The 57671-nt window shown below is 74.9% G+C and carries 39 protein-coding genes and 1 pseudogene (1 of these 40 running past the window's edge); 27 read left to right on the top strand and 13 right to left on the bottom strand.

Going from position 1 to position 57671, the window contains the following annotated elements; all coding sequences use genetic code 11:
• On the top strand, window positions 1–1224 hold the 3' portion of the coding sequence (locus AB0B20_RS15085; protein WP_357470991.1) for a hypothetical protein. Its footprint begins 114 nt before the window's first position; only the last 1224 of its 1338 coding nucleotides appear in the window; the start codon falls outside the window, past its left edge; the stop codon is at window positions 1222–1224.
• Between the two features lie 48 nt (window positions 1225–1272).
• Here AB0B20_RS15085 and AB0B20_RS15080 read toward each other — a convergent pair whose 3' ends face one another.
• Both AB0B20_RS15080 and AB0B20_RS15075 read right to left on the bottom strand, forming a co-directional pair.
• Window positions 1273–1977: a CBS domain-containing protein gene (locus AB0B20_RS15080; RefSeq protein ID WP_357470988.1), complete on the bottom strand. Its 705-nt coding sequence runs from the start codon at window positions 1975–1977 to the stop codon at window positions 1273–1275.
• A 94-nt stretch (window positions 1978–2071) separates the two neighbouring features.
• Window positions 2072–4186 (bottom strand): molybdopterin-dependent oxidoreductase, encoded by a 2115-nt coding sequence (locus tag AB0B20_RS15075; RefSeq protein ID WP_357470985.1) that lies wholly within the window; start codon window positions 4184–4186, stop codon window positions 2072–2074.
• Between the two features lie 147 nt (window positions 4187–4333).
• Here AB0B20_RS15075 and AB0B20_RS15070 point away from each other — a divergent pair, with 147 nt between their 5' ends.
• The 11 genes from AB0B20_RS15070 (at window position 4334) to AB0B20_RS15020 (ending at window position 34430) form a co-directional block, all read left to right on the top strand.
• Window positions 4334–4726, top strand: coding sequence for a DUF2267 domain-containing protein (locus AB0B20_RS15070; RefSeq protein ID WP_357384010.1), 393 nt, complete (start codon window positions 4334–4336; stop codon window positions 4724–4726).
• Between the two features lie 331 nt (window positions 4727–5057).
• A complete protein-coding gene (locus tag AB0B20_RS15065; protein WP_357470982.1) occupies window positions 5058–8519 on the top strand; it encodes an AMP-binding protein in 3462 nt (1153 codons plus the stop codon).
• Window positions 8516–11626 (top strand): thioesterase domain-containing protein, encoded by a 3111-nt coding sequence (locus tag AB0B20_RS15060; protein ID WP_357470979.1) that lies wholly within the window; start codon window positions 8516–8518, stop codon window positions 11624–11626. Before AB0B20_RS15065 ends, AB0B20_RS15060 begins: the two co-directional genes overlap by 4 nt.
• A complete protein-coding gene (locus AB0B20_RS15055; RefSeq protein ID WP_357470976.1) occupies window positions 11623–13929 on the top strand; it encodes a lantibiotic dehydratase in 2307 nt (768 codons plus the stop codon). The genes AB0B20_RS15060 and AB0B20_RS15055 overlap by 4 nt, the downstream gene beginning before the upstream one ends.
• Window positions 13926–17429, top strand: coding sequence for an amino acid adenylation domain-containing protein (locus AB0B20_RS15050; protein ID WP_357470973.1), 3504 nt, complete (start codon window positions 13926–13928; stop codon window positions 17427–17429). Before AB0B20_RS15055 ends, AB0B20_RS15050 begins: the two co-directional genes overlap by 4 nt.
• Before the next feature lie 29 nt (window positions 17430–17458).
• Entirely contained in the window at window positions 17459–22909 is a 5451-nt protein-coding gene (locus AB0B20_RS15045; protein WP_357470970.1) for an SDR family NAD(P)-dependent oxidoreductase, read from the top strand.
• 27 nt (window positions 22910–22936) lie between these two features.
• The gene (locus AB0B20_RS15040) at window positions 22937–23890 is read left to right on the top strand and encodes a TauD/TfdA family dioxygenase (RefSeq protein ID WP_357384021.1); all 954 of its coding nucleotides are present in this window, start codon (window positions 22937–22939) and stop codon (window positions 23888–23890) included.
• 1 nt (window position 23891) lies between these two features.
• Window positions 23892–24080, top strand: a complete 189-nt coding sequence (locus AB0B20_RS15035) for an MbtH family NRPS accessory protein (RefSeq protein WP_013285950.1) — start codon at window positions 23892–23894, stop codon at window positions 24078–24080.
• Window positions 24077–27202 (top strand): amino acid adenylation domain-containing protein, encoded by a 3126-nt coding sequence (locus AB0B20_RS15030; protein WP_357470965.1) that lies wholly within the window; start codon window positions 24077–24079, stop codon window positions 27200–27202. Before AB0B20_RS15035 ends, AB0B20_RS15030 begins: the two co-directional genes overlap by 4 nt.
• Window positions 27202–32688 (top strand): amino acid adenylation domain-containing protein, encoded by a 5487-nt coding sequence (locus AB0B20_RS15025; RefSeq protein WP_357470962.1) that lies wholly within the window; start codon window positions 27202–27204, stop codon window positions 32686–32688. Before AB0B20_RS15030 ends, AB0B20_RS15025 begins: the two co-directional genes overlap by 1 nt.
• A gap of 95 nt (window positions 32689–32783) precedes the next feature.
• A complete protein-coding gene (locus AB0B20_RS15020) occupies window positions 32784–34430 on the top strand; it encodes a DUF885 domain-containing protein (RefSeq protein WP_357470959.1) in 1647 nt (548 codons plus the stop codon).
• On the opposite strand, the gene AB0B20_RS15015 is transcribed toward AB0B20_RS15020, so the two are convergent.
• Both AB0B20_RS15015 and AB0B20_RS15010 read right to left on the bottom strand, forming a co-directional pair.
• Window positions 34376–35590 (bottom strand): hypothetical protein, encoded by a 1215-nt coding sequence (locus AB0B20_RS15015; RefSeq protein WP_357470956.1) that lies wholly within the window; start codon window positions 35588–35590, stop codon window positions 34376–34378. The genes AB0B20_RS15020 and AB0B20_RS15015 overlap by 55 nt on opposite strands.
• Before the next feature lie 31 nt (window positions 35591–35621).
• Window positions 35622–36134 carry an NUDIX domain-containing protein gene (locus AB0B20_RS15010; RefSeq protein WP_357384031.1) on the bottom strand — a complete coding sequence of 171 codons (513 nt, stop codon included), beginning with the start codon at window positions 36132–36134 and terminating at the stop codon, window positions 35622–35624.
• Between the two features lie 182 nt (window positions 36135–36316).
• On the opposite strand from AB0B20_RS15010, the gene AB0B20_RS15005 reads away from it, so the two are divergent.
• On the top strand, window positions 36317–36811 hold the full coding sequence (locus AB0B20_RS15005; RefSeq protein WP_357384034.1) for a type II toxin-antitoxin system PemK/MazF family toxin: 495 nt from the start codon (window positions 36317–36319) through the stop codon (window positions 36809–36811).
• A gap of 19 nt (window positions 36812–36830) precedes the next feature.
• On the opposite strand, the gene AB0B20_RS15000 is transcribed toward AB0B20_RS15005, so the two are convergent.
• Window positions 36831–37466: a GGDEF domain-containing protein gene (locus AB0B20_RS15000; RefSeq protein WP_357384036.1), complete on the bottom strand. Its 636-nt coding sequence runs from the start codon at window positions 37464–37466 to the stop codon at window positions 36831–36833.
• 226 nt (window positions 37467–37692) lie between these two features.
• Between AB0B20_RS15000 and AB0B20_RS14995 the strand changes: the two genes are divergently transcribed.
• The 4 genes from AB0B20_RS14995 to AB0B20_RS14980 all read left to right on the top strand — a co-directional run bounded on the left by AB0B20_RS14995 (window position 37693) and on the right by AB0B20_RS14980 (window position 41351).
• On the top strand, window positions 37693–37950 hold the full coding sequence (locus AB0B20_RS14995; protein ID WP_013285958.1) for a DUF397 domain-containing protein: 258 nt from the start codon (window positions 37693–37695) through the stop codon (window positions 37948–37950).
• Between the two features lie 104 nt (window positions 37951–38054).
• Window positions 38055–38942, top strand: a complete 888-nt coding sequence (locus AB0B20_RS14990; RefSeq protein ID WP_357471231.1) for a helix-turn-helix transcriptional regulator — start codon at window positions 38055–38057, stop codon at window positions 38940–38942.
• Between the two features lie 76 nt (window positions 38943–39018).
• The gene (locus AB0B20_RS14985) at window positions 39019–39855 is read left to right on the top strand and encodes an SAM-dependent methyltransferase (protein WP_357470953.1); all 837 of its coding nucleotides are present in this window, start codon (window positions 39019–39021) and stop codon (window positions 39853–39855) included.
• Window positions 39856–39917: 62 nt separating this feature from the next.
• On the top strand, window positions 39918–41351 hold the full coding sequence (locus tag AB0B20_RS14980; protein WP_357470950.1) for a protein kinase: 1434 nt from the start codon (window positions 39918–39920) through the stop codon (window positions 41349–41351).
• Here the strand turns inward: AB0B20_RS14980 and AB0B20_RS14975 are convergent.
• Both AB0B20_RS14975 and AB0B20_RS14970 read right to left on the bottom strand, forming a co-directional pair.
• Window positions 41318–41950 (bottom strand): phosphotransferase, encoded by a 633-nt coding sequence (locus AB0B20_RS14975; RefSeq protein WP_357470947.1) that lies wholly within the window; start codon window positions 41948–41950, stop codon window positions 41318–41320. The two genes, AB0B20_RS14980 and AB0B20_RS14975, sit on opposite strands and share 34 nt — an antisense overlap.
• 25 nt (window positions 41951–41975) lie before the next feature.
• Entirely contained in the window at window positions 41976–42668 is a 693-nt protein-coding gene (locus AB0B20_RS14970) for a carbon-nitrogen hydrolase family protein (RefSeq protein WP_357470942.1), read from the bottom strand.
• 66 nt (window positions 42669–42734) lie between these two features.
• Between AB0B20_RS14970 and AB0B20_RS14965 the strand changes: the two genes are divergently transcribed.
• The gene (locus AB0B20_RS14965) at window positions 42735–43505 is read left to right on the top strand and encodes a DedA family protein (RefSeq protein ID WP_357384046.1); all 771 of its coding nucleotides are present in this window, start codon (window positions 42735–42737) and stop codon (window positions 43503–43505) included.
• Here the strand turns inward: AB0B20_RS14965 and AB0B20_RS14960 are convergent.
• Complete coding sequence (locus AB0B20_RS14960) at window positions 43469–44875, bottom strand: hypothetical protein (protein WP_357470939.1); 1407 nt, start codon at window positions 44873–44875, stop codon at window positions 43469–43471. The genes AB0B20_RS14965 and AB0B20_RS14960 overlap by 37 nt on opposite strands.
• Window positions 44876–45029: 154 nt before the next feature.
• A complete protein-coding gene (gdhA, locus tag AB0B20_RS14955; RefSeq protein ID WP_357384050.1) occupies window positions 45030–46361 on the bottom strand; it encodes an NADP-specific glutamate dehydrogenase in 1332 nt (443 codons plus the stop codon).
• 92 nt (window positions 46362–46453) lie between these two features.
• Here gdhA and AB0B20_RS14950 point away from each other — a divergent pair, with 92 nt between their 5' ends.
• Genes AB0B20_RS14950 through AB0B20_RS14935 form a run of 4 tightly spaced genes read left to right on the top strand, consistent with a single transcriptional unit; the run spans window position 46454 to window position 49347 of the window.
• On the top strand, window positions 46454–46795 hold the full coding sequence (locus tag AB0B20_RS14950) for a MazG-like family protein (protein WP_357384052.1): 342 nt from the start codon (window positions 46454–46456) through the stop codon (window positions 46793–46795).
• A 30-nt stretch (window positions 46796–46825) separates the two neighbouring features.
• Window positions 46826–47659, top strand: coding sequence for a hypothetical protein (locus tag AB0B20_RS14945; protein ID WP_357384054.1), 834 nt, complete (start codon window positions 46826–46828; stop codon window positions 47657–47659).
• Between the two features lie 16 nt (window positions 47660–47675).
• On the top strand, window positions 47676–48647 hold the full coding sequence (locus AB0B20_RS14940) for a pirin family protein (protein WP_357384056.1): 972 nt from the start codon (window positions 47676–47678) through the stop codon (window positions 48645–48647).
• A 31-nt stretch (window positions 48648–48678) separates the two neighbouring features.
• Window positions 48679–49347 (top strand): hypothetical protein, encoded by a 669-nt coding sequence (locus AB0B20_RS14935; RefSeq protein ID WP_357470936.1) that lies wholly within the window; start codon window positions 48679–48681, stop codon window positions 49345–49347.
• Window positions 49348–49664: 317 nt separating this feature from the next.
• Here the strand turns inward: AB0B20_RS14935 and AB0B20_RS14930 are convergent, their stop codons facing one another.
• Entirely contained in the window at window positions 49665–49934 is a 270-nt protein-coding gene (locus tag AB0B20_RS14930) for a DUF2795 domain-containing protein (protein ID WP_030502657.1), read from the bottom strand.
• 154 nt (window positions 49935–50088) lie between these two features.
• On the opposite strand from AB0B20_RS14930, the gene AB0B20_RS14925 reads away from it, so the two are divergent.
• Window positions 50089–50496 (top strand): DUF2267 domain-containing protein, encoded by a 408-nt coding sequence (locus tag AB0B20_RS14925; RefSeq protein ID WP_357384060.1) that lies wholly within the window; start codon window positions 50089–50091, stop codon window positions 50494–50496.
• 15 nt (window positions 50497–50511) lie between these two features.
• Here the strand turns inward: AB0B20_RS14925 and AB0B20_RS14920 are convergent, their stop codons facing one another.
• Window positions 50512–51675: a CaiB/BaiF CoA-transferase family protein gene (locus AB0B20_RS14920; RefSeq protein ID WP_357470932.1), complete on the bottom strand. Its 1164-nt coding sequence runs from the start codon at window positions 51673–51675 to the stop codon at window positions 50512–50514.
• A 241-nt stretch (window positions 51676–51916) separates the two neighbouring features.
• Here AB0B20_RS14920 and AB0B20_RS14915 point away from each other — a divergent pair, with 241 nt between their 5' ends.
• The 4 genes and pseudogenes from AB0B20_RS14915 to AB0B20_RS14900 form a co-directional block, all read left to right on the top strand.
• Window positions 51917–52951 (top strand): TerC/Alx family metal homeostasis membrane protein, encoded by a 1035-nt coding sequence (locus AB0B20_RS14915; protein WP_357384064.1) that lies wholly within the window; start codon window positions 51917–51919, stop codon window positions 52949–52951.
• Between the two features lie 44 nt (window positions 52952–52995).
• Window positions 52996–53595 carry a sulfite oxidase-like oxidoreductase gene (locus AB0B20_RS14910; RefSeq protein WP_357470928.1) on the top strand — a complete coding sequence of 200 codons (600 nt, stop codon included), beginning with the start codon at window positions 52996–52998 and terminating at the stop codon, window positions 53593–53595.
• Window positions 53596–53635: 40 nt separating this feature from the next.
• Window positions 53636–54355, top strand: a complete 720-nt coding sequence (locus AB0B20_RS14905) for a ferredoxin reductase (RefSeq protein ID WP_357471227.1) — start codon at window positions 53636–53638, stop codon at window positions 54353–54355.
• Between the two features lie 17 nt (window positions 54356–54372).
• Window positions 54373–54573 (top strand): annotated as a pseudogene (locus tag AB0B20_RS14900) (DUF6510 family protein); the annotation flags it as partial.
• On the opposite strand, the gene AB0B20_RS14895 reads toward AB0B20_RS14900, so the two are convergent.
• A complete protein-coding gene (locus AB0B20_RS14895) occupies window positions 54499–56298 on the bottom strand; it encodes a glycosyltransferase (RefSeq protein ID WP_357384066.1) in 1800 nt (599 codons plus the stop codon). The pseudogene AB0B20_RS14900 and the gene AB0B20_RS14895 sit on opposite strands and share 75 nt — an antisense overlap.
• A 179-nt stretch (window positions 56299–56477) precedes the next feature.
• On the bottom strand, window positions 56478–57131 hold the full coding sequence (locus AB0B20_RS14890) for a C39 family peptidase (RefSeq protein WP_357470926.1): 654 nt from the start codon (window positions 57129–57131) through the stop codon (window positions 56478–56480).
• Window positions 57132–57671: the final 540 nt, after the last annotated feature.

Here is a 57671-nt window from a genome sequence, read left to right as displayed (position 1 = left end):
ACGCTCTACCCGCACCAGTGGAGCTGGGACTCGGCGTTCATCGCGATCGGCCTGGCCCACGTCCGCCCCGACCGGGCCTGGCGGGAGCTGCGCACGCTGTTCGCCGCGCAGTGGGTCGACGGGCGGGTGCCGCACATCGTGTTCAACCCGGCCTCACGCGCCGGGCCGTACTTCCCCGGGCCGCAGTTCTGGGACTCGGCACGCGCCGACGGCGCACCGGCCCGGGCCACCTCCGGGATCGTCCAGCCGCCGGTGCACGCCCCGGCCGCCTGGCTGGTGCACCGCCGCGCACCCGGCGAGGCGTCGGTGGCCGCGCTGCGCCGGCTCTACCCGAGGCTTGTCGCGCAGCAGCGCTACCTGACCGGGCGGCGCGACGCCGGGGGCGGCGGGCTGGCCGCGATCGTGCACCCGTGGGAGTCCGGGCTGGACAACAGCCCGGCCTGGGACGCGCCGCTCGCAGGGGTGCCCGCCGACGAGGCGGTCATGCGCGCGTATCGGCGGCACGACACCGCGCACGCCGACGCGGCGCAGCGCCCCACCGACCTGGACTACGCGCGCTACGTCGCGCTGGTGGAGTCCTACCGGGCCGGCCGCTACCGGGACGAGGGACTGCTCGGCCGGCACCCGTTCCTGGTGGAGTGCCCACTGGTGAACGCCGCCCTCGGCGTCTCCGAGTACGCCCTCGCGCGCATCGCCTCGGTGATCGGCGCCGACCCGGGGCCGCACCGCGACCGGGGCGCCCGGATCACCGAGGCGCTCGTGGCCCGGCTGTGGGATCCGGTCACCGGCACGTTCCGTCCCCGCGACGTGCGCGCGGACCGGCTCGTGCCCGCCCGTACCGTGCTCGGGCTGATGCCGCTGGCGCTGCCCGAGCTGCCGACCGCGCAGGTGTCCGCGCTGCTGGCCGAGGCGTGCTCGCCGCGCTTCGGGCTGGCCGCCCGGATGGACCGGCCGCTGCCCACGTACGACCGCACCGCGCCGGACCTCGAGCCGCTGCGCTACTGGCGTGGCCCGAGCTGGATCAACACCGGCTGGCTGCTCTGGCAGGGACTGCGTACCCACCGCCGGGCGGACCTGGCCGCCGGGCTGCGCGAGTCGATGCTCGACCTGGTCGACCGGGCCGGCTGCCACGAGTACTTCCACCCCGACACCGGCGCCGGTCTCGGCTCACCGGCGTTCAGCTGGACCGCCGCGCTGGTGCTCGACGCGCTCGCCCAGGAGTGACACCGGCGGGCGCCGGGTACGCCGACGCCCACCAGGTCCCGTGCGGGCTCAGGCGATGCCGGACGGGGCACCACCACCGATGCGCAGCGCACTCATCGGCGTGTCGTCGACCGCGTAGCCGAGCGCGTCGACCACCTCGACCACGCCGCTTACCTGCCGGGCCAGCCGCACCGCGAGTTGCGCCGTGGAGCGGCGCTCCACCTGGCCGGTGAGCGTCACCACGCCCCGGCCCACTGTCACGTCCACCACGCCGTCGCGGACGCCGAGGCTGCGCCACAGCACCTCCTCGACCACGTCGCGGCGGATGCCGGCGTCCGGGCGCAGATGCACCTTGAGCAGGTCGCCACGGGTGACGATGCCGACCAGGCGGCCGAGGTCGTTGACCACAGGCAGCCGCTTCACGCCGCGCGCGTCCATCAGCCGGGCCGCCTCCACGATCGTCGCGTCCGGCGTGATCGTGACCGGGGGAGCGGTCATCAGGTCGGCGGCGAGCGTCGCGTCGGCCTTCGCCCGCGCCTCGCGGCGGTGCCGGTCCGGCAGGATCCGCCGCTCCCGGGGCTGGCCCAGGAACTCCACCTTGTACATCAGGTCCGCCTCGGACACCACACCGAGCACCCGGCCGGACTCGTCCACCACCGGCGCCGCCGTGACGTGCCGGTCGGTCAGCACGTCGACGATCTCCCGGTACTCCGTGCCCTCCCGCACCGACGCCACGTTCCTGGTCATCACGTCCTGTACCTGCCACGTACGCATGGCGAACCTCCCGTTGTCCGCCTCCGACGCTAGGCGGCGACCGTGGGCCGGGGCAGGGGCGCAAAGACCAGGTCAGGGGGCCGGAGGTCCCGAATCACCCAGCCGCGACCGGTTCGGCGACCTCGTCGAGGGGCGGTTCGGCGGTCAGCAGCTCGGCCGGCACCGGTTCGACCTGCACCCGGCAGTCGTGGAACGTCGGCGCCGCGCCCAGGTCGGTGTCCCGGACGCCGGTGACCGCGTTGACAGTGGACCGGCCGGGGCTGCGCCGCGCCCAGTACGCCTTGTAGGTGAACGCGCACCCCGGCCGGGCCGCCTCGTCCACCGCCACGGCGGCGAGGAACGCGCCCCTGTCGTTGTGCACGCGCACCGCGTCGCCGTCGGCGAGCCCGCGCGCCGTCGCGTCGGCCGGGTGCAGGTGCACCAGGGGCGGCCCGGCGCGGCGGGCGTGCCAGGGCAGGGAGGCGAACGTGGAGTTCATCAGGTAGCGGTTGGCCGGGGTGAGCAGTGTCAGCGGGAACCGGCGGGCCAGCTCCGGGTCGGCCGCCTCGGCCGGTGGCGTGTAGCCGGGCAGCGGGTCCACCCCGAGCGCGGCCAGTGCCGGGTCGTGCAGCCGGGCCCGCCCGTCCGGGGTGGGGAAGCCACCCTCGGCGTACGGCGCGGAACCCACCGGCACGCCGGTGAGCCGGGCGTACGTGCGCTCGCGCAGCTCCTCGTACGTGATCGGCGCGTCGGCCAGCAACTGCCTGGCCAGGTCCTCGTCGCTGTCCCGGAACGCCGGATGGTCGACGCCGAGCGCGGCGGCGATCCGCCGGAAGATCTCGGTGTTCGGCAGCGCCTCGCCGGGCGCGCGGGTCACCGGCAGGTTCAGCGTCGTGTAGTGGTGCCCGTAGGACGTCTGCAGGTCGAGGTGTTCGGGCTGCATGGTGGCCGGGAGCACCACGTCGGCGTAGTCGCAGGTGTCGGTCCAGCGCTGCTCCAACACGACGGTGAAAAGGTCGGCGCGGGCCAGCCCGGTGAGCAGCCGGGCCTGGTCCGGCGCGGTCGCCGCCGGGTTGGCGTTGAACACCACGAGCGAGGTGACAGGCGGGTCGGCCTCCCCGGTGAGCACGGCGGCCAGCCGGCTCATGTTCAGCGTCCGGGCCGGTGGGGCCGGCATGCCGCGCGGCCGGATCACCGGGCCGTTGTCGACCGGGTGGTGGCCGCTGGTGGTCACCAGCGCCCCGCCGCCGGGGTACCGGAAGTCGCCGGTGACCAGCGGCAGCGCGCAGATGGCCCGGATCGCCTGCCCGGCGCCGTGGTGGCGTTGCAGGCCCAGCCCGACCCGTACCGCCGTCGGCCGGGTGGTGGCGATCCGGTCGCCGAGGCCGCGTACCGTCTCGGCCGGTAGGCCGCACTCGGCGGCGGCCCGCTCCACCGGCCACTCGTCGAGCCGGGCGGCCAGCTCCGGCCAGCCGGTGGTGTGCGCGGCCAGCCACGCTTCGTCGGCCGCCCCGGCGTCGCGGACGTGCCGCATCAGCCCCAGCGCCAGCGCCGCGTCGGTGCCGGGTAGCGGCGCGACGTGCTCGTCGCCGCGGGCCGCCGTGTCGGTACGCAGCGGGTCGATCGTCACCACGTACGCGCCGCGCTCGCGGGCCTGCTGCACGAACGGCCACAGGTGCAGGTTGGTGACGAGCGGGTTGGCGCCCCAGAGCACGATCAGCCCCGCCTCGACGATCGACTCCGGCTCGAAGCCGACCGAGGCGCCGTAGAGCGAGCGCAGCGCCGCCCGCGCCGCCGCCGTGCAGATGGTGGTGTCCAGCCACGACGCCCCCAGATGGGCGAAGAGGCGGGGGCCCATGGTCCAGCCCTGGACCAGGCCCATGGTGCCGGCGAAGTAGTAGGGCAGCACCGACTGCGGGCCGTCCCGCTCGATGCTCGTCCGCAGGCCGGCGGCCACCCGCTCGACTGCCTCGTCCCAGCTCGCCGGCCGGTACGCGACCCGGCCGGCGCCCTTCGGTCCGGTACGCACCCAGGGCGTGGTGAGCCGGTCCGGCCCGTTCACCGCGTCCAGGTAGCGGTTCACCTTGCCGCAGAGCGCGCCCCTGGTGAACGGGTGGTCCCGGTCGCCGCGCAGCGCGACCGCCCGGCCGTCGTCGACGGTGAGTTGCCAGACGCAGGTGTCCGGGCAGTCCAGCGGGCAGGCGCCGGGGTGGGTCGTGAGGGATCCCATGCGCGGATGCTACCGATGCGACAGGCCACCCGGCCTCCGGCTTTCCCGCCACCCGGTGGGTGGGGCGTTTGGCCGGTGCGGGGGGCGGGTACCCGCCGGGGCCGACCGCGTGGCGTGGTGCCCGCCGGCGGCGAGGGGAGGGGTGGGATGCGGTTCCCCCTGTTCGTCGAGGCGGTGGCGCGGCGGGCCGAGTTGCCCACCGACGAGGCGGCGACCGTCTCCCGGGCGGTGTTGCAGACCCTCGCCGACCGGATCACCGCGGACGAGGCGACGGACCTGGCGGCGCAGCTGCCGGACGACGTGGGCGGCTATCTGGAGCCCGCGGGCACCGCCACCACGGGTGGCGCCGTCGACTTCCTGTACCGCGTGGCCGAACGCGCGGCGGTGGACCCGGCGGTCGCCGAGGTGGGGGCCGTGGCGGTGCTCGCCACGTTGCGCGACACGGTGACGGTGGGGGAGTTCCACGACCTCGTCGCGCAGCTCCCGAAGGGCTTCGACGCCATGGTGGACCCCATCCCACGCCCGCCGTACGATGTCTGAGCACGCTCCCCGCGATCCGGGTTGAGCTGCGGCACCGGGGCCGCCGCCACGAAGATTCGACGGCCAGGAAGTATTTTCACCGTAAAATAATTCGTGGGCGGTCACGTACGCTGAAAATCGTCTACGCGCTAGAGGGATGATCGGACGAATTCCTCCATCCGACGTTCCAGGGTGCCTTCCTCCCTTCGGGTCAAGCCTGATCGGCCCCCTTCCGGCCCGGGCTGTGAGCCATATTCTGCTTCCAATGTGAAGTCCTGGGGGGGATCAATGATCACATTCGTCGATCGCTGCTGCGTGCCTGTCGTCTGTGGAGCACAACCCGCTTCCTGACATGGCAGAGACGATGATCATCAATCGTTTCGGCGCGATCTCGGCGGTCCACGGCGGACGTCCGGCCCTTCTCGGTGAGACCCACGAGGTCACCTACACCGAGCTGGCCGGGGCGGCCGGCGGGCACGCTGCCGTGTTCGCCGCCGCGGGCCTGCGCGCCGGAGACCGGATCGCGCTGCTCACCGCACACGGTGCGCCCACCGTGGCGGCGCTGCTCGGCGCCCTCGCCGCCGGGTGCGCGTACGTGCCGCTGGACCCGGGTTTCCCGGTCGCCCGGCTGCGCCACATGGTCGACGCCGCCGGCGTCACCGCCGTGGCCTGCGCCGCCGAGCACCGCGACCTGGCGTCCACGCTGGCCGGTGACCGCGTGGTCGTGCCGCTGGACGAGGTGCCGCCGGCTCCGCTGCGCCCGGTCGCGGCCGACCCGGACGCGCCGGCGTACGTGCTGTTCACCTCCGGCTCCACCGGCGTGCCCAAGGCGGTCGGGCAGACCCACCGCAACCTGGCCCACCTCGTCGACAACCAGATCGCCGCGCTCGGCGTCGGCCCGGACGACCGGCTCAGCCTGCTCGCGTCGTTCAGCTTCGACGCCGCCATCCCCGACCTGTACCCGGCGCTGCTCACCGGCGCCGCAGTCGTACCGGTCGACCTGCGCCGCCAGGGGCTCGCGCACGCCGTCGAACAGCTCGACCGGCACCGCGCCACGGTGCTGCACTGCACGCCCACCGTCTACCGCTTCCTGCTCGACACGCTCGGCGCGCGCCGGCTGCCCACGGTGCGGGCGGTACTGCTCGGCGGTGAGCAGGCCACCTGGACCGACGCGGCGCGCGGCCGGGGCCGGTTCGCCCCCGGCTGCGTGCTCGTCAACGGCTACGGCGCCACCGAGATGACGTTCGCCGCCCGGCACGCGCAGCAGCTGTCCGAGGTGGACCCGGATGCCCGCGGGCCACTGCCGGTGGGCACCGCCTTCCCCGGCTACCGGCTGGACCTCGACCCGGACACCGGCGAGATCGTGGTGCACAGCCGCCACCTCGCCCCCGGCTACCTCAACCAGGACAGCGACCGCTTCGGCGTCGACGCCGACGGGGTGCGGTCGTACCGCACCGGTGACCTGGGCCGGCTGCTGCCCGGCGGGGAACTGGTCTGCCTCGGCCGGCTCGACCGGCAGGTCAAGGTGCGCGGGCACCGGGTCGAGCTGACCGAGATCGAGGCCGTGCTGTCCGCCCAGCCCGGCGTCGCGGGCGTCCGCGCCGTCGTCCGGGCCGGCGAACTGCTCGCGTACGCCCGCCCGGCCGGCGCCCGCCCCGACCCGGTGGCGCTGCGCGCGGCGCTGATCGCCGCGCTGCCCGACTACGCGGTGCCCCGCGCGGTGGTGGTGGTCGACGAGTTCCCGCTCACCGTCACCGGCAAAATCGACGAGCGGGCGCTGCCCGACCCGGTCACCGAGGTGCCGGCCGAGGAGGCCCCGGCCACCGAGACCGAGCGCGCCGTGCACGACATCTGGTGCGCGGTGCTGGGCCGCGACGCGGTCGCCCGCACCGCCAGCTTCTTCGACGTGGGCGGGCAGTCGCTGCTGCTGGGCCAGGTGCAGCAGCGCCTCGCCGAGCGGTTCGGCGTACGGCTGCCGATGCTGCGCCTGTTCGACCACCCGAGTATCGCCGCCCAGGCGGCGCTGCTGGACGCCCCGCCCGAGGCGGTCCGCGCCCCGGTGCTGCCCGCGCCCGCCGCGCCGGTCCGCGCCGCCCGCGAGTACACCGGCGACGAGATCGCCGTGGTCGGCGTCGCCGGGCGGTTCCCCGGCGCTCCCGACGTGGCCACGTTCTGGTGGAACCTGTGCACCGGCGTCGACTCGGTGCACGACCACACCGACGAGGAGCTGGCCGCGCTCGGCGTCGGCCCGGCCCTGCGCGCCGACCCCCGGCACGTCCGCGCCACCGGCCGGCTCGACGGGGTGGCCGACTTCGACGCCGAGTTCTTCGGCTTCGGCGCCGACGAGGCCGCCCGCACCGACCCGCAGCACCGGCTGTTCCTGGAGACCGCCTGGGAGGCGCTGGAGGACTCCGGGCACGACCCGGCGCGCTTCCCCGGCCTGGTCGGCGTCTACGCCGCCACCTCGGCCAACCGCTACTTCCTGTTCCACCTGATGGACAACCCGGCGGTGGTCGGCGACGTCGACCCGGACGACTGGGAGGCCCGGCTCGTCGGCCGCCAGTTCACCGACCACCTGCCCGGTCAGGTGGCCTACCGGCTCGGCCTGACCGGCCCGGCGATGGCCGTGCAGAGCGCCTGCTCCAGCTCGCTCGTCGCGGTCTGCGTGGCCGCGCAGAGCCTGGCCGACTACCAGTGCGACCTGGCGCTGGCCGGCGGCTCCACGGTGATGTGGCCCCGGCACCGCTCGGGCGGGCTCGCCTCGCCCGACGGCCGGTGCCGCGCCTTCGACGAGGCCGCGAACGGTTCCGGCTTCGGCTCCGGCGCTGGCGTTGTGGCGTTGCGCCGGCTCGCCGACGCGCAGGCCGACGGCGACCGCATCTACGCGATCCTGCCCGGCTGGGCGGTCACAAACGACGGCCCGGACCGGGCCGGCTTCGCCGTGCCCGGCCCGGCCGGACAGGCCGCCGCCGTCGCGACCGCGCTGGCCACCGCCGAGGTCGCACCCGGCGAGGTCCGCTTCGTCGAGGGCCACGGCAGCGGTACGCCGCTCGGCGACGCCATCGAGGTCGCCGCGCTGCACGAGGTGTACGCGGGCGCCGCGCCCGCCGACTCCACGGCGCTCGGCTCGGTGAAGACGAACATCGGTCACCTCGACGCGGCCGCCGGCATCGCCGGGCTGATCAAGACGGTGCTGGCCGTCCGGCACGGGGTGATCCCGCCGAACCTGCACTTCACCCGCCCGCACCCGGAGATCGACCTGGCCGCCGGACCGTTCTACGTGCCCACCAAGGCGCGGGACTGGCCGGACGACGCGCGCCGGGTCGCCGGGGTGAGCGCGTTCGGTCTGGGCGGCACCAACGCGCACGTCGTGGTGGAACAGCCACCGCCGGCCGAACCGGCCGACCCGCCCGGCGAGGGGCCGTGGCTGCTGCCGGTGTCGGCGCGTACCCCGGCAGCGCTGCGGGCCGCGCTGGAACGGCTGCGGGCCCACCTGGCCGGGGCCGTCCCGGCGCTGCCCGACGTGGCCGCCACGCTGGCGCTGGGCCGGCGGGCGTTCGCCCACCGGGCGGCGGTGGTCGCCGCCGACCTGCCGTCCGCGCTGTCCGCGCTGGACGTGCTGCTCGACACCGGCGCCCGCCTCGCCGGTGACGGCGGGCCGCTGCGCGAGACGGCCGCCGAGTGGGTCGCCGGGCACGACGTCGACTGGCACGCGCTGCACCCCGAGGGCACGGTGCGCCGCACCGAACTGCCCACCTACCCGTTCCAGCGCCGCCGGCACTGGATCGACCCCGTGCAGAAAGGTCCACGGTGAACTGGTTCGTCTCCGCCGGAAGCCGACCCGAGGCGCCGGTGCGTTTGTTCTGCCTGCCCTACGCCGGAGCGGGCGCCAGCGCGTTCCGGCGCTGGGCGGACGAGTTCGGCGCCGGTGTCGACGTGGTGCCGGTGCAACTGCCCGGCCGGGAGAACCGGATCACCGAGGACCCCCGCTTCCACGTCGCCGACGTGGCCGACGCGATCGCCTCCCGCGCCGACCGCCCGTACGCGATCTACGGCCACTCGATGGGCGGACGGCTCGGCTTCGACGTGGTCCGCGAGCTGCGCCGCACCGGCCGCCCGCTGCCGCTGCGGCTCTATGTCGGCGGCGCCCGCGCCCCGCACATCGACGGGCCTGGTCCGTTCGACGGGTTGTCCCGGGCGAGCGACGAGGAACTGCTGCGCCGCCTCGGCGACGGCGGCGGCCTCCCCGCCGAACTGCTCGACCACCCCGAGCTGGTGGAACTGCTGCTGCCGCTGCTGCGCGCCGACTTCGACCGGGTCGACAGCTACCGCCACGTACCGGGCGAGCCGCTGCCGGTGCCGATCGTCGTGTTCGCCGGCCGTACCGACCGGGCGGTCAGCCGGGAACAGAGCGCCGCCTGGGCCGACCACACCGCCGCCGGGTTCGCCCTGCACGAGCTGGACGGCGGGCACTTCTTCCTGCACGACCGGCTGCCCGAGCTGGCCGCGCTGATCCGGGCCGACCTGACCGCCGCGCCAACAGACACCCGCCCCGGCACGCCGGACGCGGGTCCGGACCCGGTGCGCGCCGCCGGTCGCGGGACCGCCGGCGCCGCGCACCGGGTTCCGCTCGGCGACACCGGCTGGTCGGTGTGGCGCGACGCGGTGCTGCGGACCACCGGCTTCCCGGCCGGCGGACTGGAGCTGTTCAGCGCGCCCCGGGCCGCCGCGGCGGCTGACGAGCTGCTGGCCACCGGCGCCGGTGCGGACCGGTTCGACAAGGAGTTCGAGGAGGCGCTGCGCGCCGGCGCGCAGCGGTTCAGCGAGCTGGCCGCCGACCCGCTGCTGCGCGAGGCGGTCACCTGGCAGAACCGGGGCGCGCTCGTCGCCTTCGACGGGCTGGTCCGGGGCGGCGCCGACGCGGCCCGCAACGTACGCCGCCGGGACCGCGAGCGGGCGCTGCTGAAGTACTGGCAGCGCTACTGCGGCAAGAACGAGACGGTCGGCTTCTTCGGCCCCAGTTGCTGGGTCGCCGTCGATCCCGCACAGCTGGAGGTTGCCCTGGTCAACCCCGGCGAGAGCCTGACCCGGCGGCGCTGGGTGTGGTTCGAGTCGTGGGCGCTGTCCGCGTACGCCGAACGGATCGGCGCGGACCCGGCGGTGCGGCGGTGGTGGCCGCCGATGCTGCGGGCCCACCTGGCCGTCCGGGACCGGGACGTGCTGCGGCCCGGCCGCCCGCCGCTGACGCTGACCCCGGTCGAGGCGGCGCTGCTGCGCGCGGCCGACGGTCGGCGGGCCGCCGCCGACCTGGTGGCCGACCCGGCGATCGGGCTGCGCCGCCCGGAGGACGGGTACGCGCTGCTCGACCGGCTGGCCGAGCGGGAACTGATCACCTGGGACGCGGCCCTGCCGGTCAGCCCGGACGCCGAGCGGGTGCTGGCCGCGCGGATCGACGCGATCGGCGACGAGCCGGCCCGCGCCGCCGCCCGCGCCGGGTTCGACCGGCTGCGCGCCGCCCGCGACGCGGTGGCCGCCGCGGCCGGTGACGCGGACCGGCTGCGTGCCGCCCTGGACGCGCTGGACGCCACGTTCACCGAGCTGACCGGCGTGCCCGCGGTACGCCGGGCCGGACAGATGTACGCCGGCCGCACGGTCTGCTACGAGGACAGCGCCCGGGACCTGGACGTGGTGTTCGGCGCGCCGCTGCTGGCCGAGCTGGCCGCGCCGCTGGACGTGCTGCTGCGCGCCGCCCGCTGGCTTGCCAACGCGCTCGCCCGCGCCTACCTGGACGTGCTGCGCGGCCTGTACGAGGAGCTGCGCGCCGAGTCCGGCGCCCCGGTGCCGCTGGCCGACCTGTGGTTCCTGGCCCAGGGCATGTTCTGGGGCGACGGGGAACGGCCGGTCGACGCGGTCGCGGCGGACTTCGCGGCCCGCTGGGCCGGACTGTTCGGCCTGGACACGCTGCCCGCCGGCACCACAGACGTGCGGCTGCGCGCGGCCGACCTCGCCGACCGGATCGACGCGGTGTTCCCCGGCACCGGTCCGGAGTGGTCCAACGCCGCCATGCACAGCCCCGACCTGCAGATCTGCGCCACCGACGCGGACGCGCTGCGGCGCGGCGACTACACGGTGGTGCTCGGTGAGCTGCACGCCGCCTGGTCATCGTTCGACTGCGCCGTGTTCACCCCGTCGCACCCGGACGTGGAACGGCTGCGTGACGCGCTCGCCGCCGACCTCGGGCAGCGGCGGGTCCGGCTGCTGTTCCCGGCCGACTGGCCGCGGCGGACCAGCCGCACCGCCGAGTCGCTGACCGGCCCGACCGACAGGCACCTGGCGTTCCTCGACGCGCCCGGCGCCGACCCGGCCCGCGTGCTGCCCACCGTCGGCCTGGTCGTCGACGAGGTGGACGGCGAGCTGGTCGCCACCGCCACGGACGGGCAGCGCTGGCCGCTCGTCGAGATCTTCGCCGAGCCGCTCAGCGCGCACGCCGTGGACGGGTTCAAGCTGGTCGCCGCCGCGCCGTACACGCCCCGCATCACCGTGGACCGGCTGGTGCTGGCCCGGCAGACGTGGCGGACCACGGTGGGCGAGAGCGGCCTCGCCGTACCGAACGGCGAGCGGGACCGGTTCCTCGCCGTCCGGGACTGGCGGCGCCGCCTCGGCCTGCCCGAGCAGGTGTACGTCAAGCTCGGCACCGAGACCAAACCCTGCTTCGTGGACCTGTCCGCGCCGGCGTTCGCCACCACGCTCTGCGCGATGGTGCGCGCCGCCCGGGTCGACGGCGGCGACGACGTGTCGTTCACGGTGAGCGAGATGCTGCCCGGCCCGGAGCAGGCGTGGGTGCCCGACGGCCGGGGCCGCCGCTACTTCAGCGAGCTGCGCCTGCACATCACCGACACCGGGCGGGAGGACCACCGGTGAGCCACCTGCTGCCCCTGGGCGACACCGGCTGGTCGGTGTGGCGGGACGTGGTCCTGCGTACCGCCGGGTTCCCGGCCGCCGGGCTGGACCGGTTCGCCGCGCCCGACTGCGCCGCCGCCGCGGACGCGCTGCTCGCCGGCGACACCGGCGCCGAGGTGTTCGGCAAGGCCCTGGCCGACGCGTTCGCGGAGTCCTCCGCGGTGGCCGGTGAGCTGGCCGGCGACCCGCTGCTGCGCGAGGCGGTGACCTGGCAGAACCCGGACATGCTGATCGCGCTGGACGGGCTGCTGCGCACCGACCCGGGGGTGCGCAACGTCCGCCGCCGCAAGCGTGAACTGAGCCTGCTGCGCTACTGGCAGCGCTACTGCGGCAAGGCCGAGACCATCGGCTTCTTCGGCCCGGTCTGCTGGGGCACGTTCGACACGTCCCGGCCCGGCGTGACCACCGTGCCCGGCGAGACGCTGGTGCACCGGCGGCGGGTCTACTTCGAGGCGTGGGCGCTCATCGCGTACGCCGACCGGCTCGCCGACGACCTCGCGGTGCGCCGCTGGTGGGCGCCGGCCCTGCAACCCCACCTGACCGTCGCCGGGCGGGAACTGCGCTGGCCGATGCACCCGCCGATCGCGCTGACCCCGGTCGAGGCGCTGGTGCTCGGCGCCTGCGACGGGCGGACGCCCGCGCTGGATCTGGCGCGGCGGCTGTGCGACGCCGGTGAGGTGCACAGCGCCGACGACGTCTACCTGCTGCTCGACCGGTGGGTGGAGCGCGGCCGGCTCAGCTGGGGCGCGAACCTGCCGATCGCGCCCGACGCCGAGCGGGTGCTCGAAACGCGGATCGCCGCGATCGGCGACGAGCCGGTCCGCGCCGCCACGGCGGCCGGGTTCGGCCGGCTGCGCGCCGCCCGCGACGAGGTGGCCGCCGCGGCCGGCGACCCGGACCGGCTCGGTGCCGCGCTCGCCGCCCTCAACGCCGAGTTCACCGCCGTCACCGGCCGCCCGGCCACCCGGCACAGCGGGCAGATGTACGCCGGCCGCACCGTCTGCTACGAGGAGACCGCCCGCGACCTGGAGTTCCGGATCGGGTCGGCGGTCGTCGAGGCGCTCGCCGAGCCGCTGGCGGTGGTGCTGCGGACCGCCCGCTGGTTCACCGCCGAGGTGGCCACCCGCTGCGGCGAGGTCTTCGCCGAGCTGCACGAGGAACTGGCCGCCGACGGCGAGCCGGTGCGGCTGGCCGACCTGTGGCTGCTGGCCCAGGGCACGCTCGTCGCCCCGGACGGCCCGATCGGCCGGGCCGGCGCCACGCTCACCGCGCGCTGGGCCGAGCTGTTCGGCCTGGCCGACCTGCCCGCGGGGCAGGCGGAGCTGCGGCTGTGCGCGGCGGACCTGACCGAGCGGGCCCGGGGGCTGTTCCCGGCCGAGACGCCCGGCTGGCCGTCGGCCCGGCTGCACAACCCGGACGTGCAGCTCAGCGCCGCCTCGCCGGAGGCCGTCGAGCGCGGCGACTTCCTGCTGGTGCTCGGCGAGCTGCACCCGGCGTCCGTCGCGTTCGACAGCGCGGTGCTCAGCCCGTTCCACCCGGACCCGGCCGCGCTGCGCGCCGACCTCGACGCCGACCTGGGCCCGGTGCGGCTGCGGGTGCTCTGGCCGGACAGCTTCCCCCGCCGCACCACCCGCACCACGTACGCGCTGACCGGCCCGGCCGACCGCCAGCTCGGCATCGACACCGCGCACGGCGCCGACGTGGACCGCCTCGTCCCGGCCACCACGGTGCTCGTCGAACGCACCGGCGACACGCTCACCGCGGTCTTCCCCGACGGCGCCCGCTGGCCGCTGATGGAGGTGTTCGCCACGCTGCTCGGCTCGCTGCTGCTGGACGCGTTCAAGCTGCTCGGCGCCGCCGCGTACACGCCCCGCATCACCATCGACCGGCTGGTCGTGGCCCGGCGTACCTGGCGCACCACGGCAGGGGCGTGCGGGCTGGGCGGCCACCCCGACGAGACCGCCCGCTACCTGGCGGTACGCCGCTGGCGCGCCGAGACCGGCCTGCCCGAGCGGGTGTTCGTCAAGGTCGGCACCGAGATCAAACCCTGCTACGTGGACCTGACCGGCCCGCTGTACGCGCAGTCGCTGTGCGCGATGGTCGACGCGGCGCTGCGTACCGGCCCGGACGTGCCGGTGGTGGTCTCCGAACTGCTGCCCGCACCCACCGAGGCGTGGGTGCCCGACGCGCGGGGCCGCGGTTACGTCAGCGAACTGCGCCTCCAGATCACCGACCCGGCCGAGCATCTTGGAGCACTCCGGTGACCGACACCCTGACCGCCGGCGCCGTCCACGGCAGCGACCTGCCCTGGCCGGACGCCACCCTCGCCGACCTGATCACCGCGCAGGCGGCCCGTACCCCGGACGCGGTGGCGGTGCGCCAGTGGGACACCCGGCTCACCTACCGGCAGCTCGTCGACCGGGCCGCCGGGGTGGCCGCCGCGGTGCGCGAGCACGGCGCCGGCCGGGGCGACCGGGTCGGGGTGTGCGGCGCGCGTACCCCCGACCTGGTGGTCACGGTGGTCGGCGTGCTGCTCGCCGGGGCCGCGTACGTGCCGCTGGAGCCCGGCGGCCCCCGGGCCCGGCTGCGCGGCATCGCCCGCGACGCGGGCGTCCGCCTGGTGGTCGGCGACGCGGCGGCGGCCGAGTTCGGCGACGAGCCCGGCGTGACGGCCTTCGGCCTGCCCGGCCCGGCTCCGCTCGTGCCCTGCCCGGCCCGCCCCGGCGACCCGGCGTACGTGCTGTTCACCTCCGGCTCCACCGGCCGCCCCAAGGGCGTGCTGACCACCCACCGCAACGCTGTCGAGTTCGTCACCGGCGTGACCGCGCTGACCGGCGCCGACGCCTCGGTCCGCAGCCTCGGCATCGCCTCGCTCGGCTTCGACGCGGCCACCATGGACCTGTTCGTGCCGCTCACGCTCGGCGGTGCGGTGCAGCTGCTCGGCGCCGACGACCGGGCCGACCCGGTACGGCTGGCCCGGTTCGTCGCCGAGCACGAGGTGACCTGGGGCTTCATCACCCCGACCGTGCTGGCGCTGCTGGACCCGGCCGCGTTCCCGACGTGGCGGGTGCTGCTCTGCGGCGGCGAGGCGGTCCCGGCCGAACTGGTCGCCCGCTGGGCGCCCGGCCGGCGGTTCCTCAACGGCTACGGCCCGACCGAGACCACGGTGCTGGCGGTGACCTGCGACCTCACCCCGGCCGACACCGACCCGATGCCGATCGGCCGGCCGCTGCCCAACCACCGGGCGTACGTGGTCGACGCCGACCTGCGGCCGGTGCCGGCGGGCGAGACCGGTGAGCTGCTGATCGGCGGGCCCGGCCTGGCCGACGGCTACCTCAACCGGCCCGGCCTGACCGCCGGGCGGTTCGTGCCCGACCCGTTCGGCGACGTCCCCGGCGAACGGCTCTACCGCACCGGCGACCTGGTCCGGCAGGGCCCGGACGGCCGGATCGTCTATCTCGGCCGCGCCGACCGGCAGGTCAAGGTGCGCGGCCAGCGCATCGAGCTGGGCGAGATCGAGGCGGTGCTGGCCGCCCACCCGGGCGTCGAGCGGGTAGCCGTGGAGGCGGTGCCCGGCCCGGCCGGCGCCGAGCTGGTCGCGTTCCTCACCCCGGCCGGGGCGCCGGACCACGACGAGCTGCGGGCGTACGCGCACACGCGGCTCACCACCGCGATGCTGCCCGCCCGGACGGTGCGGCTGGACGCGCTGCCGGTCAGCGCCACCACCGGCAAGCTGGACCGGCCGGCGCTGCGCGAGCTGGCCACCACCGCCCCGGCCACCGTGGACGACGCGCCCGCCGACGACGACCCGGTGACGGCGGCGGTCCGGCGCGTCTGGACCCGGCTCCTCGGCGCCGCGCCCGCCCCGGACAGCGACTTCCTCGCCGCCGGCGGCAACTCGATCGCCGCGATGCGGCTGGTCGCGGCGCTGCGCGCGGAACTGGGCCGGCACGTCGACACGCGGGTGCTGTTCGCCGACCGCACGTTCGCCGCGCTGGTGGACCGGGTCCGCGCCGCCGACCCCGCCGACGCCGACGGGCTGACCACCGGCAACCCGCCGACGCTGTCCCCGCCGCAGCGGCGGCTGTGGTTCATGGACCAGCTCGCCCCGTCCAGCGCGCCCTACAACATCGCGGTCGCGCACCGGCTGCGCGGGCCGCTTGACGTCCCCGCGCTCGGCGCCGCGCTGCGGGCCGTCGCCGAACGGCACGACGTGCTGCGCTGGCGCATCCCGTGCAACGGCGGCGTGCCGTACGCGGTCCGCGAGGAACCGACCGACGTGGCGGTGCCGGTGGTCGACCTGACCGGCTCCGCCGACCCGGACGGTGAGCTGGCCGGCATGCTCGCGGCCGGCGCCGGGCACGCGTTCGACCTCGCCACCGGCCCGCCCTGGCAGGTGACCGTGTACCGGCTCGCCGCGCGGGAGCACGTGCTCGCGATCACCGTGCACCACGCGGTCTTCGACGGCTGGTCCGAGGCGCTGCTCTACGACGAGCTGGCACTCGCGTACGCCCGCGCCCTCGGCCGGTCCGTGCCGGGCCGCCCGCCGCTGCCCGCCACGTACGCCGACTACGCGGTGTGGCGGGCCGACCGGGACCGGCGCCGGGGCGAGACGGACCTGGCCTGGTGGACCGCGCACCTGACCGGCGCGCCGACGGTGCTGGACCTGCCCCGCGACCGTCCCCGCCCGGCCGTGCAGACGTACGCCGGGTCGGAGGCCGCGGTGCGGCTGGACGAGACCGCCGACCGGGCCGTACGCGACCTGGCCGCCCGGCGCGGCACCACTGTCGCGGCGGTGCTGCTTGCCGCGTTCGGTGAGCTGCTGCGCCGGGTCACCGGCGGCGACGAGCACGTGCTCGGCGCGATCGTCGCCGACCGGCGACTCGCCGCGTTCGACGAGGTGATCGGTTTCTTCATCGACACCGTGCCGGTGCGGTTCCGCTCCGGCGGCGCGAGCTTCGCCGAGCAGGTCGACCGGGCCGCCGCCGAGCTGCACGAGGTCACCGCCCACCCGGGCGCGCCGCTGGAACGCATCGTCGAGACGCTCGGCGTGGGCCGGGACACCTCCCGTGCCCCGCTGGTGCAGGTGCTGTTCAACGTGCTCAACTTCGTCGCGCCCCGGCTGGCGCTGACCGGCCTGGCCGTCGAGCCGGTGCCGGTGCCCAAGCCCGGGTCGCCGTTCGACCTGACCGTCTACGTGGTGGAGCGCGACGGCCGGGCCGGCGTCGAGGTGGTGCACAACCCGGACCTGTTCGAGGCCGACCGGATCGAAGCACTCCTGGCCGACCTGGCCGCGCTGGTCGGCGCGCTCGCCGCCGACCCGGACACGCCGGCCGCCGAGGTGGCGCCCGAACTGCCCCGCCCGGCGGTGCGGGTCGCGGCGCTCGGCGCGATGACGGTCGCCACCGCCGAACCGGCCCGCCCGCCGTTGCCCGCCGGCTCGGACGCGCTCACCGGGACCGAGGAGCTGATCGCCGGGATCTGGCGGGACGTGCTCGGCCGCGACGCGGTGGGCGTGAGCGACAACTTCTTCGACATCGGCGGCCACTCGATGGCCCTGGCCGCCGTGCACGCCCGCCTCACCGAGGCCACCGGCCGCTCGGTCACCATGCTCGACCTGTTCCGCCACCCGACCGTACGGGCGCTCGCCGCAAGCCTCGACGGGGCCGCCGACCGGCCGGAACTGGCCCGCGCCGCGATGCGCGCCGCCGCCCGGCGGGGCCGCGCCCGCCGGACCCCGCCACCCCGCCGACCTCACCAGTGACGCGATCCCTTGTGAATGAAGGAACCCCCATGCAGAACGACATTCCCGCCGACGACGGCGTCGAGCCCATCGCGATCGTCGGGCTCGCCGCCCGGCTGCCCGGCGCGGCCGACGTCGACGAGTTCTGGCGCAACCTGGTCGACGGCGTGGAGTCGACGACCGAGCTGACCCGCGAGGAGCAGCTCGCCCGCGGCGCCCAGCCGCAGGAGGTCGACGACCCGGGCTGGGTCAACCGCGCCCCGCTGGTGGACGGCTACGACGAGTTCGACGCCGGGCTGTTCGGGATGACCGCCCGCGAGGCCGAGATCACCGACCCGCAGCACCGGCTGTTCCTGGAGACCTGCTACACGGCGCTGCAGGACGCCGGCTACGACCCGGGCCGCTACGACGGCGCGGTGGGCGTCTACGCCGGCACCGGCGGCAACACGTACCTGCACCGCAACGTGTACCGCAACAAGCGGGTCGGCGGGAACCCGCACGGCGCGGTCTCGCTGGCCACCGGCAACTCGCCGAACTACGTGGCCACGAACGTGTCGTACCGGCTGGACCTGCGCGGCCCCAGTCTCACCGTGCACACCGCCTGCTCCACCTCGCTGGTGGCGTTCCACCTGGCCTGTGAGGCGCTGCGCAACGGCGAGTGCGACATGGCCCTCGCGGGTGGCGTCAACATCGAGCTGCCGCACGTCGGCTACCTCGGCATGGACGGCTTCACCTCGCCGGACGGGCGGTGCCGGCCGTTCGACGCCGGAGCGAACGGCACGGTGTGGGGCAGCGGGGTCGGCGTGACGCTGCTCAAGCGGCTCTCCGACGCGATCGCCGACGGCGACACCATCCGCGCGGTGGTGCTCGGCAACGCCATCAACAACGACGGCGCCGGGAAGGTCGGCTTCACCGCCCCCAGCATCGACGGGCAGATGGAGGCCATCGCCCAGGCCGTCGCGCTGGCCGGCGTCGACCCGCGCAGCATCAGCTACGTCGAGGCGCACGGCACCGGCACCGCGCTCGGCGACCCGATCGAGGTCGCCGCGCTGTCCGCCGTCTACACGAAGGACACCGACGAGCGCGGCTGGTGCGGCATCGGCTCGGTGAAGTCGAACATCGGCCACCTCAGCCAGCCCTCCGGCATCGTCAGCGTGATCAAGACGGTGCTGGCGATGGAGCACGGGCTGATCCCGCCGACCATCAACTACGAGAGCCCGAACCCGGCCATCGACTTCGCCGACACCCCGTTCTACGTGGCGAACACGCTGACCAAGTGGGACACCGACGGCGGGCCGCGCCGCGCCGGCGTCAGCTCCTTCGGCATCGGCGGCACCAACGCGCACGTGGTGCTCCAGGAGGCCCCGGCCGCCGGTCGGCAGGAGCCGCCGGTCCGCCCGGCGCACCTGCTCCAGGTGTCGGCGAAGACCCCGACCGCGCTGGACACCGCCGTGCGGCGGCTCGCCGACCACCTGGACAGCGGCGGCGACGTCGCGCTGGCCGACGTGGCGCACACGCTGCGGGTCGGCCGCCAGGCGTACGCCCACCGCGCCGCTGTCGTCGCCGGTGACCCGGCGTCCGCCGCCGCCGCGCTGCGCGAGCGGCGCAAGGGTCACCGGGGCGTCGCCGAGGGCCCCGCGCCCCGGGTGGCGTTCCTGTTCAGCGGCCAGGGCTCGCAGTACGCCGGGATGGGCGCCGAGCTGTACGCGCAGGACAGCGCGTACGCCGCCGCCGTCGACCAGTGCGCCGACCTGCTCCGCCCGGAACTGGGCCTGGACATCCGCGACCTGATCCTGGGCCGCGACCCGGAGGCGGCGGACAAGCTCACGGAGACCCGCTACACCCAGCCCGCCCTGTTCACTGTCGAGTACGCGCTCGCCGCCGCCTGGCGGGCCGCCGGGGTGGCCCCGGCCGCGATGATCGGCCACTCCATCGGCGAGTACGTCGCCGCGACTGTGGCCGGGGTGTTCGACCTCGCCGACGCGCTGCGCGTGGTGGCCGCCCGGGGCCGGCTCATGCACTCCCTGCCGGCCGGTTCGATGCTGGCGGTCACGCTCGACGAGTCGGAGGTGACCGGCAGGCTGCCCGAGGGCCTGTCGGTGGCCACGGTCAACGGCCCCGGCACCTGCGTGGTGGCCGGCGAGACGGCGCTGGTGGAGGAGTTCGCGGCGAGCCTCGGCGGCAAGAACAAGTCGAAGGTGCTGCGCACCTCGCACGCGTTCCACTCGCCGATGATGGACCCGATCCTGGACGAGTTCACCGCGCTGATGGCCACCGTGCCGCTGCGCGCCCCGGCGGTGCCGTTCGTGTCGAACGTGACGGGCACCTGGATCACCGAGGCGCAGGCCACCGACCCGGCGTACTGGGCCGCGCACCTGCGCCGTCCGGTCCGCTTCGGCGCGTGCGTGGCCACGCTGCTCGCCGAGGGCACCTGGGCGCTGGTCGAGTGCGGCCCCGGGCGGCAGCTGGCCAACCTGGCCCGGATGCAGGTCGCCAAGGCCGGCGAGGCGCAGCGCGCGCTGACCCCGCTGGGCAGCCTGCCCGGCCCCGGCGACCAGACCGGCGATCTGGCCGCGCTGCTCGGCACGGCCGGCGCGCTCTGGTGCGCCGGGGTGCCGGTGAGCCTCCCGGCCGACCCGCACGCGCGGCGGGTGCCGCTGCCGACGTACCCGTTCGAGCGGCGCCGCTACTGGATCGACCCGGACCCGGAGCAGGAGCTGGCGGCGGCGCCCGCCGAGACCGGCCCCCGCCCGCTGCCGGAGTGGTTCGCGGTGCCGGTGTGGCGGCAGGCCGCCCCGGCCCGCACCGCCGAGCCGCTGGGCCGCTGCCTGGTGCTGGCCGACGGCCCGCGCGGGGACGCGCTCGTGGCCGCGTTGCGCGCCGCCGGCGACGACCCGGTCGAGGTACGCGCCGGTGAGGCGTTCACCGTCACCGCGAACGGCTTCCGGCTGCGCCCCGGCGTCCGCGCCGACGCCGAGGAACTGGTCGCCGCGCTCGGCGCGGACCTGCCCCGGCGGATCGTGCACGCGTTCGCGCTCGACGGTGAGCCGGCCGGCATCGACACGGCGGCCGCCTGGGCGGCGCAGGAGCGCGGCTTCTTCGGCGCGCTGCACCTGGTGCAGGCGCTGGCCGGCGCCGGTGTGACGGCCGACGAGGCGGGCGTACGCCTGGACCTGGTCACCACCGGCGTCGGCGACGTACGCGGCGACGACCTGACCCGCCCCGAGCACGCCACGCTGGCCGGCCTGGCCCGGGTGCTCCCGGCCGAGCTGCCCGGCCTGACCGTGCGGCTGCTCGACACCGACCCGTCCGCGCGCGGCGTCGCCGCCCTGGTGGCCGAGCTGCGCAGCCCGGTCGACGCCGAGCACCCGGAGGTGGCGCTGCGCGGCGACCGCCGCTGGCTGGCCGGCTACGAGCAGGTCACAGTGGGCGCCGAGGACGAGCCGGGCGTGCTGCGCGAGGAGGGCCGCTACCTGATCACCGGCGGTCTCGGCGGCATCGGCGTCACCCTCGCCGAGGACTTCGCCCGCCGGGCCCGCGCCAAGCTGGTGCTGCTGGCCCGTTCCGGGCTGCCCGGGCGCGAGGAGTGGGACGCGCACCTGGCTGTGCACGGCGGCGCCGACCGGGCCGGGCGGGCCATCGCGGCGATCCGCCGGATGGAGGCCGCCGGCGCCGAGGTGCTGGTGCTCGCCGCCGACGTGACCGACGCGGACGACCTGCGCCGGGTCCGCGAGGAGGCGGAGCGCCGCTTCGGCGGGCTGGACGGCATCGTGCACGCCGCCGGTCTGCCCGGTGGCGGCATGGCCGAGGTGAAGGAGCGCGACGAGGCGCGGCGTGTGCTGGCCCCGAAGCTGGCCGGCACCCTCGCGCTGGCCCGGGTCTTCGGCGACCTGCCGCTGGACTTCGTCGTGCTCTGCTCCTCGATCACCGCGGTGATCGGCGGCTTCGGCCAGGTCGACTACTGCGCCGCGAACAACTTCCTGGACGCCTTCGCGCGCTCCGGCACCGGGTTCCGCGCACCTGTGGTGTCGCAGAACTGGGGCGGCTGGGCCGAGGTCGGCATGGCGGTGGAGACCGCCGCGCCGGCTGCGTTCCGGGCCGCCGGGCGCGACACCGTCACCACTGCGGTCGCCCACCCGGTGCTCACCACGATGGTCGCCGGCCCGGACGGCACGGTGCTGCACGGCCTGGTCTCGGCCGACACCCACTGGCTGCTCGACGAGCACCGGATCGGCGGGGTGCCGGTGGTGCCGGGCACCGCCCACCTGGAGTCGGTACGCGCCGCCGTGGTGGCCGCGCTGCCCGCGCCGGGGCCGGACGCCGCGGTGGAGCTGCGCGACGTGGTGTTCCTGGAGCCGTTCTCGGTGCCGGACGGCACGGTGGCCCAGTACCGGGTGGAGCTGACCCGGACCGAGGACGGCACCGACTTCACGGTCGCCAGCCTCGCCGCCGGGCAGGCCCGCACCCACGTGCGCGGCAGCGCCGGGTGGACCACCGAGGCGGCCCCGCCGGCCGTCGTGCCCGCGGTGGCCGGGCGGCGGGTCGACGACGACGCCTCGTTCGGCCGGGGACGCACCAGCATGCTCACCTTCGGGCCACGCTGGGCGGCGCTGGCCGAGCATCACCTCGCCGACGGCGAGGAACTGGCGAGGGTGCAGGCGCCCGCCGCCGCGCTCGGCGACCTGCCCTCCTGGGGGATGCACCCGGCGCTGCTGGACGTGGCCACCGCGTTCGGCCGGGGGCAGGGCTCCGGCACCTACCTGCCGCTGTCGTACGGCCGGATCGTGGTGCGCGGCGCGCTGCCGGCGACGTTCCACAGTCACCTGCGGCACCGGCCCGCAGCCACCGACGAGGTGGTCGCCGCCGACCTGTCGCTGCGCGACCCGGACGGGCGGGAGCTGGTAGCGGTCAGCGACTTCGTGCTGCGCCGGGTCGACCAGAACGCGGTCACCGGCAACCTGGCCGAGGCCCCGGCGGCGGGCGGTGACGCCCCGGCCCCGGTCACCGAGGACATCCGCCCGGTCGACGGTGCGGAGGCGTTCCGCCGCAGCCTCTCCGCCGGTCTCGGCGCCCAGGTGGTGATCACCACCCGCACCGTGGCCGACATCCGGCGCCGCGCGGCCCGGGTCACCACCGACAGCATCGCCGAGGAGACCGACGCGCCGGCCGGCACGGCGGCGGCCACCGGCGGCGGCTCGGCCGCGCCCGGCACCGAGCTGGAGAAGACCATCGCCCAGGTGTGGCGCGACGGTCTCGGCGTCACCGACGTCGGCGTGGACGACGACTTCTTCGCCCTGGGCGGCAACTCGCTTGTCGCCGTGCAGCTCATCGCCGCCATGCGCAAGGCGACAGGCGTGCGGCTGCCGATGCGCAGCCTCTTCGAGACCCCCACTGTGGCCGGCCTGGCCGCCCGGATCGAGGAGCTGCGCGCCGAGGCGCCCGCCGACGCGCCGGTCGCCCCGGCTGCCATCCCGGCCATCCCGCGGCTGCCCCGCGGCTGACACCCCCGACCAAGGAGACACCGCACCATGAGCGAGACAACCGCGACGCTGCCGGTCGTCGTCGAGAGCGACGGCCGGGCGCTGACCGACCTGATCGCGGCCCGGCGCGCCGAGCTGCGGGACACCCTCGTCGCCAGTGGAGGGCTGCTGTTCCGCGGCTTCGACGTGGGCGGCGTGGACGGCTTCGACCAGGCCGTCCGCGCGCTCGCCGGCGAGCCGCTGACCTACACCGAGCGCTCCTCGCCCCGGCACTCCATCAAGGGCCGGGTCTACACCTCGACCGACTACCCGCCGGACGAGGAGATCTTCCTGCACAACGAGAACTCGTACCAGGCGCGCTGGCCGCTGACGCTGTTCTTCTACTGCGTCACACCGCCGGACACCCAGGGGGCCACGCCGCTGGCCGACGTGCGCCGGGTGTACGAGCTGATCGACCCGGCGGTGCGCGAGGAGTTCGTCCGCCGTCGGTGGATGCTGGTGCGCAACTTCCACGGCGACTTCGGCACCCGCTGGCAGGAGGTGTTCAACACCGAGAGCCGCACCGAGGTCGAGGCGTACGCGGCGGACAACGGGATCACCGTGGAGTGGGTCGGCAAGGACGGCCTGCGTACCCGCGCGGTCCGCGACGTGGTGCACCACCGGCCCGGGTCGGACACGCCGCGCTGGTTCAACCACGCCACCTTCTTCCACCTCAGCACCCTGCCGACTGACTACCAGGAGGGGCTGCTGGCCATGTTCGGCGCCGACGGGCTGCCGTCGAACACCTACTACGGCGACGGCGGCGAGATCCCCGCCGACGTCATGGACCACCTGCGCGCCGCCTACCGGGCCGCCACCGTCCGCTTCGACTACCAGCGCGACGACGTGCTGGTGGTGGACAACATGACCGCCGCGCACGGCCGGGAACCGTTCACCGGTCCCCGCAAGATCGCCGTGGCGATGGCCGAGCCGTACACCCCCGAGACCGCTGGAGCGAACTGACATGGCCGAACCCCGATTCCTGGTCGTCCGCAACGACGAGGAGCAGTACTCGATCTGGTCGGCCGACCGGGACCTGCCCGCCGGCTGGCACGACACCGGCTTCGCCGGCAGCCGCGAGGAGTGCCTGGCCCACGTCGACGAGGTCTGGACCGACATGCGTCCCCGTTCGGTGCGCGAGGCCCTCTCATGAGCACGAGCCAGGAGTGGACCTTCCCGGCCTCCTACGCCCAGGAGCGGGTGTGGATGGCCAACCAGCTCGACGCCGGCTCGCCGGTGTTCAACGTGTCCTTCCCGTGGCTGTTCCCGGCCGGCGTGGACGCCGGCACGGCAGGTGACGTGGTCAACCGGGTCGTCGCCCGGCACGAGGCGCTGCGTACCCACCTGCGGACCGACGACGGCGCGCTGGTGCAGGTCGTGCGCGCCCACGAACCGGCGCCGCTGCCCGTCACCGACATCACCCACCTGCCGGCCGGTGAGCAACGGGCCGAGTTCGAGCGCATCCGCGGCGAGATGGCCCGCACGCCGATCCCGCTGGACGCGGCACCGCTGTGGCGGGCCCGGCTGATCCGCATGACCGAAGGGCTGGCACTGGCGTTCGTGGTGCACCACGCCGTCTTCGACAGCCACTCGGCGGTGCTGTTCCACGCCGAGCTGGTCGCGTTCTGCGAGGCCGCGCGCACCGGCGCCGAGCCCGCCGTGCCCGAGCTGCCCATCCAGTACGCCGACTTCGCGGTCTGGCAGCGCCAGCAGCTCACCGGCGGGGAGCTGGACCGGCAGCTCGCCTTCTGGACCGGTCACCTGGCCGGCGCGCCGGCGGTCACCGGCCTGCCGCTGGACCGGCCCCGCCCGGCCCAGCTCGGCTTCGCCGGTGACGAGGTGCGCTTCACGCTGCCCGACGGGCTGCTGGACCGCGTCGGCGCGCTGGCCACCGGCGCGCAGGCCACCCCGTACATGGTGCTGCTGGCCGGATTCGCGGCGCTGCTGTCGCGGATCTCCGGCGACACCGACGTGGTGGTCGGCGTCTCCACCGCGGGCCGGGACAACCCGGAGCTGGCGCCGCTGATCGGCATGTTCGTCAACCCGGTGGCGCTGCGCTGCGACGTCTCCGGCGACCCGGCGTTCGCGGCGCTGCTCGGCCGGGTCCGCAACGGCCTGATCGACGCGATGGAGCACGGGCAGACGCCGTTCCAGAAGATCGTCGAGGCGGTCGACCCGCAGCGGGACCCGTCGGTGCAGCCGATCTTCCAGACCGCGCTGAACTGGATCCCGGACTCCGGCCTCGACCCGGTGGAGCTGGGCACCACGAAGGACGACCTGGCCTTCGACATCACCACCGGCGACTGCCGCCTGGTGTACCGCACCGAGCTGTTCGACCGGGCCACGGCCGAGACCGTGGTCAGCCGCTACGTGCGGCTGCTCGCCGCCGCCGTCGCCGAGCCGGAGCGTACGGTCGGCGCGCTGCCGCTGCTCACCGACACCGAGCGGGACCGGGTGCTCGAAGCCTGGAACGACACCGCCCACGACGTGCCGGTCACCACTGTGGTCGACGAGGTGCAGCGGCAGGCCGCCGCCACCCCGGACGCGGCGGCGCTGGTCTGCGACGGCGTGACGCTCGGCTACGGCGAGCTGAACACCGCCGCGAACCGGCTGGCCCGGCTGCTCGTGGCGCGCGGCGCCGGCCCGGAGACCCGGGTCGCGCTGGCACTGCCCCGCTCCTGCGACCTCGTCGTGGCGATGCTCGCGGTGCTCAAGGCCGGCGCCGCGTACGTGCCGGTGGACACCGCGTACCCGGCCGGCCGGATCGCGTACCTCCTGGCGGACGCCGCGCCCGCGCTGGTGGTGACCGCGCCGGACACCGCCGCCGTGGTGCCCGGCGACGCGCTGGTGCTCGACGGCGAGGTCGGCTCGGACCAGTCCGGCGACGACCTCACCGACGCCGACCGGGTCGCGCCGCTGCGCCCGGAGCACCCGGCGTACGTGCTCTACACCTCCGGCTCCACCGGCCGCCCGAAGGGCGTGGTGGTCGAGCACCGGGCGGTGACCGCGTACCTGGCGTGGGCCCGCGCCACCTACCCGGGGCTGGCCGGGGTGGCGCTGCTGCACTCGCCGGTGTCGTTCGACCTGACCGTGACCGGCCTGCTCGGCACGCTCACCGCCGGCGGCACGGTACGGCTCGCCGCGATCGACGACGCGGCCGCCCGCGCCGGTGGCCGGCCCGCGTTCCTCAAGGTCACGCCGAGCCACCTGCCGCTGCTCGACGGCGAGCTGTCGCCGACGGCCGACCTGGTGATCGGCGGCGAGGCGCTGACCGGGGAGCAGCTCGCCGCCTGGCGGGCCGCGCATCCCGACGTGGCGGTGATCAACGAGTACGGCCCGACGGAGGCCACAGTGGGCTGCGTCGCGGCCCGGATCGCTCCCGGCGAGCCGGTCCCGGCCGGGCCGGTGCCGATCGGTGCGCCCACCTGGAACACCCGGGCGCTGCTGCTCGACGCCGCCCTGCGGCCGGTGCCGCCGGGCGTGGTGGGGGAGCTGTACGTCACCGGCACCCAGCTCGCGCGCGGCTACCACGACCGGCCCGGCCTGACCGCCGAGCGGTTCCTGCCCTGCCCGTACGGCCCGCCCGGCGCCCGGATGTACGCCACCGGCGACCTGGCCCGCTGGCGTGCCGACGGCACGCTGGACTACCTGGGCCGCCGCGACGACCAGGTCAAGGTGCGCGGCATGCGGATCGAGCTGGGCGAGGTGGAGGCCGCGCTGCTGGCCCACCCGGACGTGCGCGCCGCCGCCGCGGCGGTCCGCACCGACGGCGGTGAGCCGATGCTCGTCGGCTACCTGGTGGGCCCGGCCCACGAGGACTCGGTCCGCGCCGAGCTGGCCCGTGAGCTGCCGGCGCACCTGGTGCCGGCCGCCCTGGTCCGGCTGGACGCGCTGCCGCTGACGCCGAACGGCAAGCTGGACCGCGCCGCGCTGCCCGCCCCGGCGGCGGCCGAACCGGCGCAGGACAGCTTCGTCGCGCCCCGCACCGAGGCCGAGGCCCTGGTCTCGGAGGTGTACGCCGACATCCTCCAGGTGGAGAAGGTCGGCGCCCTGGACGACTTCTTCGCCCTCGGTGGCAACTCGCTGCGCGGCATGCGGGCGATGGCCCGGATCCGCGCGGAGGTGGACGTCGACCTGCCCATGCGGGCGCTGTTCAGCAGCCCCGTGGTGGCGGACCTGGCCGCCCAGATCGAGGCGCGGATCGCCGCCGAACTCGACGGGCTCTCCGACACCGAGGTCGCCGCGCTGCTCGCGGCGGAAGAGGGAACCAACTGATGACCGACCTGAAGGATCCGGCCCGCGAGGCGGCCCGGCAGGCGCTGATCGCCCGACGGCTACGCGCCCGCCAGACCGCCCCCGCGGCCCGGATCACCCCCCGCCCGTCCGGCGCCGAGGTGCCGCTGTCGTACGCCCAGGAGCGGGTCTGGTTCATGGACCAGCTCGCCCCGGGCGAGGCGGCGTACCACATCGCGGTGCCGCTGCGGGTACGCGGGCCGCTCGACGTGGACGCGCTGCGCGCCGCGCTGACCGGGCTCGCCGAGCGGCACGAGTCGCAGCGCACCCGCTTCCCGGCCGACGCCGACGGCCGTCCCACAGTGGTCGTCGCGGACACCGCCGACGTGCCGCTCACTGTGGTGGACGCACCCGACGAGGCGGCCGCGCAGGCGCTCGTCGACGCGGCGGCGGCCGAGCCGTTCGACCTGGCGAACGGGCCGCTGCTGCGGGCCCTGCTGATCCGGCTCGCCGCCGACGACCACGTGCTGTTCCTCGCCCAGCACCACATCGTCGGCGACGGCTGGTCGGTGGACGTGCTGCTGCGCGACCTGATCACGCTCTACCGGGGCGGTGAGCCGCCCGCCCTGCCGATCCAGTACGGCGACTTCGCCGTCTGGGAGGCGCAGGAGCTGGACGGCCCGCAGGCCCGCGCGCACGTCGACTACTGGAAGCAGCGGCTGGCCGGCATCACCCCGCTGGAGCTGCCGCTGGACCGGGCCCGCCCGGCCACCCAGACCTACCGTGGTGACTTCGTCGAGTTCCAGCTCGACCCGGCCGCCACCGAGGCGCTCAACGCGCTCACCCGCGACAGCGGCGGCACGCTGTTCATGACGCTGCTCGCCGCGTACCAGGTGCTGCTGGCCCGGCACGCAGGCCAGGACGACTTCGCCATCGGCGCGTCGGTGGCCGGCCGGTCCGCGCCGGAGCTGGAGAACGTCGTCGGCATGTTCATCAACATGCTGCCGCTGCGCGCCGACCTGGCCGGCGACCCGACGTTCGCCGAGCTGCTGGAGCGCACCCGCCGTACCGTGCTCGACGGGTTCGAGCACGGCGAGGTGCCGTTCGCCAAGGTGGTCCACGAGCTGGGCCTGCCGCGTGACGTCAGCCGCTCCCCGGTGTTCCAGACGATGTTCGTGCTGCAGAACTACGAGATGGGCCGCTTCCGTGGCGTGTCCCGCACCGACGAGGTCACGTTCTCCTGGACCCCGATGGAGTTGCGGGCCACCCGGTTCGACTTCGAGCTGCACGCGGTGGAGACCGTCGACGGGCTCTGGGGCAAGCTGGTCTTCAACACCGACCTGTTCGACCGGGCCACCGTGGAGCGGATGGCGCAGCGGTGGACCGCCCTGCTGGACGCGGTGGTCGCCGCGCCCGACACCCCGGTGTCGCGGCTGCCGCTGCTGCCCGCCGCCGAGCGGGAGCTGCTGGCCGCCTGGAACGACACCGCGGCGGACTTCCCGCGCGACGAGACGCTGCACGGCCCGATCGAGCGGCGTGCCGCGGTCACCCCGGACGCGGTAGCGGTCACCATCGACGGGCACAGCCGCACGTACGCCGAGCTGAACGCGCAGGCCAACCGCGTCGCGCACCGGCTGCGCGCGGCGGGCGTCGGCCCGGAGACCCTGGTCGGGGTCTGCGCGGAACGCTCCGTGGAACTGGTCGCCGGCCTGCTCGGCGTGCTCAAGGCCGGCGGCGCGTACCTGCCGCTGGATCCGGAGTACCCGGCCGACCGGCTCGCGTTCATGGTCGGCGACGCGGACGCGCCGGTGGTGCTGGTCCAGTCGCACCTGCGCGACGTGCTGCCGGACACCGGCGCCACGGTGCTCGAACTCGACGACGCCACGGTCTGGGCCGGTCAGCCCGAGACCGACCCGGCGCCCGCCGCCGGTCCGGAGAACCTGGCGTACGTCATCTACACCTCCGGGTCCACCGGCCGCCCGAAGGGCGTGCCGAACACGCACCGGGGCATCGTCAACCGGCTCGACTGGATGCAGAAGACGTACGGCCTCGGCGCCGACGACGCGGTGCTGCAGAAGACCCCGGCGAGCTTCGACGTGTCGGTGTGGGAGTTCTTCTGGCCGCTGCGCACCGGCGCCCGCCTGGTGCTGGCCAAGCCGGGCGGCCACAAGGACGCCGGCTACCTGCGTGACCTGCTGGTGTCCGAGCGGATCACCACCGCCCACTTCGTCCCGTCGATGCTGACCGTCTTCCTCGCCGAGGACGGCGTGGAGGCGGCCACCGCGCTGCGCCGGGTGATCTGCTCCGGCGAGGAGCTGCCGCTGGCCTCGGCGGCCGACTTCACCGCCCGGCTGCCCTGGTGCGGCCTGCACAACCTGTACGGCCCGACCGAGGCGGCCATCGACGTGACCGCCTGGGCCTGCGAGCCGGGGCGGCTCGCCGAGGTGACGAGCGTGCCGATCGGCGCGCCGATCGCCAACCTGCGGCTGCACGTGCTCGACCCGTCCGGCGCGCAGTGCCCGGTCGGGGTGGCCGGTGAGCTGCACATCGGCGGCGTCGGGCTGGCCCGCGGCTACCACCGCCGGCCGGCGCTGACGGCGGAGAAGTTCGTCCCGGACCCGAACTCCTTCGAGCCGGGCGCCCGCCTCTACCGCACCGGCGACCTGGCCCGCTGGGTCGTCGGCCCGGACGGCGCCGGGGTGATCGAGTTCCTGGGCCGCATCGACCACCAGGTCAAGCTGCGCGGCCTGCGCATCGAGCTGGGCGAGATCGAGAGCGCGCTGCGCGAGCAGCCCGGCGTCACCGAGGCCACGGTGATCGTCCGCGAGGACAGCCCGGGCGACAAGCGGCTCACCGCGTACCTGGTCGGCGAGGCCGAGCACGCCGCGCTGAAGGCGGCGCTGAAGGACACGCTGCCGGAGTACATGGTGCCGGCCGCGTTCGTCACGCTCGACGCGCTGCCGCTGACCCCGAACGGCAAGCTGGACCGCAAGGCGCTACCGGCGCCGGTGGTCACCCGCGAGGCGTCGGTGGCGCTCGTCGAGCCGCGCGACGACACCGAGCGGGCGGTGGCCGCGATCTGGTCCGAGGTGCTGGGCGTGGACACGCTCGGCATCGACGACGACTTCTTCGACCTGGGCGGGCACTCGATGCTCGCCACCCAGGTCGTCGCCAGGATCCGCAAGGCGGAGCTGGGCGGCCGGGCGGTCGGCGTGATGGACCTGTTCCAGCAGCGCACCATCCGGGACCTCGCCGCGTTCATCTCCGGCGACGCCGACCAGGCGGGGCCGCGCCGGCTGCTCTACGAGCTGACAAAGCCGATCCCGGCGGGCAAGCGGGTGCTGACGTACGTCTGCGTCCCGTACGGCGGCGGCAGCGCCATCGTCTACCAGCCGCTGGCCGACGCGCTGCCGGCCGGGTACGGGCTGTGGTCGCTGGCGATCCCCGGCCACGACGTGGGTCTCAGCGAGGACGCGCTGCCGTTCGACGAGCTGACCAGCCGGGTCGCCGACGAGATCCTGGAGCGGGTCGAGGGGCCGATCGCGCTGTACGGCCACTGCGGCGTGGGCAGCGCCATCCTCGCCGACGTGGCCCGCAAGGTGGAGGCGGCCGGCCGGGAGCTGGAGGCCGTGTACATCGGCGCGATGTTCCCGTTCGCCCGCCCGAAGGGCGTGATCGCGGCGCTGCGCGACCGCCTGGAGCGGCTCAGCAGCAACAGGCACTCGGCGAGCTGGCTCAAGTCGATGGGTGTGGACACCGACGAGCTGGAGCCGGAGCAGGCCGACCGGATCATCAGCAACATGCGGGCCGACTCCCGCGCCTCGGAGGAGTACTTCACCCGGCTGCTGGACCAGCAGGCGACGAAGCTCCGTACGCCGATCATCTCGGTGGTCGGCTCCGAGGACCCGGTGACCGACTACTACCGCGAGCGGTACGCCGAGTGGCAGTTCCTCAGCGACACGCTCGGCCTCGTCGTGCTCGACCAGGCCGGGCACTTCTTCCTCAAGTACCGGGCCGAGGAACTGGCCGAGATCGTCACCCAGGTGCACCCGGCGGTGGCCGCCGGGGACGTCGGCGCGCTGACGCCGGAGGCCCGCGGTGAGGACGCCGGCTGGGTGGTGGCCGACACGCTGCGGGTGGGGGAGGACCGCAAGCCCACCAAGACGGTCAAGCCGAGCATGGGCCGGTTCATGGCCATCACGACCGGCCAGCTCATCTCCAGCACCGGTTCCGCGCTGACCGCGTTCGCGCTGCCGATCTGGTTGTTCAACCGCACCGGTTCGGTGGCGAACCTCGGCCTGCTCTGGGCGCTCGCGCTGATCTGCGGTGTGCTCATGCTGCCGGTGGCCGGCGCGCTGGTCGACCGGGTCAGCCGGCGCCGGATCATGATGACGGCGAGCTGCTTCGCCGGCTCGGTGCAGCTGGTGCTTGCCGTCCTGCTGTGGACCGACAACCTGGTGCTCTGGCACATCTACATGCTGGTGGCGCTGAGTTCGGTGGCCGGTTCGTTCCAGCGGATCGCGTTCCAGTCGGCGGTGCCGCAGCTGGTGCCCAAGCGCTACCTCGGGCACGCCATGGGCATCACCCAGCTCTCCACCGGTGTGGCCACGCTGCTCATGCCGGCGTTCGCGGCCGGTCTGCTCGCCACCATCGAGCTGAAGGGCATCCTGCTGGTCGACGTGGCCAGCTACGTGTTCGCGGTGCTCACCCTCGCCGTGGTCCGCTTCCCGGACGCGCTGGGCTGGCGGCCCAAGGAGCGCCTGCTGGTGGCCATCGCCAACGGCATGCGCTACTCCTGGCGGCACCGCGGGTTCCGGCTGATGCTCGGCTACTTCGCGCTGGGCAACATCTTCCTGGCGCCCGCGCTGGTGCTCATCACGCCGCTGGTGCTGTCGTTCGGCAGCCCGACGCAGGTGGCGCAGGTGGCGCTGGCCGAGGCGGTCGGCGCGGTGCTCGGCGGCGTGCTCATGTCGCTGTGGGGCGGTCCGCGCAAGCGCCGCATGATCGGTGTGCTGATCGGCAACCTGGGCACCGCCATCGGCTGCGTGCTGATCGGCCTGGACGCGTCGGTGGCGATGATCTGCGTCGGCTTCTGCTGGCTGGCCATGTCGATGACCACCGCGCAGTCGATCTACGCGACGATCGTCCAGGTGAAGGTGCCGCAGCGCTTCCACGGCCGGGTGTTCAGCCTCAACCAGACCATCTCCTGGTCGACGCTGCCGATCGGGTTCGCGCTGCTCGCGCCGGGCGCCACCGCGCTGTTCGAGCCGATGCTCGCCCCGGGCGGGGCGCTGGCCGGTTCGGTGGGAGCGGTGATCGGCACCGGGCCGGGCCGGGGCATCGGCTTCGCGTACATCTGCTTCGGCGCGGCGCTGATCCTCGTCACGCTCGGCGGGTTCGCGATCCGGCTGCTGCGCCGGTTCGACCTGGAGGTGGAGGACTCCCTGCCGGACGACCTGATCGGCGCCCAGGAGCGGGAGAAGCGCCTGGCCGCCAAGGCCGAGAAGAAGGAACTCGCCTCGGTCTGACCCCGCCGCCCACCTGGTTGATCAAGGAGTTCGTGTCCGTTCCGGGCCTTCCGGCCGGCACGAACTCCTTGATCACCGGGGCTAGCATCGGTGTGGTGAGCGACGACGTCATCGATGCGCTGCTGCGGGAGACGGGGCGCCTCGATCCGTGCGCCGCCGTGGTCGAGGCCGGTGAACAGGACGTCGACGGGCTCACCGACTACAGCCCGGACGGTCACCAGGCCCGCGCCGATCTCGCCGCCCGCGCCCTGCGCCGGATCGAGACGCTGCCCGCGACCCCGCTGCACGCCCACCTCGCCGAACGGCTGCGCGCCCGGATCGCCTTCCACGACGCCTGGGAGGACCTGCGGGAACTGCACGTGGCGGCCACCGGCCCGCTCCAGCTCATCCGCCAGTGCGTCGAGTCCGCGGTGCCGGGCCGCGACGCCGGGGGCACGGCCTACGAGGACGGATGGGCCCGCGTCGGCGCGCGCCAGGCCGCGATCCCGGCCGCACTCGACGGGTACGGCCAGAGCCTCCTGCTCGCCGCCGCGCGCGGCCACCTGCCGGCGCGGCGTCAGGTGGAACTGGTGACGCGGCGCTGCCGCGCCTGGCTCGACGACGACATCGCCCTGGTGAAGCGGTACGGCGACGGCCCGCAGTGCGCCTCGTTGCAGGCGGCGGCGCAGGACGCGCGGGAGGCGTACCGGAGATTCGCCGCGACGCTCGCCGCGGACCTGGCGCCCCGGGCGCACGACGACGAGGCGTTCGGCCCGGCGCGGTACGCCCTCTGGGTGCGGGCCTTTCTCGGCGCGGAACCGGACCTGCGCGAGCTGTACGCGTGGGGCTGGGACGAGTTCACCGCGATCGAGGCGGACATCGTCGCGGAGGCGAAGGCCCTGGGCGGCACCGTGCCCGAGGTGCGGGAACGGCTCGACCGCCCCGACGCGCCGGGCGTCCTGCGCAGCCGGGACGAGTTCGCCGCCTGGCTCCAGGAGCTGCTGGAGGCCACCACCGAGCGGCTGCACGGCGTCCACTTCGACATCCCCGCGCCGCTGCGGCGCATCGAGTCACGGGTCACCACGTCCGGCGGCACCGCCTACATCGGGCCGTCGCGGGACCTGACCCGGCCGGGCCGGGTCTCGTGGCTGCTGCCCGACGGGCAGGAGCGCTTCTCGACCTGGTGGGCGTACAGCACCGCGTACCACGAGGGCGTCCCCGGCCACCACCTGCACCTCGGCTCGGAGGCGTGCCGGGGTGGCCCCGGGCAGCGGCTGAACCTGCTCGGCGGGCTCTCCGGCGCCCAGGAGGGCTGGGCCCTGTACGCCGAGCGGCTCATGGACGAACTCGGATTCTACGAGCAGCCGGGCACCCGGCTGGGCCACCTGTTCATGCAACTGCTGCGGGCGGCCCGGGTGGTGCTCGACATCGGCCTGCACCTGCGCCTGCCGATGCCGTCCGGCAGCACGCCGTGGACGCCGGACGCCGCGCTGGACCTGCTGCGCGACCGCTGCCACCAGGGGCCCTACGCACCACTGGAACTGGCCCGGTACCTGGGCCGGCCCGGGCAGGCGCTGACCTACAAGGTGGGGGAGCGGGTGTGGCGCGACGGCCGCGCGGCCTTCCCGGGCGACCGGCGCGCGTTCCACAACCGGGCGCTGGAACTCGGTTCGCTGGGACTGGACCAGCTCGCGAGCGCGCTCGCCGTCTATCCGGCGTCGTCGGCGGGCAGCTCCTCCGGGTCGGCCACCCACGCGGAGTAGACGGGCAGGCCGTCCCACGGCCCGCCGGCCGGGTCGGTGGTCACCGCCACCACCGCGTACGGGTGACCGAACCGCAGCTCGGCGACGCGGGCGACACCCTCCGGCGGCATGCCGGCCACCATGCCGAACGCGGTCACCGCGGCGGCCTCGAAGCCGTAGCGGCCGAACCGGGCCACTGCGGACTGCGCGGCGTCGAAACCCGGCGCGGCCAGGCCCAGCAGCTCGCCGAGCGCCCGGGCCGCCGCGTCGAAGCCGAACCCGGGCGCGGTCAGATCGTGCCGGCTCCGCGCCGACCAGCAGGGCAGCACCGCCGTGGCGCGTTCCTCCCGGCCGTCCGCCGCGAACGTGCGGATCGGCTTCTCCCGCACCGTCCACAGCGGCGTCTCGCCAAGCGGCAGGTCGAACAGCGGCCGGCGGTCCGGCGTGGAGTCCGGGATGAGCGCGGCGGCGCTCGCCAGTTCCTGCGCGGCGGCCAGCACGTCGGCGGCGGGCACCTCGGGTGCGGCGGCCACCGAGACCACGAGCATGCCGGCGCCGTCGTCGCCGGTTTGCGCCGGCACCGCGTGCACCGCCACGTCACCGGCCCGGTCGGTGGCCGCCACCCAGCAGCGGTGCCCGGACGGCGGCGTACGCAGCACCCGGCTCAGCCGCCCGGACCAGGCGCTGCCCGCGCCCAGTTCCGTGCCCGGGGCGGTGTCGAACGGGTCGGCCCACGACACCCGGGTGGCCAGGGCACTGGCCAGGATCAGCAGCGTGTCCGGGGCGAGGTCGACCGGGAAGCGGTCGATCAGCCCGCCGGTACGCTCCCGCGCCCAGGCGTCCAGCGCCGCCTGGTCGGGCAGCGCACCACGTTCGGTGTTCTCCGGCAGGGCGGCCCGCCAGGCGTCCAGCTCCGCCGCCGGGGCGAGTTCCCACAGCGCGGTGGCCGCGGCGACCATCGGGTGCGGCGCGGCGAGCAGCGCCCGGGCCTCGGCGGCGGCGTCGTCCGGGTCGACGCCCAGTGCCTCGGCCAGCGCCGCGCGGGCGTCGCCGGTGGCGGCCGGGCCGGTCAGCGCCAGCAGCAGCCAGGCGCCCAGCGGCGAGGCGGCGTGGTGGGTGTCACCGGCGGCGCGGTGCAGCCGCTCGGCGTAACGGGCCAGGGGTGCGCGCAGTGGAGTCACCGCTCCACTGTGCCCGCCGGGACCCCCCGTGTCAGGACCACAGCTCGAACGGTTCGTCGATCTCCGCGCCGGCCAGGAACGCGGGCAGCAGTTCGGGCAGCCGCCCGGGATAGCAGCGCGGCCGCTCGGCGAGCACCTCGGCCAGCGGCCACCAGCGGAACCCGAAGTAGTCCTCCACCTCGTAGTCCAGCCGCAGCGCCTCGTCCACGTCCGGTCCGGGGCCGGGCAGCCGTACCGTCACGACCACCTCGTCCTGGAGGTGCCGGCGCTGCCGGTGCCGGAAGCTGGCCCGCCGCCGCCAGGTGGGAGCGCCCACCTCGTCCGGGCCGATGGCGATGCCGGTCTCCTCGCGGAGTTCGCGGACCGCCGTTTCCCGGTACGTCTCGCCCGGGTCCAGCCCGCCGCCGGGTAGCTCCCACCACACGCCGAGGTCCGGGTGGTCCGGGTCGCGGGTGTGGAACAGCAGCAGACGGTCGGCGGCGTCGAGCACCACCAGCCGTACCGCGCTGCGCTCGAACAGCGGCAGATCGTCGGGCAACTCCACGGTTAGAGAGTAAGGAAGGGCCCCCTGTTAACGCCTCCGGTAGTAGAAGGGCCCCTTATTAACATCGCCCAGCGCGGGGGACGCCCGGGTGCGCCGCCCGGCGCCGATCCCACTCAGCCGGCGTCGACGACGCGGGCCACCTCGCCGGTAGCGGACGCACCCCGCCCGATAGGCTGCCCGCCGTGGCAGGTCTGTTGAAGAACGTGGCGTCGAAGCTCGGCCGGATCACCCGGGTGGCGCCCGCCCCCGCCCGCACCGGCGGGCCGATCCCGGCGCAGGTCGCGCGCCGCCGCCAGGTCAACGCGTTGCAGCGCCGCGAACTGTCGTACGCCCCGGAGCCGGACGGGCAGGCCGACCCGGGCGAGATCGTCTGGACGTGGGTGCCGTACGAGGACGACCCGCGTCAGGGCAAGGACCGCCCGGTGCTGGTGGTGGGCCGGCACAGCCGCACGCTGTTCGGGCTGATGCTGTCGAGCCAGAGCGACCGGGACGGCCAGCGGCACTGGCTGGCGCTCGGCCCGGGGGAGTGGGACCGGGACAAGCGGCCGAGCTGGGTACGCCTGGACCGGGTGCTCACCATGCGCGAGGACGGCATCCGCCGCGAGGGTGCGGTGCTGGACCGGCCCCGGTTCGACCGGGTCGGTGCGGCGTTGCGCGCCGGCTACGGCTGGCGCTGACCACCGGGTAGGGCCCGGGTCAGCACTCCGCGACGAGCTGGCGGGTCGGGCGGGCGGCGCCGAGCGTCTTCGCCTCGTACATGGCCGCGTCGGCGCGGCAGAGCGCGTCGGTGAGCTGCGTGGGGCAGTGCACGGGCGCGAGCCCGACCGAGGCGGTGACCTGGATGCTGCGCGCCCCCAGCGGGATCGGCGCGGCGAGCGCCTCACAGAGCCGCCGGGTGGCGTGCTCGATCCACCAGCGGTCCGCCGTCGGGCTGGCCAGCAGGCCGGCGAACTCGTCGCCGCCGAGGCGGGCGACCGGGTTGTTGCCGGCGAACGCGGCCAGCCGTTGTGCCACGCTGACCAGCACCTGATCTCCGGCGGCGTGCCCGTAGCGGTCGTTCACCTGCTTGAAGTTGTCCAGGTCGAGCACGACCGCGACGAGGGGCTGACCGGCCGGGTCGGTGAGCAGGGCGGCGGCCAGGCGGAAGAACGCGCGGCGGTTTGGCAGCCCGGTGAGCGGGTCGTGGCTGGCGGCGTGCCGCTCGGCGGCCAGCTCGGCCTGGAGCAGCTCGATCTCGGCTTCGGCGCGTAGGGCGCGGCGGCGCAACTGCCAGGCGGAGACGAGCGCGCCCGCCGCGGAGATGCCGGAGGCGATGGTCATCGGATCCGCCAACGCGTCCTCCTCACCGCAGTCCCGTAGCCGCGCGAAGCGGCATCCCCGGGGCCGGGCTCGGGTCACCGTACGTGAGCGAACCGGCACACCGTATTTCGGTTATCATGCTCTCTGTCCATTGCAGATGCAATAGCAGATGCACGTGCATCTCACTCCTCAGTCGACAGACGTCGCCACCCACCGCCCCTCCCCGCGGCCTCGGCTGGCTCATTCCCGAAGGACGCCCATGCAGCAACCCCCGAACGGCGTGCCCGTGACCGAGTTGCCACCGATGCGCTGGTTGAAGAGCCGTCGCAGCAACCCCAGCGGCAACTGCGTCGAACTGGCCGAGCTGCCCGGTGGTGGCGGCATCGCGGTCCGCAACTCGCGGCACCCCGAAGGGCCGGCACTCATCTACACGGTGGACGAGATCGCCGCGTTCGTGCTCGGCGCCCGCGACGGCGACTTCGACCACCTCATCCCGCCGTCCCGTACACGGGACTGACTCCGTCCGTACGGAGGAGTTCACCTCACTGTCGGTTCATGGCATGCTTACTCGTCGGCCGGGAGGGTGCCCGGCCGGTGCGGCCGGGATGCGAGGGCGGTCAGGTGGCGACGGTGCCCGTCGAGGGTGGTCCGACAAGCGGTCCGACAGTGCTGCGCATGTTGCTCGGCGGGCAGTTGCGCCGGCTGCGGGAGAGCGCCGGGGTCAGCCGCGAGACCGCCGGCTGGGAGATCCGCTCGTCGGAGTCGAAGATCAGCCGAATGGAGCTCGGCCGGGTCGGCTTCAAGGAGCGCGACGTGGCCGACCTGCTCACGCTCTACGGCGTCACCGCCCCGGAGGACCGCACCGCGCTGCTCAAGCTGGCGCAGGACGCGAACAACCCGGGCTGGTGGCACCGCTACGGCGACGTGCTCCCGCCCTGGTTCCAGTCCTATCTGGGCCTGGAGGCGGCCGCCGCGATGATCCGCACCTACGAGGTGCAGTTCGTGCCCGGCCTGCTGCAGACCGCCGCGTACGCCCGGGAGGTGATCCTGCTCGGCCACCGCGGCGCGTCGGTGGCGGAGCTGGACCGGCGGGTGGAGCTGCGGATGCAGCGCAAGGATCTGCTGCGGCGCGCGAACCCGCCGCAGTTGTGGGCGGTGCTCGACGAGGCGGTGCTGCGTCGCCCGATCGGCGGCGCGGCGGTGATGCGGGAGCAGATGGACGCGCTGATCGAGGCGACCTCCGGCCCGCATGTGCGGTTGCAGATCGTTCCGTTCGCCGCCGGCGGGCACGCGGCGGCCAGTGGCGCGTTCAGCATCCTGCGCTTCGGCGACGCCGACCTGCCCGACATCGTCTACATCGAGCAGCTCACCAGCGCGATCTACCTGGACAAGCGCGACGACCTCGACTTCTACGCCGAGGCGATGGAACGGTTGTGCGTGGAGGCCGTGCCGCCGGAGCGGACGCCGGAGCTGCTGACCCGCCTGCGCGACGAGCTCTACCCGGCCTGACCGGCTCGATGGCGGGCCGTGGCATGATCGGCGACCGAAGACAGTGGACGGTGGCACGCGAGTCGTGGAGGCGGCCTTGACCAGCGAAGCACCAGGTACGGCACCCGAGTCCGGCCGGATAGACACCACGGTGGCGCACCCCGCCCGCCGGTACAACTACTGGCTCGGCGGGAAGGACAACTTCCAGGCCGACCGTGACTCCGGCGACGCCATGGCCGCGCGGTTCCCGACCATCCGGCTCAGCGCGCTGGAGAACCGGCGGTTCCTGCGCCGCGCGGTGCGCCACCTGGCCGGCGAGGCGGGCATCCGCCAGTTCCTGGACATCGGCACCGGCATCCCCACCGCCGACAACACGCACGAGGTGGCGCAGTCGACCGACCCGCGCGCCCGGGTGGTCTACGTCGACAACGACCCGATCGTGCTGGCCCACGCCCGCGCGTTGCTCACCAGCTCCGCCGAGGGCGCCACCGCCTACCTGGACGCGGACCTCGTCGACCCGGAACGCATCCTCGCCCACCCTGATCTGCGCCGCACGCTCGACCTGTCCCAGCCGGTGGCGTTGATGCTGCTGGCGGTGCTGCACTTCGTGCCGGACGGCGAGGATCCGTACACGATCGTCGGCCGCCTGCTGGACGCGTTGCCAGCCGGCAGCTACCTGGCAGCCTCGCACGCCACCCACGACTACCTGCCGCCCGACGTGGCCGTCGAGGCGAAGGCGGCGGCGCGCGGCGGGGGCCCGCACGGCGTGATCAACCTGCGCAGCCGGGAGGAGTTCGTCCGCTTCTTCGACGGGCTGGAACTGGTCGAGCCGGGTGTCTGCTCGGTGGCCGAGTGGCGTGCCGACGGCGAGCCGGAGCCGCGCCCGTCGGTGATCGACGTCAGCATGTACGGCGGGGTCGCCCGCAAACCCTGACCCGGGGCTGCGTGCCAGGCGGTTGACGGGCCGGGGGGCCGCACGGGCAGACTGGAGGCATCATGTCGCCGTTCACGCCCGCCCTGCGCCTGCACGACCGGTACGTCCTGCGCGAACGCATCGGCCTCGGCGGGATGTCCGAGGTGTGGCGGGCCGACGACGAGGTGCTGCACCGGCCCGTCGCGGTCAAGGCCCTCGCCGGGCAGCTCGCCGCCGACCCGAAACTGCGGGCGGTGATCCAGCGCGAGGCCCGCGCGGCGGCGCGGCTCACCCATCCGCACGTGACCCAGGTGTACGACTACGGCGAGGCGACGCTGGACGGCGGCGTCGTGGTTCCGTACCTGGTGATGGAGCTGGTGGAGGGGCAGACGCTCGCCGACCGGCTGGCGGGTGGTCCGTTGGCCTGGCCGGACGCCGTGCGCACCGCCGGGCAGGTGGCCGGGGCGCTGGCCGCGGCGCACCGGATCGGCGTGGTGCACCGCGACGTCAAGCCGGCGAACGTGATGCTCACCGAGACCGGCGCGAAGGTGCTCGACTTCGGCATCGCCGCGCCGGCCGGCCCGCACCCGGTCACCGGGCAGACCGGCGCGCTGCTGATGGGCACGCCCGCCTACTTCGCCCCGGAACGTCTCGACCCGGGCCCGGCGAACCCGGCCGGCGACGTGTACGCGCTCGGCGTACTGCTGTACCGCAGCCTCACCGGCCGGGCCCCGCTGCCGGTGCGCAGCTGGGACGACGTGCTGGACGTGCGGCGCAACCGGCCGGCGGTGCCGCCGCCGCGGGTGCCCGGCCTGCCGCCGGAGATCGCCGACCTGGTGCTCGCCTGCCTGGCGCTGGAACCGGACCGCCGGCCCACAGCGGCCCGGCTCGCCGAGCGGCTCGGTGCGGGGCGCCCGGTGGACCCGCCGACGGCGATCCTGCCCACCGTGGCGCCGGTGGCGCACCCGCCCACGCTCGTCGAGCGGCCCTCTGTCGCCGCGTCCCGCCCGCCGGGGCGTCCCGTCGCGCCGCCGCGTCCGGCGGTCTCGTCGAACCGGCTGTTCGGGCTGCTGGTGGCCGGTGCGGTGGTGCTGCTGCTCGTGGTGGTCGGCTCGCTGGTGTGGGGTGACGGCTCCGGTACGCCGCCGGCCGCCGCGCCCACCGCCGGCCCGTCGACCGGCGCCGCCGAACGGCCGGCCCCCGAGCCCAGCAGCGCCGCGCCCCCGTCGACGGCGTCCGAGCCGGTGACGCTGCGTCAGCTCGGCGACCGGTTCGGTGAGCTGCTCGACCGGGCCGAGTCGGTCGGGCTGATCGACCGCAAGACCGCCGCCGACCTGCGCAAGAAGGCCGCCGAGCTGGACCGGGGCAAGCCGAAGGACAGGGGCAAGCGGGTCGAGGACCTGCGCGAGAAGATCGACGACGCGGCCGAGGACGACAAGATCGATGCGGTCACCGCCGCCGGGCTGCGCAAGCTGCTCGACGGCTACGAGCGGCTGCGCGGCGCCGACGAGGGCTGACCCGCCGGAGGCGCGACAGCGCGGATCGTCTCCGTCACCAGGGCCGCCGCCTCGGGCAGCAGCTCCGGATCGGGCGCGTGACCGGCGGCACGGTGCCGCACCGCCTCCGCCAGCCGGTCGAGCGGCCCGGAGACGGCGGCGTACGCGGCCAGCAACTCACCTGCCGCCGCCGCCAGCGGGTGACCCGGAGCGCCGGCGACCTCCGCGAGGATCAGCGCTGTCGTCGTCCGGTCCAGCGCCGGCGGCCCCTCGGCGCTGTCGGTCCAGTCGATGACCACCGGACCGGTCGCGGCCAGCATGCGGGCGCCCGCTCGCGCGGTGACGGCGCCCGCGTGGAACGCCTCCACCAGCGTCGGGCCGGTGACCCGGTCGAGCACCAGGTCGGCACCCTCGGCGTGGTGCACCCGGGGCACCGGATAGCCGGCCCGGTGCAGGTGCCGCATCACCTCGGCCTCGGCGCGCACGTCGCCACCGTCGCGGTAGCGGCGCAGCACCTGCCCGCCGGGCAGCAGCCACACGTCGGCGGTGCGGCCGGTGGCGAGTGGGGTCGCCACCGGGAAGCCGGCCGGTGCCGGGCCGGTGCCCTTCGACGGTGCCATCCCGCCGAGCGTAGGCGATCCGTCCTCAGTGCAACGTCCCGGTGACCACCTCACCGGCGCCGGTGCCGGCACGGGCCACCGGCTCGCCCGCCGGTGACCAGATCCCCGAGCCACCCGCGGCCCGCGCGTACCCGCCGCCGGTCGAGCCGGCGAAGCTGGCCGTCACCACCCACACGCCGTGCGCGGCGGCGACCCGGCGGGCACGCTCGTCCGGCACCGCCGCGTCGTCGGCGGACTCCAGCACCCCGGCCAGGTAGGCGTCCGCGCCGAGCGCCACCGTCGCCGCCGCGTGCGCCGGCGTCCCGGTGTCCTTGCACACGGCAAGCCCCAGCCACCAGCCGTCCACATCGAGCACCGCCGGCTCCCGGCCCGGCCGCATGTGCCGCGGCTCCGCGCCACCAAGGCACATCTTCCGGTACGCCACCCGCACGCCCTCGCCGTCGACGGCGAGCACCCCGATGTGCGGCCCGGGCACCGGCGCCCCGGCCAGCGCCAGGGTGCCGGTTTCGGCGCAGGCCGCGCGCAGCGGTGCGAGCCGGGGATCGTCCGGGTCCAGCGGCGCGGCGGTCAGCTCGTAGCCGGTCAGTGACATCTCCGGGAAGACCACCACCCGGGCCGACGCGGCGCGTACGGCCTCGGCGTGGCGTACCGCGTTGCCCTCGACGTCGTCGGAGCGGGTGAGCGGCTGGGCGACGGCGATCCGCAGCGGCGTACGCATGACGTACACGATAATGGTTTCCATCACGCGTGGCCGTCCCCAGCTTCGCCCCGTAACGTTGGTCCGATGATCGGAAACGCACAGCTGCTCGCCGGCCCCCGGGTGAGCGCCGCGCGGGCGGCGGAGCCGTCCGGCGACGGAGTGGCCGGCTGGGTCACCGGCCTGATGGAACGGCTCGGTGGACCGGGTGCCGGCCTCGCGGTGGCGCTGGAGAACCTGTTCCCGCCCATCCCCAGCGAGGTGATCCTGCCGCTGGCCGGCTTCACCGCGAGCCAGGGCAAGATGAGCCTGGCCGGCGCCATCTTCTGGACCACGCTCGGGTCGGTGGTGGGCGCGCTGGCGCTCTACTACATCGGGGCGGCCCTCGGGCGGGACCGGATGCGTGCCCTGGCCGCGCGGCTGCCGCTGATCAAGCTGGAGGACGTGGACCGCACCGAGGCGTGGTTCCTGCGCCACGGCGTCAAGGCGGTGTTCTTCGGCCGGATGATTCCGATCTTCCGAAGTCTCATCTCCATCCCGGCCGGGGTGGAACGGATGCCGGTTCCGGTGTTCCTGCTCTACACCACGCTGGGCAGCCTGATCTGGAACACCACGTTCGTGCTCGCCGGCTTCCTGCTCGGCGAGCAGTGGCACGTGGTCGAGGCGTACGCGGGCACGTTCCAGAAGGTCGTCATCGTGGCCGTGGTGGCCGGGCTCTGCTGGTTCGTGGTCAGCCGGGTCCGCCGCTCCCGCCGGATCGCCGCCGCGCCGCCGGAACCGGAGCCGGCTCCGCAGTCGGAGCCGGCCCCGCAGGGCACCGTCTACCGGGGCGGCTGGTACACCCGGGCGGAGGACTGAGCGCCGGCCGGGCACGGTGGGTAGAGCGGGCGGGTGCCGGCGCCGGCGGCCCGGGCGGCCTCGTCGCTGAACCGGCAGCCGAAGTCCGGCGCCGCCACCGCGCGCCGGTCGGTGACCGGGTCACCGGCGGGGCGCTTGCCGGTGCGCACCCAGCGGACCAGGTCGTCCCAGGCGGCGCCGGCCTCGGCCGGGCTGAACTCGCAGTGCTGCGCGGTGCGCACCGCCCGCTGCACCAGCAGCCGGGACCGGCCGTTGCGGGCGACGTCCCGGGCGTACGCCTGCTCCATGCCCAACGGCACGAACAGGTCGCCGAGGCCGTGCAGGCTCAGCACCGGCGCGGTGGGCCGCCCGGCGATCCGGGGCACCTCGGTCAGGCCGGGTGAGAGCCGCTGGCGCAGGTTCTCCGGCGCGACCCGCCGCACGGTGGCGTTGAGGTTCACCGGCTGGTTCGGCGTGTACCTGGTGAACAGGTTCGTGGCGAGCTGGCCGGGACGCCGGGCGGGGGAGCCGTCCGCCTCGCTGACCGCGATGCCGAACAGGAAGTCCTTCCAGATCGCGAACGCGGCGTCGGTGCCCGGCCGCGGCCCGCCGGAGCGGTCCACGGTGACCGCGCGTAGCTGCTTGCCGAGGTCGTTCGTGGTGTCCGGGCCGCCCGGGGTCAGCCCGGCCAGGCCGAGCGTGACCTGGATCCGGGGCACCGCCGAGGTCAGGTAGTCGGGCGGCGTCGGGTACGCGCGCACCCCGGCCAGCGCCTGCGCGGCCAGGTTGTAGTCCAGGAAGAAGTCGAACAGCTCCTGGTCGCCGAGCACTCCGCACATCGGCAGCGCCCCGGCGTAGAAGCCCGGGTACTGCTCCAGCGACCGGCCGATGACGTGGCCGCCCATCGACACCCCGGCGACGAACACCCGGTGCGGGCGCCGGACGGTACGGGAGAACAGGTCGGCCAGGGCACGGGTGCCGCGTACGCCGGAGCGCACGTCGTAGCCGTTGCGGTCGTACGACGACGACGCCCACGCGTACCCCTGGGCGACCAGGCGCTGCCGCAGGTCGAAGCCGGGCGGCTCCGGCGACAGCTCGGTGCCCTGCCCGCGGTAGCCGTGCGCCCACATCACCAGCTCGCCGTTCCAGCGCCTGGGGATCTCGATGATGTATCCGGCGTTCGCGTGCACGCCCTGCCGCACGGTGGTGGCGGCGCCGTTCACGACCAGTGGCGGCAGCGGCGGGTTGACGATGGTGTAGCCGGGCAGCGGGCCGCTGCCGTCGGCGCGGCCGCCGGCGGCGGCGGCGGGCGCCGCGCCGGTGAGGCCGAGCGCCAGCGTGAGGGCCGCGCCGACGGCGAGCAGCCGGCGGCGGACGGGTGAGGGCTGCATCGCTGCTCCCCGGGGGGACGGGTGCCACCCCGGGACGGGGGGTGACGACGCGGGACGGATGCCTACCGGCCGGTAGCGCACTGAACCTAGGCCGGGGGTCGAGCACTGTCAATCGCTGACCGGCCGCTCGGTCTGCGTCCGTCCCGCGGTCCGCTCAGACCAGGCCGTGCGCCAGCATCGCCTCGGCCACCCGCCGGAAACCCTGGATGTTCGCCCCGGCCACGTAGTCGCCGGGCAGGCCGAACTCCTCGGCCGTCGCCCAGCACCTGTCGTGCACGTCCCGCATGATCTCGCGCAGCCGCTGCTCGGACTCGCCGAACGTCCACGTGTCGCGGCTGGCGTTCTGCTGCATCTCCAGCCCGCTCACCGCCACCCCGCCGGCGTTTGCCGCCTTGCCCGGGGCGAACCGCACCCCGGCCCGGCCGAGGATCCGCACCGCCTCCGGCGTGGTGGGCATGTTCGCCCCCTCCACCACCGCGACGCAGCCGCCGGCGACCAGCGCGGCGGCCTCCGCGCCGCCGATCTCGTTCTGCGTGGCGCAGGGCAGCGCCAGGTCGCAGGGCACCTCCCAGACGTTGCGGTCCGCGACCGCCACCGCGTTGCGGGCGTGCTCCGCGTACTCGGCCAGCCGGCCCCGCCGCTGCTCCTTCAGCTCGCGCAGCAACGCCAGGTCGATGCCCTTCTCGTCGACCACGTAGCCGCCGGAGTCCGAGCACGCCACCACGGTGCCGCCGAGCTGGTGCACCTTCTCGATGGCGTAGATGGCCACGTTGCCGGAGCCGGACACCACGACCCGCTTGCCCTCCAGGCTGTCCCCGGCCTGACGCAGCATCTCGTCGGCGAAGAACACCGCCCCGTACCCGGTCGCCTCGCGGCGCACCTGCGCGCCCCCGTACGCCAGGCCCTTGCCGGTGAGCACGCCCGCGTCGTACCGGTTGGTGATCCGCTTGTACTGCCCGAACAGGTAGCCGATCTCCCGGCCGCCCACCCCGATGTCACCGGCGGGCACGTCGGTCTGCGGGCCGATGTGCCGGTACAGCTCGGTCATGAAGCTCTGGCAGAACCGCATCACCTCGCGGTCGGAGCGGCCCTTCGGGTCGAAGTCCGCGCCGCCCTTGCCGCCGCCGATGGCCAGCCCGGTCAGCGCGTTCTTGAAGATCTGCTCGAAACCGAGGAACTTCACGATGCCCAGGTAGACCGACGGGTGGAAGCGCAGGCCACCCTTGTACGGGCCGAGCGCGCTGTTGAACTCCACCCGGAACCCACGGTTGACCCGTACCCGGCCCTGGTCGTCCTCCCACGGCACGCGGAAGATGACCTGCCGCTCCGGTTCGCAGACGCGCTCGACCACCTCGGCGTACTCCGGATGCCGGGCCAGGGCCGGACCGATGCTCTCCAGTACCTCGCGGACCGCTTGGTGGAACTCCGGCTCTCCCGGGTTCCGGGCGACCACGCCGGCGAACACCGACTCGACGGTCTCCGGCATCACGGGCACCTCCTCTCGCCTGGGACGCAGGCCCTCTGGCCTGCGTCGCCCCAGGATACGAACGGTCTGCGGGGTGCGGTTCACTGGTCCGCGTGGACGCCACCATCTGGACGACGGCGCGGGACGCGCGCGCCTGGCTCGACGCCGCGAACGGCCGCGGCGACACCGAACTGACCTGCCGCATCCTCAAGATCGGTGAGGAGGCCGGCGAGGTCGCCGCAGCCTGGATCGGGCTGCTCGGGCAGAACCCGCGCAAGGGGGTGACGCACACCCGCGAGGACGTCGCCGCCGAGCTGGCCGACGTGGCGTTCACCGCGCTCGTCGCGATCGAGAGTCTCGGTCTGGACGCGCACGCCGTGCTGGCCGCGTGTGCCGGCAAGGTGCGGGAACGCACCGGAGTGGGAATGAACCGGGACGCCGAACCAGACGTATGACCCGGTGGGGACCGGCGAGAGGGGACGAGCATGACCGCATCCGAGGACGACCCCGACCTGGCCCGGCCCCGCTGGTCCGGTGGCGCCCGGCTGCTGGCCGCCGCCGCCGTGCTGGTGGTGGTGCTCGGCGCGGTGGCGGTCGCGGTGACGCTGTCCAACCCGGGCCGCCTCGGCGTGGTCTTCTCCGGCGGCGAGCCGTCGCCCCTTCCCGGGCGCGGCGGATCCGGCGGGGCGGGCGCCGCCGAGGTGGCCGGCGCCGAGACCCTCGCCGCGCCGCGCGGTGGCCGGCAGCTCGCCCAGTTCGAGCTGGTGGACGGGCTGACCCGGTTCACGCTGCGCGCCGCCGACCTCGGCGACGACCTGTACCGGATCGGCACGCCGGACGGTTCGGGTGTGACGCCGCGCCCGCAACTGGCCGGCGATCGGGTCCGGCTGCGGATCGAGGAGAACGGCCGCCCCGGTCCGGCCGCGGTCGAGGTGGTGCTCAACTCCCGGGTCACCTGGCGGCTGCGGCTGATCGGCGGCGTCAGCGAGCAGCGGCTCGACCTGGGCGAGGCCCGGCTCGCCGGAGTAGACCTGGTCGGCGGCGCCTCGCGTACCCGGCTGCTGCTGCCCCGGCTCGACGGCTCCCTCACCGTCCGGATGACCGGCGGGGTCAGCGAACTCACTGTGACGGTGCCCGGCGAGCCGCCGGCCCGGGTGCGGGTGGCCTCCGGCGCCGGCTCCCTGACCCTGTACGACGAGCGTCGCGGCGGGATCGCCGCCGGCGACCTGGTCAGCTCGCCGGGCTGGGACCGGGCCACCGACCGGCTCTACCTCGACCTGGTGGGCGGCGCGAACGCGGTGAGCGTCAGCGCGGACTGAGCGTACAGTCGGGGCGGTGGACCGTACCGAATCCCTGCCCGCGCAGACGCTCCCACCCGGCGTCGGCCCGACCGACCCGGGCAGCGTGCTGCTACCGGGCCACGACGTGCCGCTGGGTCGCTACACCACGGTGCGGCGGCTGCTGCCGCAGCGGCAGCGCCGGATGGTCGGCGCCTGGTGCTTCGTCGACCACTTCGGGCCCGACGACGTGGCCGACCGGCCCGGCATGGAGGTGCCACCGCACCCGCACACCGGCCTCCAGACCGTCACCTGGCTGCTCGACGGGGAGATCCTGCACCGCGACAGCCTCGGCAACGTGCAGCCCATCCGTCCCGGCCAGCTCAACGTGATGACCTCCGGGCGCGGCATCGCCCACTCCGAGCGGTCCCCGCTGGTGCACCCGCCGCTGATGCACGGCGTGCAGCTCTGGGTGGCACTGCCCGACCCGGCCCGGGCCGGCGACCCGGCCTTCGCCCACCACGCCGACCTGCCCCGCTGGCGCGACGGCGACCTGGACGTGACGCTGCTCGTCGGCGACCTCGGCGGGGAACGCTCGCCCGCGCTCGTGCACACCCCGCTGGTCGGCGCGCAGCTCGAGGTCCGCGGCACGGCGCCGGCCACGCTGCCGCTGCGTCCGGACTTCGAGTACGGGCTGCTGGCCATGTCCGGCGCCGCCGAGTGCGACGGCGTGGCGCTGGCCCCCGGCGCGCTGCTCTACCTGGGCCTCGGGCGGGACGCGCTGACGCTGGTCGCCGAGCCGGGCACCCGGCTGCTGCTGCTCGGCGGCACCCCGTTCGAGGAGCCACTGGTGATGTGGTGGAACTTCGTCGGCCGCTCGCACGAGGAGGTGGCGGCCGCCCGGGAGGACTGGATGGCCGGCCGCCGCTTCGGCGTGGTCGCCGACGACGCGGCCCCGCCGCTGCCCGCGCCAGCGCTGCCCACCACCCGGCTCAAGGCCCGCGACCGCAGCGGTGGCGTACGCGGCTGAATGCCGGGCCCGCGCCGGGGTAGTCGACGGCATGCCGACAACCACCACCAGGCCCGACCTCGCGGACCGCAAGCGCCTCGCCCGCCGGCTCGCCGGGGACGGCCGAGGGTTCGCCGAGTGCTTCGGGTTCCGGGTGACGAACAACCCGGCCCAGTTGTTCCAGGTGCTGTACCTGGCCGTCCTGCTGGCCCGCCGGGGTGACTTCCACCGGGCGGTCGACGCGGCCACCGCGCTGCGCGACGCCGGCTGGGACACCGCCGCCCGGATGGCCCGCTCCCGGCACGAGGACCGGGTACGCGTGCTGCGCGCCGCCGGGCTGCGCGGTGACCTGGCCGGGATCGCCGACACGCTCGGCGACCTGGCCCGCACGATCGTCGAGACGTACCGGGGCGACCTGCGCCGGCTGCGGACCGCGGCGCACCAGGACCCGGGCGAGGAACGGCGGTTGCTCATCGCTCTGCCCGGAGTGGACGACGAGGTGTGCGACCTGTTCCTGCGGGAGGCGCAGGCGCTGTGGCGCGAGGCGGCGCCGGTGGCCGACCGGCGGGCACTCGCGGCGGCCCGGCGGCTCGGGCTGGGACGCACCGCACACGACCTCGCCGGACTGACCGGCAGTGGCGAGTCGGAGCAACTGTCGTGGCTGGTCGGAGCGCTGGCGCGAGTGGACCTCGAGCGGCGCTACGCCGAGGTGACCGCCTGAGCGCGTACGTGCGCCCGGACACACTTCCGCGATTCTCACCCGTTCGGCTGATGCCGCGTCGTATGATGATCGTGGCAGCGATGCCCGCCCGGTTCGGGCGAACATCTCACCGCCGCGCGGTCGCGACCCGGTTCGGGCGTGAACCGCGCAGGGCAGGTGCTGCGTGGCGCCCCAGGTCGCGGTTCGCGACCCGGGGCGCTCGCCTGTCCGGGGCATGCGGACCAGCCACAGGGGAACGGCCACCTGCGACTGTCGCACGTCGTCCCCGGCACGCGCAGAGGCCGGCGGCCGTGTCGCCGCCGGCTCTCCCGCGGTGCTCAGATGCCGCGCAGATGCTGCGACACGCGCGGGTGGTTGTCCCGGGCCTGCGCCGCGCGCTGCGAGCGGCTTACCTCGGGGGCCGCGTCGATGCCGGCCGAGCGGGCCACCTCGGTGCCGTTGGCGTAGTCCACCGGGGGCAGCGCGCGCAACGCCCGCAACACGTCCGGCGGCGCGCCCTCCCGCTCCGCCTCGCGGATGACGTCGTCCTTCCCGGCCGGGTAGTCCAGCGCGGACAGGTACTCCAGGACATCCGAGTAACTCGCCATGGGTCGGGCTCCTCGCGGCAGTAGTTCGGGTCGTGACCGGGCGGCGGTTACCCGTCGCGCCGCTGCTCACGCCCGCGAACGCGGAAATCCCGCCCCCCGTTTCCGCCGCGCCGTCGCGGGTAGCCGCGGTGGCGCACCGAAGGGGGTACCACCGATGCACTACCTGACCTTCGTGAGCCGGGTCGCCCGGCTCACCGGCACCGGCGAGGACCGGGCCGCCACGCTCACCGCGGCCACGCTTCAGACGTTCGCGGAGCGGCTGACCGGTGGCGAGGTGCTGGACCTGGCCGCGCAACTGCCGAAGCCGCTGCGGGGGTTGCTCAGCCCCTATCCGCGTGACGAGGCGGCCGAACGGTTCGGCGCGGCCGAGTTCGTGGCCCGGGTCGCCCGCCGCGCCGGATGCGACGAGAACACCGCCCGGGGCGCGGTACGCGCCGTGTTCGTCACGTTGCGCGAGGCGATCAGCGGCGGCGAGTTCCAGGACGTCGTGGTGCAGTTCCCCCGCGACTACCGCGAACTGGTGGAACCGGCACTCGCCCCGGCCGCCACGCACCGGCGCTGACCCGGCCGGTAGGCGTCAGCCGATCACACCGGCGGCGCGCAGCGCGGTGATCCGGTCGGCCGCCATGCCGGCGGCCTCGGCGAGGACCTCGTCGGTGTGCTCGCCCGGCGTCGGCGGCGGCCGCCGCACGCCGGTAGGGGTGGCCGAGAAGCGCGGCGCGGGCGCGGGCTGGGTGACCCCGTCCGGCGCGACGAACGTGTCCCGGGCGCGCAGGTGCGGGTGCTCCGGCGCCTCGGCCCAGTCGAGCACCGGCGCCACGCAGGCGTCCGTGCCGGCGAGCAGCTCCGTCCACTCGTCCCGGGTCCGGGTGCGGAACAGCCGCGCCCAGGCGGCCCGTAACGCCGGCCAGTTCGCCGGGTCGTCCCGGTCCGGCGTGTCGTCGCCGTCGGGCGGGAAACCGGTGAGCCGGACCAGTTCGGCGTAGAACTGCGGCTCCAGCGAGCCCACCGCCACGTAGCGCCCGTCGGCGCACTCGTACGTGTCGTAGAAGGGCGCGCCGCCGTCGAGCAGGTTCACCCCGCGCGGGTCCTGCCACAGCCCGATGCCGCGCAGCGCGTGGATCTGGGTCGCCAGCACCGACACGCCGTCCACGATCGCGGCGTCGACCACCTGGCCGGGCCCGTCGGCGCGCACCGCGTGCAGCGCCGCCACCACCCCGAGGGCCAGCATCATGCCGCCGCCGCCGAAGTCGCCGAGCAGGTTCATCGGTGGCACCGGACGCTCACCGGCCCGGCCAACCCCGTGCAGCGCGCCGGTCAGCGCCAGGTAGTCGATGTCGTGCCCGGCGCTGTGGGCGAGCGGGCCCTCCTGCCCCCAGCCGGTCATCCGCCCGTACACCAGCTTGGGGCTGACGGCGAAACAGTCGTCCGGGCCGATGCCGAGCCGCTCGGCCACCCCCGGCCGGAAGCCCTCCACCAGCGCGTCCGCGCCGGCGACGAGCGCCAGCACGAGGTCACGGCCCGCGGGCTGCTTCAGGTCCACGGCGATCGAGCGGCGGTTGCGGTTCAGCAGGTCGCCGGGAAAGGCGCCGAACCCGCCGCCGCCGAGCCGGTCGACGCGTATCACGTCGGCGCCGAGGTCGGCCAGCATCATCGCCGCGAACGGCACGGGGCCGATGCCGGCCAGCTCGATCACCCGTACGCCGGTCAGTGGTCCGTGGTTCGTCACCCGCGTCACCATAGGGGCCCGGGTGACCCGGCGCCACGCCTCGCCGCCGCACAACGGTTGACCAGGGCAATCAACCCTGTCCCGACTTGGCGTCCGGTCCGGCGGTGACCTAGCCTTGTCCAGGCGAGGGGAGTACTTCCCACGAATCATTCCGGTCAGTACGGCAAGCCGCCGAGGCGAGCCCCGGGTGGTTGCCCACGGAAAACGTGGGTGAAGGAGACCTCGAACATGACACGGTGTTCGAGGAGGTTCCATGCCCGAATTGTCCCCGCTGGCTGCGTCCGAGCTGTCGTCGATCGGCACGCCCACGCTGTGGGCGGTCACCATCGTCGGCGTGCTCGTCCTGCTGGTGCTCGACTTCCTGGTCACCCGCAAGCCGCACGAGGTCTCCATCCGTGAGGCCCTGGGCTGGTCGGCCTTCTACATCGCCCTGCCGCTGGCCTTCGGCGCCTGGGTCTGGTCCCGCTGGGGCAGCCAGCAGGGCATCGAGTACCTCACCGGTTACCTGGTCGAGAAGTCGCTGTCGGTCGACAACCTCTTCGTCTTCATGCTGCTGCTCGCCGCCTTCGCGGTGCCCTCGGTGCTGGCCCAGCGGGTGCTGCTCTACGGCATCGCGGGCGCCCTGGTGCTGCGCGGCGTGTTCATCGCGCTCGGCGCCGCCGCGCTCAAGACGCTCGACTTCGCCTTCCTGCTGTTCGCGCTCATCCTCGTCGCCACCGCGGTGAAGCTGCTGCGCGACGCCCTCACCGGGCACGAGCAGGAGGTCGACATCAACAAGATGCGGTCGGTGCGGCTCCTGCGCAAGGTCATGCCGGTGGTCGACGAGTACCACGGCACCCGGATGACCATCCGGCAGAACGGCCGGCGGGCGCTCACCCCGTTCGCGCTCGTCGTCGTCGCCGTGCTGGCCACCGACATCGTGTTCGCCGTCGACTCGGTACCCGCCGTCTACGGCATCACCGAGGATCCGTACCTGGTCTTCGCGACGAACGCCTTCGCGCTGCTGGGCCTGCGGGCGCTGTACTTCGTGCTGCACGCCGCGCTGAGCCGGCTGGTGCACCTCAGCTACGGCCTGGCCGTCATCCTGGCCTTCATCGGCCTCAAGCTCGGCCTGCACTGGGCGCACGGCATCTGGGAGAGCGTGCCGGAGATCCCGACGGTGGCCTCGCTCGGCGTGATCATCGGCGTCCTGGTGATCGTCACCATCACCAGCCTGCGGGCCACCCGCGACAGCGGCGACGGCAAGCGCACTGTGGTGCACGAGACCCGGGGCGGCGGCTCGGCCTGAGGGAACCCCTGCCCCGGCGGGACCGGCGGTGGTACGACTGACGGGTGGGAATCGTCTCGCCCGGCTTCCAGGGCCGGCCCCGTACGTCCGCTCCCGACCTGCCGCCGGGGCAGTACCTCACCGAGGACTTCCCGGTGCTCTCCGCCGGCCCGACCCCGCGTGTCCCGCTGGACACCTGGGAGTTCGTGCTGACCGGTGAGGACGGCGCGGAGTACCGCTGGTCCTGGGACGAACTGATGGGCCTGCCGCAGGACACCCCGACGGTGGACCTGCACTGCGTCACCCGCTGGTCCAAGCTCGGCACCACCTGGCAGGGCGTCTCCCTGGACACGCTGCTCGACGGCGTCGACACCGACGCCCGGTACGCGCTCGCGCACTCCTACGGCGGCTACACCACGAACCTGCCGCTGGACGACCTGCGCGGCGGGCGGGCCTGGGTGGTGCACACGTACGACGGCGGGCCGCTGCCGGCCGAACACGGCGGACCGGCGCGGCTGCTCGTACCGCACCTGTACCTGTGGAAGTCGGCGAAGTGGGTGCACGGCATCCGGCTGCTCGTCGACGACCGGCCCGGCTTCTGGGAGACCGCCGGCTACCACGACTACGGCGACCCGTGGCGCGAGCAGCGCTACCAGGGCGACTGAGGTGGCGGCACCGGCCGAGGGGCGCCGCGTCGCGCCGCTGATGTGGCGGGTGGCCCGGCTGGCCGAGCGGCGGATCGAGACGCCCACCGCGCAGACCCTGGTGCTGGACGTGCCCGGCTGGCCCGGACACCTGCCCGGGCAGCACGTCGACGTGCGCCTGACCGCCGAGGACGGCTACCAGGCCGCCCGCTCGTACTCGCTGGCCGGCCCCGCCGACGGCGAGCGGATCGAGGTGACGGTGCAGCGGGTGCCCGACGGCGAGGTGTCGCCGTACCTGACCGGCACCTACGCCGAGGGCGATCCGGTGGAGGTGCGCGGGCCGGTCGGCGGCTGGTTCGTCTGGCGTACCGACGACACCGCGCCGGTGCTGCTGGTGGCCGGCGGCTCCGGCGTGGTGCCGCTGATGGCGATGATCCGCGCGCGCCGGGCCGCCGGCAGCCGCACCCCGTTCCGGCTCGTCTATTCGGTGCGCACCCCCGACGACGTCATCTACGCCGACGAGTTGCGCCGCCGTGCCCGCGACGACCAGGGCCTGGACGTCGCGTACGTCTACACCCGGTCCGCGCCGCAGGGCTGGCGCGGCGAGCCGCACCGGATCGGCCTGGCCGACGTGAACAGCCACGGCTGGCCGCCCGAGATGGAGCCGCTGTGCTACGTGTGCGGTCCCACCGGATTCGTGGAGACCGTGGCCGACCTGCTGGTGGGGCTGGGTCACCCGACCCGGCGCGTGCGGACCGAACGGTTCGGCCCGACCGGCTGAGCACCCGAGGAGGGCGTATGACAGACCTGTCGTACCTGGACGGCAACATGCTCGACGGGCCGTTGCGCGAGCTGTTCGCCGTCGACCTCAGCGCCACCACCGGCCGCTGCGACGCCTGCGGGACGACCGGCCCGATGGCCGGGCTACACGTCTACTCGCACGCCCCGGGCCTGGTCGGGCGCTGTCCGGCCTGCGCCGGGGTGATGGTGCGGCTGGTCCGCGCGCCGCAGCGGGCCTGGCTGGACCTGCGTGGCACCACGTACCTCCAGGTGCCCATGCCGGCCGAGCAGGGCTTCCGCGCCGCGCCCTGACGCCTGCGCCGCCGCGGCGCGCTCCGGCACCCGCGCCTCGGCCGGGCCGCGCCGGCCGCGCCGGCGCAGCCGTCCGACCAGCTGCCCGACCGTCACCGGCACCACCGACAGCACGAGCTGGCCGTTGCGCGGGTCGACTGTCGCGGCCACCCCGTACAGCCGGGCGCCGTGCCGCAGCAGCCGGGGCCGCCCGGCGGCGAGCCGAGGGGCGCGCACCGCGGCGCCGCCGCGCCCGTGACCGCCGTCCACCTCGGCGCGCACCGGGTGGCGCTGCCCGCTCGCGCAGCTCGCGGCCAGGAGCCGGTCGAGGGCGAAGTCCGTGCGCAGCGTGCGGCCGGTCGGGTCGCCGGCGTCCATCCTCGTGGCGCCCACGACCGGACCGGCCAGCAGCCGCACCGGCCCGGCCTCCGAGGCGAACCGGGGGTACGGGCTGCGCGTGGTCACCGTCAGCGTGTGCCGGTCGGTCCAGCCCACCTCGACGGTGTCCAGCCGGGCCAGCCAGTCCGCGCGCACGTCGGTGACGTCGGTCCACCGGGCCGGGGCGCCCGGGTAGCCCGCGTGCCACCGGTCACCGGCGAACACCGTCGTCGGCACGCCCCGCCCGGTGTCCTGCTCGATGACCGCCAACAGGTCGTCGACCCCGCCCGCGGCCACCACGCCCAGGCGCAGCCGGGCCTCGACACCGAGCCGGTCCCGCAGGCCGTCGGTGACGTGCCGCCGCACCAGCCGGGCGACAGTGGCGTGTACCCGCTCCTGCGCGCCCCGGTCCAGGTGCCGGAAGTCGTCGCCGACGAGGTTCGCCAGTTCCAGCCCGGCGTGGCGGCGCAGTACCGCGTCCCGGCCCGCCCCGGCGGGGATCAGGTCGGCCACGTACGCGAACAGCCGCTCCACGCTGACCAGGCGCTGCTCCACCCGGCTGTGGTACGTGATGTTGCGGGCGTCCAGCCGTCGTACCGCGTGGTAGTAGTCGTAGTCGGCGAGCACCGAGATCCGCCGCGCGTGGTAGCAGGCGGCGAGCGTGAACGGCTGGTCGCTGAGGACCGGCATGTCCTCCGGGAAGCGCAGCCCGAGCCGGTCCACCAGGTCGCGCCGGAACAGCTTCGTGTTCGCCAGCGACCAGGGCAGCGCCGAGTCGAACAGGCTCACGTCCACCGCGTTGCCGCCGGCGAACACGTCGGAGAAGACGTGCCGGCCGTTGACCCCCACCACCTTGCCGACCACCACGTCCGAGCCGTACCGGTCGGCGGCGGCGAGCAGACGCTCCAGGGCCTCCGGGCCGAGCCGGTCGTCCGAGCCGAGGAAGAAGACGTACCGGCCGGTGGCCAGGTCCAGTCCCCGGTTGCAGGGCGCCGCCGGACCACCCGAGTTGGGCTGATGGACCACCCGTACCGTGCCGGGGTACTTCGCGGCGTACCGGTCCAGCAGGCGGCCACTGCCGTCGGTGGACCCGTCGTCCACCGCCACGATCTCCATCCGGTCCGGCCCGATGGTCTGCCGCAGCACCGAGTCGAGGCAGGACCGCAGGTAGCGCAGCGTGTTGTAGACGGGTACGACGACGCTCACGTCGGGGTGGCTCGTCGCGGGTGGGCGGTGCGTGGTGGGTGGGCGGTGCGTCGCCTCCTCGGCTGCCACAGCTGCTCCTTCACGGTCGCCCGGACGATCCGGCGCGACCCAGCGTGGTGGAGCGACCCGTCCGGGTGACGACACCGGCGTGACGGCGAGGTGACCGGCAGGCAGCCGTTGGATACGCGCGAAAGGGCCCGACCCCCGCGGTGGGGGTCGGGCCCTTTGTCGTTGTCGTTGTCGTTCGGTCAGGAGCTGTAGCCGCGGCTGGCGATCCAGCGGGCGAGCTCGTCGACGTCCATTCGGTAGGAGGCCTGGTTCGGGTTGGCCGAGTCGGCGATCGTCACGACCTTGCCGTTGTCGCGGTAGCCGACGACGCTGATGTAGTGGCCGCCCTCGAAGGAGTGGGTGTTGCCGTCGGTGTCGGTGGCGGTGCCGGCGATGTTGGCGACCACGGCGCGGCCGTCGTCGACGGTCTTGACCACGTCGGCGCGCAGCTTGTCGACCTTGTCCCGGTCGCGGGCCTTGTCCACGGGGATCTCGGTGGACTTGTAGACGTCCTTACCGGTCTCCTTGTTCAGCACCGGGGTGATGTCGTTGATGGAGTTGGTGCCGGACTCGGTGGTGCCCATCTCCTTGGCCATGGCGTGCACGTCGATGTTCTTGCCCTGCACGCTCAGGGCGTTACGCGCGGCGGCGGGGCCGCAGAAGTAGAAGTTGGGCTGCGCCTCGTAGCGCACGTCCAGCTCCCGCTCGCCGTGGCCCTTGCGGTCGGCCACCACGGTGGTGGTGCTGGTGGTGGGGGCGGCGTGGGCGGCGATGGCGGGACCGGCGATGCCTCCAGCGGTGGCGGCGATACCGGCAGCGGTCAGAACGGTCTTGCGCAGCAGAGTGGTAGCCATGATGGTTGCCTCCCTGAAGTGGGGGATGACGCGGCGGGGGGTGCCGCGAAAGGGGGGAAAGTCTTCGGGGTGCCCGTCGAAGGGCTGGCACGCGGGCGGCCATGGGGGCCTGCTGTGCGCGGCTCGGGGATGTAACGACGACCGGCCCGGTGTCATTCCCGGCGGTGGTGACTCCGTCCGGGGCTGACGGCCCGAGGGCGTTGCCTGCTGTCCGCGGCTCGGGGATGTAACGACCGGCGGGCCGGGGCCATTCCCTGACCCGGCGATCCGCTCGACGCCTGGGTGGGCCGGTGCGCGGCGCTCGACCCGGTGCCTCGGCGGCCAGTCATGTACAACGCCCCGCGCCCGCCACCGATTCCAGCCTCACGATGGCACCGACCACAGCCCGTCAGGGCCACCGCAGCCGAACCGGACACCCGACCCGATACGGACCGACCTTCGCTGTTAAGGCGTGTTTCGTAAGTCGGGCTGGCAGCGTCGAGGTCAGGGTGTGGCGGTGATCGACAACTGAAGAGGTCTCCGGTATCTGGTTCTGCGACC

The organism is Micromonospora sp. NPDC049151 (assembly GCF_040648395.1).
In the GTDB taxonomy this organism is placed as follows: Bacteria; Actinomycetota; Actinomycetes; order Mycobacteriales; family Micromonosporaceae; genus Micromonospora.
Note: the sequence above shows the minus strand (reverse complement) of the source record. Positions and strands in the feature narration are given on the sequence as shown.

What these genes read in the sequence shown, in the direction of transcription:
- AB0B20_RS14995 (WP_013285958.1), top strand. Translation starts at nt 37,693, where the DNA reads ATGCAGCAACCCCCGAACGGCGTGCCCGTGACCGAGTTGCCACCGATG.
- AB0B20_RS15045 (WP_357470970.1), top strand. Translation starts at nt 17,459, where the DNA reads ATGCAGAACGACATTCCCGCCGACGACGGCGTCGAGCCCATCGCGATC.
- AB0B20_RS14975 (WP_357470947.1), bottom strand. Translation starts at nt 41,950, where the DNA reads ATGGCACCGTCGAAGGGCACCGGCCCGGCACCGGCCGGCTTCCCGGTG.
- AB0B20_RS14945 (WP_357384054.1), top strand. Translation starts at nt 46,826, where the DNA reads ATGACCGCATCCGAGGACGACCCCGACCTGGCCCGGCCCCGCTGGTCC.
- AB0B20_RS14980 (WP_357470950.1), top strand. Translation starts at nt 39,918, where the DNA reads ATGTCGCCGTTCACGCCCGCCCTGCGCCTGCACGACCGGTACGTCCTG.
- AB0B20_RS14970 (WP_357470942.1), bottom strand. Translation starts at nt 42,668, where the DNA reads ATGCGTACGCCGCTGCGGATCGCCGTCGCCCAGCCGCTCACCCGCTCC.
- AB0B20_RS14890 (WP_357470926.1), bottom strand. Translation starts at nt 57,131, where the DNA reads ATGGCTACCACTCTGCTGCGCAAGACCGTTCTGACCGCTGCCGGTATC.
- AB0B20_RS15070 (WP_357384010.1), top strand. Translation starts at nt 4,334, where the DNA reads ATGCGGTTCCCCCTGTTCGTCGAGGCGGTGGCGCGGCGGGCCGAGTTG.
- AB0B20_RS15075 (WP_357470985.1), bottom strand. Translation starts at nt 4,186, where the DNA reads ATGGGATCCCTCACGACCCACCCCGGCGCCTGCCCGCTGGACTGCCCG.
- AB0B20_RS14925 (WP_357384060.1), top strand. Translation starts at nt 50,089, where the DNA reads ATGCACTACCTGACCTTCGTGAGCCGGGTCGCCCGGCTCACCGGCACC.
- AB0B20_RS15065 (WP_357470982.1), top strand. Translation starts at nt 5,058, where the DNA reads ATGGCAGAGACGATGATCATCAATCGTTTCGGCGCGATCTCGGCGGTC.
- gdhA (WP_357384050.1), bottom strand. Translation starts at nt 46,361, where the DNA reads ATGCCGGAGACCGTCGAGTCGGTGTTCGCCGGCGTGGTCGCCCGGAAC.
- AB0B20_RS15040 (WP_357384021.1), top strand. Translation starts at nt 22,937, where the DNA reads ATGAGCGAGACAACCGCGACGCTGCCGGTCGTCGTCGAGAGCGACGGC.
- AB0B20_RS14930 (WP_030502657.1), bottom strand. Translation starts at nt 49,934, where the DNA reads ATGGCGAGTTACTCGGATGTCCTGGAGTACCTGTCCGCGCTGGACTAC.
- AB0B20_RS14935 (WP_357470936.1), top strand. Translation starts at nt 48,679, where the DNA reads ATGCCGACAACCACCACCAGGCCCGACCTCGCGGACCGCAAGCGCCTC.
- AB0B20_RS14960 (WP_357470939.1), bottom strand. Translation starts at nt 44,875, where the DNA reads ATGCAGCCCTCACCCGTCCGCCGCCGGCTGCTCGCCGTCGGCGCGGCC.
- AB0B20_RS15035 (WP_013285950.1), top strand. Translation starts at nt 23,892, where the DNA reads ATGGCCGAACCCCGATTCCTGGTCGTCCGCAACGACGAGGAGCAGTAC.
- AB0B20_RS14920 (WP_357470932.1), bottom strand. Translation starts at nt 51,675, where the DNA reads ATGGTGACGCGGGTGACGAACCACGGACCACTGACCGGCGTACGGGTG.
- AB0B20_RS15030 (WP_357470965.1), top strand. Translation starts at nt 24,077, where the DNA reads ATGAGCACGAGCCAGGAGTGGACCTTCCCGGCCTCCTACGCCCAGGAG.
- AB0B20_RS15080 (WP_357470988.1), bottom strand. Translation starts at nt 1,977, where the DNA reads ATGCGTACGTGGCAGGTACAGGACGTGATGACCAGGAACGTGGCGTCG.
- AB0B20_RS14965 (WP_357384046.1), top strand. Translation starts at nt 42,735, where the DNA reads ATGATCGGAAACGCACAGCTGCTCGCCGGCCCCCGGGTGAGCGCCGCG.
- AB0B20_RS14905 (WP_357471227.1), top strand. Translation starts at nt 53,636, where the DNA reads ATGTGGCGGGTGGCCCGGCTGGCCGAGCGGCGGATCGAGACGCCCACC.
- AB0B20_RS15025 (WP_357470962.1), top strand. Translation starts at nt 27,202, where the DNA reads ATGACCGACCTGAAGGATCCGGCCCGCGAGGCGGCCCGGCAGGCGCTG.
- AB0B20_RS14915 (WP_357384064.1), top strand. Translation starts at nt 51,917, where the DNA reads ATGCCCGAATTGTCCCCGCTGGCTGCGTCCGAGCTGTCGTCGATCGGC.